This window comes from Streptomyces sp. NPDC047971 (assembly GCF_040653355.1).
In the GTDB taxonomy this organism is placed as follows: Bacteria; Actinomycetota; Actinomycetes; order Streptomycetales; family Streptomycetaceae; genus Streptomyces.
This window is the reverse complement of the sequence record NZ_JBEZNW010000020.1, coordinates 56,989-113,117: the sequence shown is the minus strand read 5'-3', so window position 1 is coordinate 113,117 and position 56,129 is coordinate 56,989. Positions and strand designations below refer to the sequence as shown.

The window sequence follows — 56,129 nt, the reverse complement described above, 5'->3', positions numbered from 1 at the left end:
CCGAGACCGACCCGGCGCTCCTGGACCAGCTGCTCGCCCTGCCGCAGGCGCACCTGGTCGTGGACGGCTACAACGTCACCAAGACCGGCTACCCGACGATGCCGTTGGAGAAGCAGCGGCTGCGGCTGCTCGGCGGGCTCTCCGCGCTCGCCGCCCGCTCGGGCGCCGAGATCACCTGTGTCTTCGACGGCGCGGAGCTCGCGGCTCCCGTGCTGCTCGCTCCGCCGCGCGGGGTCCGGGTGCTGTTCTCCAAGCCGGGTGTCACCGCCGACGAGTTGATCCGCCAGCTGGTGCGCGCCGAACCCCCGGGCCGGCCGGTCGTCGTGGTCTCCACCGACCGCGAGGTCGCCGACGGTGTGGCCAAGGCCGGTGCGCGGCCGGTCACGTCCGCATTGCTGCTGAAGCGGCTTTCACGCACCTCGTGACACCTCATAACTCCTGGGCGTAATGCCCGAATTCTGGAGGGCTCAGGGTCAAGTGGCCGCTACTGCCTGTGTGGTCTGTGAAAATAAAGTGCCGCGCGGGCGAGATTTTGCTCATGAGGATTTGAACTGATCACAACTTGGTCACTAGGGTCATGCCTCGAACCTTCGCGCGGTTGATCATCCATCCGGGATGACAGCGGAGGAACCGCCTGCCGCAGCCTGGTTGGGCGGCTCGAGGAAGAAGGAGATCGCCTTCGTGGCGTCCCACCGTCGTCCCAAGCAGCCGAGCCGCACCCGTGTGACCGTGCTCACCGCGACCGCCGCAGCCGCCGTCGCGCTCTCCGCCCAGACCGGCGCCCAGGCGGCTCCGAAGCCGAAGATCGACGACGTGAAGTCGAAGGTCGACAAGCTGCACCACGAGGCCGAGGAGGCCACGGAGCAGTACAACCTGGCCGAGGAGCGCCGGGGCAAGCTGCAGAAGGAGATCTCGGCCGTCCAGGACAAGGTCGCCCGCGGTCAGCAGGAGCTCAACACCCTGCGGGACAGCATCGGTTCGGTCGCCAGCGCGCAGTACCGCTCCGGCGGCATCGACCCGGCCCTCCAGCTCTTCCTCTCCTCCGACCCGGACACCTACCTCGACAAGGCGTCCGCGATCGACCAGCTCGGCGCCAAGCAGGCCGACGTGCTCCAGTCGATCCAGGCCAAGCAGCGCACCCTCGCCCAGCAGCGCGCCGAGGCGACGACGAAGCTCGCCGACCTCGAAGATGTCCGCAAGACGCTCGGCGAGAAGAAGAAGGCATTCCAGGGCAAGCTCGCCGAGGCGCAGAAGCTCCTCAACACCCTGACCGCCGCCGAGCGCGCCAAGATCCAGGAAGAGGAGCAGCGCGCCAGCCGCGCCGCGGGCGACCGCGTCGACCTCGGCAACGAGGTCCCGGCCTCGCAGCGCGGTGCCGCCGCGCTCAGCGCCGCCGCCACCCAGATCGGCAAGCCGTACGTCTCCGGCGCCGAGGGCCCCAACTCGTACGACTGCTCCGGTCTGACGCAGTGGGCCTACCGCCAGGCCGGCGTGCAGCTCACCCGCACCACCTACACCCAGCAGAACGACGGCGTGAAGATCGGCCGCAGCCAGCTCAAGCCGGGCGACCTGGTCTTCTTCAACAGCCTGTCCCACGTGGGTCTGTACGCGGGCAACGGGCAGATCCTGCACGCTCCCAAGCCGGGCGCCTCGGTCCGCTACGAGTCGATGAGCTACATGGGCACCTTCCAGTTCGGTGTGCGCATCTGACGATCCCGACATGACGCCCAATCGGGTGGTTCGTCGCATCCCTCGCTGACCTGACGCCCCGCCGGTGACCTGTGGTCTCCGGCGGGGCGTCACTTTGTGTGCCCGGCGGGTTCGTTGGACGCGGAGTGATCACCGGCTACTGTCTGCCGCGCCAGTCTGGGTAACAGCCGAACGGAGCGCGACACGTGGCGTCCCACCGACGACCCGCGAGGGTCACCGTCCTGACCGCCGCCGCGGCGACCGCCGCAACGGCCCTCGGTGCCGTCCCCGCGAGCGCCGACCCGGGCGGCGCGCCGGAGGCCGCCACCAAGGCCACGGTCGACCGGCTCTTCGAGGAGGCCGAGCGGGCCACCGAGAGCTTCAACAAGGCCGACGAGCGGGCGGACACCCTGCGCAGGTCGGTCTCCCAGGCACGGGACGGACTGGCCCGCGGCCAGGAGCGGATCAACCGCATGAGGGGCGCCCTCGGTTCGGTCGCCGGCGCGCAGTACCGCTCCGGGGGCCTCGACCCCGCCCTCGCGCTGCTGCTCTCCTCCGACCCCGATTCGTACCTCGCCCGGGCCTCCGTGCTCGACCGGGTCGCCACCCGGCAGGGCGTGGCGCTCGGCCAACTCCAGGCCGAGCAGCGGCGGCTGACCCAGAAGCGCACCGAGGCCGGCCGGCTGCTGGCCGAACTGGAGCGCAGCCGGACGCAGGTCGCCGAGCACAAGCGCACCGTCGAGCGGAAGCTCGCCGAGGCCCGCCGGGTCCTGGCGTCCCTGAGCGCCGAGGACCGCGCGGAGTTCGACCGGGACGCCAGGGCCTCCCGCTCCGGTCGCGATCAGGAGCCGCCGCCGCCCGCCGACCTCGGGCCCGCCTCCTCCCGCGCCACCGCGGCCGTGATGGCGGCGCGCAGCGCGATCGGAATGCCCTACGTGTGGGGCGCGACCGGCCCTCGGGCCTTCGACTGCTCCGGGCTGATGGTGTGGTCCTTCCGGCAGGCCGGGATCAGCCTGCCGCGGACCTCGTCCGCCCAGCGGTACGCCGGCCGCCGGGTGCCGCTCTCGCAGGCGCAGCCCGGCGACCTCGTCACGTACCGGAGCGACGCCAGCCATGTCGGGATCTACGCCGGCAACGGGCAGGTGATCCACGCGCCGTACCCCGGGGCGCGGGTGCGCTACGACCCGGTCGGGATGATGTCCCACGCGACGGTGACGCGGGTCTGACCGTGCTCCCGCGCGCGGGCGTGCCCGTACGATCGATGGCGTGGCAGGTCAGGGGCATGGAGGGGCGCGTCGGGTGGCAGTCGGTCTGCTGGCCGGCCTCCTGACGCTCGCCGGGTGCGCGTCCCCCGGGCCCCCCGACTCCGCGCCCCAGGAGATCCAGTCCCTCCTCGACCGGCACGCGCGGGCGCTGCTCGCCCGTGACGAGGCGGCCTACGCGGCCGCGCTCGCCCCGGAGCGCGCGCCCGCCGCCCTGGAGGAGTTCGACCGGCTCGCCGAGGTGCCGCTGGCCTCGTGGGGCTACCGGCTCAAGGACGTCGAGCGGCGCGGCGAGGACCGGGCGACGGTCCGCGCCGACCTGGCCTACCGGGTCAAGGGCTACGACTCCGGGTCCGTCACCACGGAGCGGGTGCTCGACCTGAGCGAGCGGGACGGCCGCTGGTACGTGACCGCCGACCGGCCCGGCGAGGACGCTCCCCAGCAGTTGTGGCAGCAGGGCGACGTGGAGGCGGTGCGGGGCACGCACAGCCTCGTGCTCGGCGTCGGGCAGTCGGAGGAGCGCCTGCGGGCGATCGCGGCGGCGGCCGACCGGGCGGTGCCCGCGGTCTCGGCGGCCTGGACCCCGGCCTGGGCGGGCCGCGTCGTGGTGCTCGTGCCCGCCTCGCTGGACGCCATGGGCGGGCTGCTCGGGGGCCCGGCGGCCTCGTACCGGGGGATAGCGGCGGTCACGACCGGGGAGGTCGGCGGCGGACCGGACGCCCCGGCGGACCGGGTGATCGTCAATCCCGAGGCGTACGGGGTGCTCGGCGACTTCGGGCAGCAGGTCGTCCTCACCCACGAGACGACGCACGTGGCCACCCGCACCGCCACCTCGGCGGCCACGCCCGTGTGGCTGTCGGAGGGCTTCGCCGACTGGGCCGCGTACCGGGGCACGGGCCGCACGGCGGCCCAGGCGGCCCCCGAACTGCGACGCGCGGTCAGTGCCGGCGACGTGCCGGCGGCCCTTCCGGACGACAAGGCGTTCGCCTTCGGCGGCGACGCCGACGCGCTGGCGCGGGCGTACGAGAGCGGCTGGCTGGCCTGCGAGCTGATCGCCGAGCGCTGGGGCGAGGCGAAGCTGACGGCCTTCTACCGCGCGGTGGGCGCCCACCCGGGGCGCGAGGGCGCGGTGGAGAAGGCGCTGAGCGAGACCCTGGGCACGACGCCGGAGGAGTTCACCGCGGCCTGGCGCGCGTTCCTGCGGGACCGGCTGGGGTGACCGGAGGGGCCGTCCGCCCCGGCTGTCAGGGCTCGCGATCCAGTTCCGCCAGCGCCTCCGCCAGCCACTGCTTCTCCGCGGTGCCCGTCGCCCGGGCGATGCGCAGCATGCCCTGGCGGAAGAGGTCCCGTTCCTCCTCGGCGCGCACCGGGGCGCCGTCCTCGTAGAAGAAGCTGGCGGGGGTGTCCAGGAAGGTCTGACGGCGCCGGAGGACGGCCGCCTGGGCCGCGCGGTCGGGGAGCAGGCCCAGGAAGGACAGCAGCGTGAAGAAGCGCTGCCCGTCGGTGATCTCGACGTCCTTGGGGTCGCGGAGGCGTGCGAACAGCTCCGCCCGGCCCTCGGCGGTCAGCGACAGGGTGCGGCGCGGGGCGGCGCCCATGCCCGGTTCCGTACGGCGCTCCAGCAGCCCCGCCTTCACCATGCGGGTGATCGCCGGGTAGAGCGCGCCGTCGCTGACCGGGCGCACATGGCCGCTCAGCCCCTGGATGCGGTCCTTCAGCTCGTACCCGTGCAGCGGCTTCTCGTAGAGGAAGCCGAGGATCGTCAGCTCCAGCACCGCTCCTCCTTCGCGCTTGTCCCGGATCCCGCGCCATGCTACCTCTTATCGAGCTACCTCGAATCGATGTAGCTCGCTTCGAGGGAGAGTCGATGACACACCGCCGCACACTCGTCCGGCTCGCGTACCCGGTCTACGGCGAACTCCTCGCCGCGGTCGCCGCCGGCATCATCGGCATGGTCTGGGTCGCCCGTCTCGGCGGCGACGCCGTCGCGGCCGTCGCCGTCGCCACCAACGTCGAGAACGTCGCCCTCGGCATCGTGCTCATGGCCGGCTCCGGCACCACCGTCCTGGTCGCCCGCGCCCGTGGCGCCGAGGACCCCGGCGCCGTACGGGCCGCCGTCCGCGGCGGTCGCCTGCTCTGCGCGCTGCTCGTCCCGCCCGTCGCCCTCGGCGGCTACCTCCTGCGCGAACCCCTCGCCGGGCTCGTCCTCGGCGGCGCCGACACCCCCGCCCGCGCCCTCGCGGCCTCCTACTTCGCGATCTCGCTCCCCGGCACGGCCGTCTTCTTCGCCCTCACCGTCCTCGACGGTGTCCTCAAGGGCACGGGCGACACCCGCACACCGATGCGGCTCGCCTTCCTCGCCAACGGGCTGATCCTCGTCCTCGACCCGCTGCTCATCCACGCGTACGGAGTGCGGGGCGCCGCGCTGGCCACCGTCGTCGGCCGCACGGTCGCCCTCGGCGTCGGCCTCATCGCCCTGCGCCGCAACCCGCTGCTGCGGGCCGCGCGGGCGGCCTCGCCGATCGAGGGAACGGCCGCCGCCCTGCGCCGTACGGTCGTCACCGGCCTGCCGATGTCCGTCGACTTCGTCGTCCGGATGCTGGGGGCCCTCGCCCTGGTCGCCGTCGTGGCCCGGCTCGGTGTCACCCAGGTCGCCGCCTACGGCATCGCGACGAAGGCCATGTACGTCGCCACCATGGCGTTCTACGCCGTGCGGCAGGCCGCCGCCATCCACACCGCGCACCTGCTCGGGGCCGGTCGCGACGAGCGCGGTGCCGTCGGCCGACAGGCCCTCGCGCTCGGGGGAGTCCTCGGCGCGTCCGCCGCCGCTCTGCTGTTCCTCGTCGCGGGCCCGGTCATGCGCGGATTCGGCGCGGAGCCGGACGTGGTGGCCGAGGGCACGCTCTTCCTGCGCTGCCTGGGGCCCCACCTGGTCCTGATGGCCGGGTTCATCGCCCTCGCCGGGGTCCTCGACGGCGCCGGCGACAGTCCGAGGCTCGCCCGGATCACCGTCGCGGGGGTCCTGCTCCAGCTGCCGCTCGCGCAGCTGCTCTCAGGAAGGGGACTGCCCGGGATCTGTCTGGCCATGGGTCTCGCGACGGCGGCGCAGTGCGCGGCCCTCGCCTTCGTCCACCGCCGTACCCCGCCGCTCAGGCGACGGGCAGGGTCGTCGCCCGCTCGGGCTGCTGAACCGGAATCCTCGCCGGGATGAGACGCGGTTCCGTCACCGTCTGCCGCCAGAGGATGCGGCAGGCCGAGAGCGACGCGGCGACCAGCAGCCCGTTCCGTATCAGCAGCAGGCCGATGCCCAGCGGATCGCTGTCCGTCACGTGCGAGAACCAGACCGGGAACTCGAACTGGGTCACCGCCGTCGCCCATATGACCAGATGCGCCGGCCGGCGCATCCGGCTCGCCCGGTAGACCAGGCACACGGCGGCCAGACCGACCAGCCAGATCATGTACTGCGGGCTTATCACCCGGCTCGTGGTGGTGAAGAGGAGCACCGCCACGAACGCCACGTCCGCCGGTGTCGAGGTCGTGAACGCGCGGGCCCGTATCCGCCACACCGCCAACCAGGCGAAGGCGGCGATGGACAGGGCCATGGCCACCGAGGCGACGGCGGAGACGTACGGGCCGAGGAACTCGATCGAGCCGTAGTTCATCCGCGCCTCGCCCTCCCAGCCGATGTGCCGGGCGACGTGGAAGAGCATCGCGCCGAGGGATTCGAGCTCCAGCCCCCGGTCCCGCTGGAAGGTCAGGAAGGCCAGTGCCCCGGGCGCCGCGAGCACGCACAGGAGGAGCAGGCCGGCCGCCGCCCCCGCGGCCGTCGACCACGAACGGAACGTGGCGCGGCCGCGCGGGGTGCCCGCGAGCAGCAGGGCGGGCCAGACCTTCAGCATCGCCCCGAATCCGGCCAGCGCGCCGAGCACCCGGGGGCGGGAGAGACCGGCGAGGAGCGCGGCCACCGCGACGGCGGTGACCATCAGGTCGTACCGCGCGTAGGCGGTCGGACCGAGCAGGGGGACGCCCGCGATCCATATCCACGCGCCGCGCGGGCTGCGGCCCCGCCGCTTCCCCGCGTACGTCAGCAGCCGGAAGACGAGCGCGTCGCAGAGGAACGCGAGCACGAAGAAGGCCGCGGAGTAGCCCAGGAACGGCAGCAGCGCGGGGGCGAGGATCGCCAGGGCGGCGAGCGGCGGGTACTGCCAGGTCACGTCGTCCAGCGGATACGTGCCGGTTCTCAGCACCTCGTACCAGCCCTGGTAGATCTCCTCGATGTCGCTCGTCACGTCCGGCCCGGGGACGGTGACGACCTTGAAGACACACAGGAGCAGGATGATCCGGGTGAGTCCGAAGAGGAGGACGGGACTTCTTTTCGCGCGCTCGGCAGCCGTACCCAGTACGCCCGTCATTCCTACCTCGTCCATTCCAGTCGGTCGGTCGGTCGGTCAACGCCTGGGAGGGTGTCTTGCCGGGCGGGGGGTGCGGTCACGTACATTCGGCGACGATGCACAAGACCCTGATCGTAACCAACGACTTCCCGCCCCGGCCCGGTGGAATCCAGGCGTTCCTGCACAACATGGCGCTGCGTCTGGATCCCGAGAGCATCGTGGTCTACGCCTCCACGTGGAAGCGCAGCCGCGAGGGGATCGAGGCGACCGCCGCGTTCGACGCGGAGCAGCCTTTCACGGTGGTGCGCGACAGCACCACCATGCTGTTGCCCACACCTCGGGTCACCGCGCGCGCGACCGCGCTGCTGCGCGAGCACGGCTGCGAGTCCGTGTGGTTCGGGGCGGCGGCCCCGCTCGGCCTGATGGCGCCCGCGCTGCGCCGTGCCGGTGCGCGGCGGCTCGTCGCGACGACCCACGGGCACGAGGCGGGCTGGGCACAGCTGCCGGCCGCGCGACAGCTGCTGCGCCGGATCGGCGAGGGCACGGACACCCTCACCTACCTCGGCGAGTACACCCGCTCGCGGATCGCGGCGGCGCTGACGCCCGAGGCCGCCGCGCGCATGGTGCAGCTCCCGCCGGGCGTGGACGAGAAGACCTTCCACCCCGGCTCCGGCGGCGAGGCGGTACGGGAGCGCCTCGGGCTCAGCGACCGGCCCGTCGTCGTGTGCGTCTCGCGGCTCGTGCCGCGCAAGGGGCAGGACACGCTGATCCGGGCCATGCCCGAGATCCTGCGGCGGGTGCCGGACGCGGTGCTGCTGATCGTCGGGGGCGGCCCCTACGAGAAGGACCTGAAGTCCCTCGCGGCGACGACCGGGGTGGCAGGTTCCGTGCGCTTCACGGGCGCGGTGCCGTGGGAGGAGCTGCCGGCCCACTACGGAGCCGGGGACGTCTTCGCCATGCCCTGTCGCACTCGTCGCGGCGGACTCGACGTCGAGGGCCTCGGCATCGTCTACCTGGAGGCGTCCGCCACCGGCCTCCCGGTCGTCGCCGGCGACTCGGGCGGCGCACCGGACGCCGTCCTGGACGGCGAGACGGGCTGGGTCGTCCGAGGCGACGCCCCCGCGGAGTCCGCGGACCGCGTCGCGACCCTCCTCCTGGACCCCGAGCTGCGCCGGAGCATGGGTGAGCGGGGCCGCGCCTGGGTCGAGGAGCGCTGGCGCTGGGACCTCCTCGCGGAGCGCCTGAAGGAACTGCTGTAGCGCCGGACCTCCGCCGCGCGATCGCGCGGCGGAGATCCGGCCGAGGCGGACGTCCCGGCCGGAGGTGTCGCCTTCCGGGCCCCGCACACGGAGACGGGCCCCGCGGCACGCCGTTCGGCGTCCCGCGGGGCCCGTCGTGGTTCGGGCACCCGTGCGCTACGGGCGGTAGATCGCCTCGATCTCGTCCGCGAAGTCCTTCGCCACCACGTTGCGCTTCAGCTTCAGCGACGGCGTGATGTGGCCCGCCTCCTCGGTGAACTGCGAGTTCAGGATCCGGAACTTCCGTACCGACTCGGCCTTGGACACGGCCGCGTTGCCGTCGTCCACCGCGCGCTGGATCTCCGCGAGCAGTTCGGCGTCGTCGCGCAGCGACGCGGCGGTCGAGTCCGCCGGCTTGCCGTGCTCGCTCGCCCAGCGGCCGAGGAACTCCTCGTCCAGGGTGACCAGCGCGCCCACGAACGGGCGGCCGTCGCCGACCACCATGCACTCCGCGATCAGCGCGTGCGCGCGGATCCGGTCCTCGATGACCGCCGGGGCGACGTTCTTGCCGCCCGCCGTCACCAGGATCTCCTTCTTCCGGCCGGTGATCGCGAGGTAGCCGTCCTCGTCGAGCGTGCCGATGTCACCGGTGTGGAACCAGCCGTCGGCCAGCGCCTCCGCCGTGGCGGCCTCGTTCTTCCAGTAGCCGGTGAAGATGTGCTCGCCGTGCAGCAGCACCTCGCCGTCGTCGGCGATCCGCACCACCGAGCCCGGCAGCGGCTGACCGACCGTGCCGATCTTCTGCCGGTCCCACGGGTTGAACGCCGTCGCCGCGCAGGACTCCGTCAGGCCGTAGCCCTCCAGGACGGTGAAGCCGATGCCGCGGTAGAAGTGGCCGAGCCGCTCGCCCAGCGGCGCTCCGCCGGAGATCGCGTACTCGCCGCGACCGCCGAGCACCGCGCGCAGCTTGCTGTAGACGAGCTTGTCGAAGACCTTGTGCTTGATCCTCAGACCGAGCGACGCGCCCTGCGGGGTGCTGGTGGCCCGGCTCCAGGCGATCGCCGTGTGCGCCGCCTTGTCGAAGATCTTGCCCTTGCCGTCCGCCTGGGCCTTCGCCCGCGCCGAGTTGTAGACCTTCTCGAAGACCCGCGGCACGCCGAGGATCAGGGTGGGCCGGAAGGTGGCCAGCTCGTCGGTGAGGTTCTTGATGTCCGGCAGACAGCCGAGCTTGATGGGTGCCATGACCGCCGCGAGCTCCACCATGCGGCCGAAGACGTGGGCGGCGGGCAGGAAGAGCATCACGGAGCTCTCGCCCGTACGGAAGAGCGGCTCCAGGCGCGCGACCAGGTTGCCGCACTCGGCGAAGAACGCGCGGTGCGTCAGCACACAGCCCTTGGGGCGGCCCGTGGTGCCCGAGGTGTAGACGATCGTCGCCGGGTCGTCGGCGTGCGCGGTCGACATGCGCGCGTCGAGCAGTTCGTCGGAGACGTCCGCACCCGAGGCGGTGAGCCGGCCGACCGCGTCGGCCTCGATCTGCCAGACGCCCTTCAGGCCCGGCAGGTTCGACCGTACGGACTCCACCGACTCCTGGTGGGCCGCGGACTCGACGAGGGCGAGCGAGGCGCCCGAGTCGCCGAGGATCCACTGGATCTGCTCCGGCGAACTCGTCTCGTACACCGGCACCGTCACGCCGCCCGCGCTCCAGATCGCGAAGTCGAGGAGCACCCACTCGTACCGCGTTCTGGAGAGGAGGGCCACCCGGTCGCCCGGCTCGACGCCGGCGGCGATCAGCCCCTTCGCCGCGCCACGGACCTCCGCGAGGAACTGCTGGGCGGTGACGTCCGTCCAGACGCCGTCCACCTTGCGTCCCATGACGGCGGTGTCGGGGTGCTGAGACGCGTTGCGGCGGATGAGATCCGTCAGATTGCCGTCCGAGGGGACCTCGTACAGGGCCGGAAGGCTGAACTCGCGCAAGACTGCTGCTCCTCATCGGGCGCCGGCGCCACGGCTCTGTGTGAATGCACCGGTGCGGTCCAAGACCGGGCAGGTGCTCAGTGGGGGTGAGCACAACTGGACTGCCCGGACGTTACCCATCAGTACTCGGTTCCCGATAGGGGGGTCTGGCCAGATGTTCGGTGCATCACACAGTAGTGGCCGTGCTTCGCGCACAGTAATCCACAGCTTTCCGGACTCGGAAGTAACCGCAGGTCCGACGCCCTACGCTGAACCGCATGAGGATCAACGTGGTCAGTGACGTGCATGGGAACGCGGGTGCCCTCGCCAAGGCGGGGGAGGGCGCGGACGCCCTCGTCTGCCTCGGCGACCTGGTGCTCTTCCTCGACTACGCCGATCACAGCCGCGGCATCTTCCCCGACCTCTTCGGCGTCGAGAACGCCGACCTGATCGTGGAGCTGCGCACCGCCCGCCGCTTCGACGAGGCCCGTGACCTGGGGCGACGCCTCTGGTCCGAACTGGCCGTCGACCGTGACACGGCCATCGAGTCCGCGGTGCGGCGTCAGTACGAGGAACTGTTCGCCGCCTTCCCGACCCCCACCTACGCGACCTACGGGAACGTCGACATCCCGGGGCTGTGGAGCGAGTACGCCCGGCCGGGGACGACCGTCCTCGACGGCGAGCGGATCGAGCTCGACGGACTGGTCTTCGGCTTCGTCGGCGGAGGGCTGCGCACCGCCATGCGCACGCCGTACGAGATCTCCGACGAGGAGTACGCGGCGAAGGTCGAGGCGCTGGGCGAGGTCGACGTGCTGTGCAGTCACATTCCGCCGGACGTCCCGGAGCTGACCTACGACACGGTCCCGCGCCGCTTCGAACGCGGCAGCCGCGCCCTCCTCGACGCCATCCGGCGCACCCGGCCGCGGTACGCCCTCTTCGGCCACGTCCACCAGCCGCTGGCACGGCGGATGCGGGTCGGCCGGACGGAATGCGTGAACGTCGGGCACTTCGCCGCCACGGGGAAGCCGTGGACGCTGGAGTGGTGACGGGCCCGCGGTGACGGCGCGATAGCCTTCGGTCGGCACGCTTCGTGCCCTTCGACTCTCTTCGAGTTCTCGCCGGACCGCACAGTGGAGGAGCCACAGCGATGGCCGAACACACCAGCTCGAGCATCACCATCGAGGCAGCGCCGGCCGACGTCATGGGTGTGATCGCCGACTTCGCCCGCTACCCCGAGTGGACGGGCGAGGTGAAGGAGGCCGAGGTCCTCGAGAAGGACGCGGCCGGCCGCGCGGAGAAGGTGCGGCTGCTGCTGGACGCGGGCGCGATCAAGGACGACCACACGCTGGCGTACACCTGGACCGGCGACAACGAGGTCTCCTGGACGCTCGTCAAGTCCCAGATGCTCCGTTCCCTGGACGGCTCCTACCGCCTGGCCCCGGCGGGCGGCGGGAAGCGCACCGAGGTGACGTACCAGCTGACGGTGGACGTCAAGATCCCGATGCTGGGCATGATCAAGCGCAAGGCGGAGAAGGTCATCATCGACCGGGCGCTCGCGGGCCTGAAGAAGCGCGTGGAATCGGGCGCCTAGCCCCCGGCCGAGGGGCCGCGCGCCCTCCCGCCCCACGGCGCCGGCACCCTCCCGCGGATTCCGTCCGGGGGACCCCGCCGCCCGGGTCGGGCACGTGCCCGAGACCGGGCCCGCGGGGCGAGGACAGGTCCCTCGACCACCCGGCGAAGCCGGTCCGGCGGGGGGCGGTAACGTTCCGTCGTATGGGGATCCTGCTCGTCACCGGGACCGGCGGCGCCGGCCGTACCACCGTCGCCTCAGCCACCGCCCTCGCCGAGGCGCAGGCCGGCCGACGGGTGCTCCTGGTGTCCGGCGAGGCCGGCGAGACGCCCGGCGTGGAGCTTCTCCGGCCCGCCCCCGCCGCGGACTTCCGCCGAGAGTTCCTCGCCCTGCAGGCACGTTCCGCCGCCGCCCTGGACCTCCTCGGCGCCGCCCCCTTCGAGGACGCCGAACTCACCGAACTGCCCGGCAGCCACCAGTTCGCCCTGCTCCGCGCCCTGCGCGACGCCGCGGCCGGCGACTGGGACCTCGTCGTCGTCGACCTGCCCCCCTTGCTCGACGCCCTCGCCCTCCTCGCCCTGCCCGAGCAGCTGCGCCGCTACCTCCGCCGTCTCCTGCCCCCCGAGCGGCAGGCCGCCCGCGCCCTGCGCCCCATGCTGGCCCAGCTCGCCGGCGTCCCCATGCCCGCGCAGTGGCTCTACGAGACGACCGCCCGCTGGGAGGCCGAGCTCGCCGCCGTCCAGGCCGTGGTCGACGACCCGGCCACCTCCGTCCGTCTCGTCGTCGAGCCGGGGCCCGCCGCCACCGACGCCCTGCGCACCGCCCGCCTCGGCATGGCGCTGCACCGACTCGCCCTCGACACCGTGATCGCCAACAAGCTGCTCCCGGCCGACTCGCCCGACCCCTGGCTCGCGGGACTGACCACCCAGCAGCACGAACACCTGGCCCGGCTCCGTACCGCCCACGACGGGAACGTGCACGCCCTGCCGCACCTCGGCCGGGACGTGCGCGGCCCCGAGGACCTCGCCCTGCTCGCGGTCGACGCCAAGGCCGCGCCGGCCCGCGAGTGGACCGTCGAGGACCGCAGGGACGACGACGGCATCCTCGTCTGGCACATCCCCCTGCCCGGCGCCGTCAAGGGCGAGCTCTCCCTCGTCCGCCGCGGGGACGAACTCCTCCTCGCCGTCGGCCCGTTCCGCCGCAACGTCCCGCTGCCGCCCGCCCTGCGCCGCTGCACCGTCGCAGGCGCCGCACTGGTCGACGGCGATCTCGCGGTCAGGTTCACCCCCGATGCCGGTCTCTGGCCGCGGAACCCCTGACGCCGTGTACCGTCGACGGTATAAGCCGTAAGGAGTACGCCATGAGCGATTCGGATGCCTGGGCCAAGGCGTGCGCCGAGGACCTGGAGGCCGAGAAGGCCCGCCGCCGCGCGAACGCCGGTGCGGAGCCCGGCTCGGCCGCCGAGGAGTTCCGCAAGCTCTTCGACGCCGTCGCCGACAAGGTCTCCTCGATGCGGAACCCGCTGATGGGCATGGCTGCCCAGGGCACCGTGCAGCAGCTCGTCAACCAGGCGAAGGCGGCCGTCGAGCCCGTCATCGAGCGCAACCCGCAGGTCTTCGACCACCTCGCCGCCGCCGGCAACGAGCTGCTGGCCGCCTACCGCTCGGCGGTCGAGGGCCACGAGACGCGCTGGACCCGCGACGAGCCGGGCGACCCCCGCAAGGAGACCGGACCGGACCGGCCCGAGGGCCCCGGGAAGGACGAGGAAGGGCCCGGAACCGGGCAGCACATCGACCTGGACTGATCAGTACGGCGGCGCCCCTCGGGTACGGTTGGCCTTAGCGGGGCTCGACCGAAAACTGAGGGACACATGGGACTCACCATCGGCGTCGACATCGGCGGCACGAAGATCGCGGCCGGCGTGGTCGACGAGGAGGGCAACATCCTCGACACGCACAAGGTGCCCACCCCGCCGACCCCCGGAGGCATCGTCGACGCGATCTGCGCGGCCGTGTCCGAGGCCGGCAAGGGTCATCAGATCGAGGCTGTCGGCATCGGTGCCGCGGGCTACGTCGACGACAAGCGCGCCACCGTCCTCTTCGCGCCGAACATCGACTGGCGGCACGAGCCGCTGAAGGACAAGGTCGAGCAGCGGGTCGGTCTGCCGGTCGTGGTCGAGAACGACGCGAACGCGGCGGCCTGGGGCGAGTACAGGTTCGGCGCGGGGCAGGGCCACGAGGACGTCATCTGCATCACGCTCGGCACCGGCCTCGGCGGCGGCATCATCATCGGCAACAAGCTCCGCCGCGGACGCTTCGGCGTGGCGGCCGAGTTCGGCCACATCCGGGTCGTCCCGGACGGGCTGCTGTGCGGCTGCGGCAGCCAGGGCTGCTGGGAGCAGTACGCCTCCGGCCGCGCGCTCGTCCGGTACGCGAAGCAGCGCGCCGGCGCGACGCCCGAGCACGCGGAGATCCTCCTCGGCCTGGGCGACGGCACCCCCGACGGCATCGAGGGCAAGCACGTCAGCGCCGCGGCCCGACAGGGCGACCCGGTGGCCGTGGACTCCTTCCGCGAGCTGGCCCGCTGGGCCGGCGCCGGTCTCGCCGACCTGGCGTCCCTCTTCGACCCCTCCGCGTTCATCGTCGGCGGCGGCGTCTCGGACGAGGGCGAGCTGGTACTCGACCCGATCCGGAAGTCCTTCCGCCGCTGGCTGATCGGTGGCGAGTGGCGGCCGCACGCCCAGGTGCTCGCGGCCCAGCTCGGCGGCAAGGCCGGACTGGTCGGCGCGGCGGACCTGGCCCGTCAGGGCTGACTCCGCCCGTACGGCAGGAGTACGACACGGAGGCCGCCCCGCACCCGCGGGGCGGCCTCCGTGCATCGAGGCCACCGTTTGCCCGGCCGCGCCCTCTGGGGGCCGGCGGACTGTTGTCGTATGTTGCTGCGCATGGCGATCACGGCGCTGCCCAACTCCCGCACCGAGGCGGACGGTTCGGCCGTCGTCCGGGTGCTCAGTTACAACATCCGCTCGATGCGCGACGACGAGGACGCCCTCGCCCGGGTCATCCGGGCCTGTGCCCCCGATGTCGTCTTCGTCCAGGAGGCGCCGCGCTTCTTCCGCTGGCGCAAGCACGCGGCCCGGCTCGCCGCGAAGAGCGAGCTCGTCGTGCTGAGCGGCGGCGCCACGGCCGCGGGGCCGCTGCTGATGTGCTCGCTGAGGGCCACCGTGGAACGGACCGAGGACGTCCTGCTGCCGCTCACCCCCGGGCTGCACCGGCGCGGCTTCGCGACCGCCGTCGTACGGTTCGCCGGCGCGAGGGTCGGGCTGATCAGCTGTCATCTGAGCCTGCGGAGCGACGAACGGTACGCGCAGGCCGGGATGCTCCTCGACCGGGTCGCCGCCATGGACGTCCCGCACACCATCGTCGCCGGGGACCTCAACGAGCGCCCCGGCGGCCGGAGCTTCACCCTCCTGGCCAAGGAGCTCCAGGACGGCTGGGCCGCCGGCCCCTGGGGCGGCGAGTACACCTCGACGTCCGCCGACCCGCACCAGCGCATCGACGCGATCCTGGCGACCGAGGGCGTCGAGTTCCTCGGCTGCGGAGTCCCACCGGACCTCGACCCGACCGACCTGAGGACGGCCACGGACCACCTCCCGGTCCTGGCGGCGGTCAGGATTCCGGCGACCTGAGCCGCGGGGCCGGGGCGGCGACGCCCCGGGCGGAGTCGGCGGAGGCCACCCGAAGCCCGTGAGGCGCCCGCGGCCCGTGAGGCACCCGCAGCCCATGAGACGCCCGCAGCCCGTGAGGCACCCGCAGCCCATGAGACGCCCGCAGCCCATGAGACGCCCGAAGCCCGTGAGACGCCCGCAGCCCGTGAGGCGCCCGGACGCGGAGGCGCGTGGGCGCCGGGAGCGCGGGCCCCCGCTACACCACCGCGCCCCGGCCGGGGTCGTCGAAGCCGTCATCGTCGTCGTCGTGCTTCATGCGGGCCACCAGCGTCGCGAAGCCGCCGAGGAAACCGCCCACGCAGAGCGTCGTCAGCCACCACGTCATGTCCCACGAGAGCAGGACCGTGAGCAGCATCAGCACCGGGCCGCCGACCACGCCGAGCCACGCGAACTTCGTGGTCGTGTCCGCCTCCGGCAGCGGCGGCGGCTCCGGCGGGACGAAGTGGCCCTCGTCGTCCTCGCCCTTCGTGCCGGACGGCTTCCCGCCGGTCTCGGCGTCCGGGTCCGCGAGCTCGTAGTCGCGCGGGCCACCGCCCACGCTCACCCCGGGCGCGAAGACGACCGAGCCGCCGAGGACGGGCTTCCGGGGATCCTCGTCCTCCCCGTCCTCGCCGTCCTCTTCCTCCTCGTCGTCCTCGCCGTCGTCGTCACCGCCGTCGCCCCCCTCCACGGGCTCCGGCAGCTCCAGGTCCTCCACCGGTCTGAAGGGCTTCGACCCCGGGGGGTCCACCGGCTCCTCGCCGTACCCGGCGACGATCGCGGCCCAGGCCGCCTCCTCGTCGATCGGCTGCGGCTCGCGCTCGCCGTCCTGCTGCTCAGCCACCGCTCGTGCTCCCCTTCTCCCCGACCGCCTCCGGAGCGAGGCGGCACAGGAACGCCCAGCTCTCCTCGAAGATCCGCTCCGCGTCGTGGTCCAACGTCGCCACGTGGTAGCTCTGTTCCAGCAGGATCTCCCGCACGTCCGTCGAGGAGATCCGGCTCAGGATCCGCGCCGTGTCGGCGGGCGGCACCACATGGTCCTGCGGGCTGTGCAGGATCACCAGCGGCTGCGTGACCTGCGGAAGCTCCGCGTCCACCGTCTGGAACAACCGGCGCAGCGAGTGCGCCGCGTGCAGCGGCACCCGGTCGTACCCGACCTCCGCCGCGCCCTCCTTGGCGATGTCGCTGGCGATGCCGCTCGTCGACCGGACGAAGTGGCGGACCACCGGAAGCGCGTGGGCCGCGAGGCCGTGGACCTTGTTGCCCGGGTTCACCAGCACGAGACCCCGCACCGCGTCCCCGTACTTGGCCGCGAGACGCAGCGACAGCGCCCCGCCCATGGACAGACCGAAGACGAAGACCTGCTCGCAGCTCGCCAGCAGCTCCCGCAGCGCCCGGTCCACCTCCGCGTACCAGTCGTGCCACGTCGTGAGCTGCATGTCCTCCCAGCGCGTGCCGTGGCCGGGCAGCAGCGGCAGCGACACCGTGAGACCGCGCTCGGCCAGATATTCCGCCCAGGGGCGCAGCGACTGCGGGGAACCGGTGAAACCGTGACAGAGAAGGACGCCGACCTCTCCGCCCTCATGGCGGTACGGCTCGGCTCCAGGAAGGACCGGCACCGGGGTCTCCTGTTCGGGTTCGGCTTCGGGGATGCGAGTACGGCGAGTACCGCGACGAAGCAACGACGAAAGAGGGAAGAACCTTCACGGTACGCGACCGGACCGACACCGACCAGGGCCGTTCGCACGAAGGTGCGCCGCACACGGCCACACCCGCGAGGGCAGGCGGGAAAAGGCGGGATAAGGTCTGTCCGACAGCACACGGAAGGTACTCGAGTTGATCTACGGCGCAATGAAGTTCTCCATCGGAGGCTCCCTGAAGCTCGCCTTCAGGCCCTGGGTGGAGGGCCTCGAGAACATTCCCGCCGATGGGCCGGCGATCCTCGCGAGCAACCACCTGTCCTTCTCGGACTCCTTCTTCCTGCCCGCGGTCCTCGACCGCAAGGTCACCTTCATCGCCAAGGCCGAGTACTTCACCTCGCCCGGTGTGAAGGGCAAGCTCACCGCCGCCTTCTTCAAGGGCGTCGGCCAGCTCCCCGTGGACCGCTCCGGCGCCCGCGGCGCGGGTGAGGCGGCGATCAAGGCCGGCATCGAGGTCATCGAGAAGGGCGGGCTCTTCGGGATCTACCCCGAGGGCACCCGCTCGCCCGACGGCCGGCTCTACCGGGGCAAGCCCGGCGGCCTCGCCCGCGTGGCGCTCGCCACCGGCGCGCCGGTCATCCCGGTCGCCATGATCGACACCGAGAAGATCCAGCCGCCCGGCAAGGTCGTCCCCAAGCTGATGCGCCCGGGGATCCGGATCGGCAAGCCGCTCGACTTCAGCCGCTACCACGGCATGGAGGGCGACCGCTTCATCCTCCGCTCGGTGACCGACGAGGTCATGTACGAGATCATGAAGCTGTCCGGCCAGGAGTACGTCGACATCTACGCGACCGCCGCCAAGCGTCAGATCGCGGATGCCGAGAAGGCCGCCAAGGAGGCCGTCAAGGCCGAGATCGCGGCGCGGGAAGAGTCCGGAGCCTGACCCTCTCGCAGAGGGACACCGGGGGGTGGGGGAGATGGCCAAGCGCGAGCGTGTCGTGCGGATGTCGGTCGAGCAGCCGCTGTGGCGGGCGCTCACCGCGTACCGCGTCGGAACGATGATCTATGCCGTCCTGATCTTCGTCACCACCCGGGACGGCTACGAGCGGCCCTGGGTGGCCGTCTCCTTCCTCGCCGTCATGTGCGTCTGGACCCTGGCCACCCTGCCCAAGGTGGCGAACGCGGCCAGCTGCACCAAGCGGTTCCTGATCGCCGATCTCACCGTCGCGCTGACCGGCATCCTGCTCACTCCGCTCGCGGACGAGCAGGCCCAGTCGGTCGACGGGCCCACCCTGCCGACCATATGGACCGCCGGAGCCGTCCTCGCGTACGCGATCAAGGGCGGCTGGCGCTGGGCCGGCTTCGCCTCCTCCCTGGTCGCCGTCGCCAACATCATCGAGCGGGCCCACCCCACCCGGGACACGCTCCACAACGTCCTCCTGGTGTGGGTGGCGTCCATCGCCATCGGATACGTCGTCGAGGTCGCCCGTGCCTCCGAGCGCACCCTCGCCCGCGCCCTGGAGATCGAGGCCGCGACCCGGGAACGGGAGCGGCTCGCCCGGGACATCCACGACAGCGTCCTCCAGGTCCTGGCGATGGTGCAGCGGCGCGGTACGGCACTGGGCGGCGAGGCGGCCGAGCTGGGCCGGATGGCGGGGGAGCAGGAGGTGGCCCTGCGCACCCTGGTCGCCGGCGGGCTGACCCGGCCGTCGCTGGTCTCCGAGGACGAGTCCGAAGGGGCCGTGGTCCGCATCGTCGAGGAGCCGGACGCCGACTGCCCGGTCGATCTGCGTGCCCTGCTCGCCCCGCGCGCCGGGGCGAGGGTCACCCTCTCCGACCCGGGCGCGCCGGTCCTGCTGCGGGCCGCGGCCGCCGAGGAGCTGGCCGCCGCCGTCGGCGCCGCCCTGGACAATGTCCGGGTCCACGCGGGCGGCGACGCCCAGGCGTGGATCCTGGTCGAGGACTGGCCGGACGAGGTGATCGTGACGGTACGGGACGACGGCCCGGGCATCCCGGAGGGGCGGCTGGCCCAGGCCGAGGGGGAGGGCCGGATGGGCGTCGCCCTGTCCATCCGGGGCAGGCTGCGCGATCTGGGCGGCACGGCCGAGCTGATCTCGGTCCCGGGCCAGGGCACGGAAGTCGAACTGAAGGTCCCGCGGGATCCACGGGGGAAGGCAGGAACACGATGAGCGAGCAGCAGATCAGAGTGATGGTCGTCGACGACCACCCGATGTGGCGGGACGCGGTCGCCCGCGACCTCGCCGAGGCGGGATTCGACGTGGTCGCCACGGCGGGCGACGGCGAACAGGCCGTGCGCCGTGCCGGGGCCGCCGCCCCGGACGTCCTCGTCCTGGACCTCAACCTGCCCGCCAAGCCCGGCGTCCAGGTGTGCAAGGAGCTGGTCGGCGCCAACCCCCGGCTGCGGGTCCTCGTGCTCTCCGCGAGCGGTGAGCACGCCGATGTCCTGGAGGCGGTCAAGTCCGGCGCCACCGGCTATCTGCTGAAGTCCGCCAGCACGGCCGAGCTGATCGACGCCGTGCGCCGCACGGCCGTCGGGGACCCCGTCTTCACCCCCGGACTCGCGGGCCTGGTCCTCGGTGAGTACCGTCGCCTCGCCTCCGAGCCCGTTCCGGCGGCCGGGGGCGACGAGTCGAAGGCGCCGCAGCTGACCGAGCGCGAGACCGAGGTGCTGCGCCTGGTCGCCAAGGGGCTGAGCTACAAGCAGATCGCCGAACGCCTGGTCATCTCGCACCGCACCGTGCAGAACCACGTCCAGAACACCCTCGGCAAGCTCCAGCTGCACAACCGGGTGGAGCTCGTCCGTTACGCCATCGAGCGCGGCCTCGACGACGCCTGACTTCCGGCCGGGCCGGGCCGGCCGCCCGTCCGCGTCGGGCCCGATCCTCCGGGCGGGCGCGGACAATTCACTCTTCGCATTGTGTCGGAGTGACCCACGTCACTATTAGCGTGGGTCGCGCATCCCGTCCGCCACGGTGAAGGAGAGCTCCATGCGCGTCGGCGTACTGACCGGGGGCGGCGACTGCCCCGGTCTCAACGCGGTCATCCGCGCCATCGTCCGCAAGGGCGTCCAGGAGTACGGCTACGAGTTCACCGGGTTCCGCGACGGTTGGCGCGGCCCGCTGGACGGCGTCACCGTACGGCTCGACATCCCCGCCGTCCGCGGCATCCTGCCGCGCGGCGGAACCATCCTCGGCTCCTCGCGCACCAACCCGCTCAAGGTGGAGCACGGCATCCGCCGGATCAAGGAGAACCTCGCCAAGTGCGAGGTCGACGCCCTGATCGCGATCGGCGGCGAGGACACCCTCGGGGTCGCCGCCCGGCTGGTCGACGAGTACGGCGTTCCCTGCGTGGGCGTGCCGAAGACGATCGACAACGACCTGTCCGCCACCGACTACACCTTCGGCTTCGACACCGCCGTCGGGATCGCCACCGAGGCCATCGACCGCCTCCACACCACCGCCGAGTCCCATATGCGGGTCCTGGTGGTGGAGGTGATGGGCCGACACGCCGGCTGGATCGCCCTGCACTCCGGTCTCGCCGGCGGCGCCAACGTGATCCTCATCCCCGAGCAGCGCTTCGACCTCGACCAGGTCTGCGCCTGGGTCACCTCGCGCTTCAAGGCCACGTACGCCCCGATCGTGGTCGTCGCGGAGGGCGCGATGCCCCGGGACGGGGACATGGTCCTCAAGGACGGCACCCTCGACTCGTACGGACACGTCCGCCTGTCGGGCGTGGGGGAGTGGCTCGCCAAGGAGATCGAGCGGCGGACGGGCAACGAGGCCCGGACCACGGTCCTCGGTCATGTGCAGCGCGGCGGCACCCCCAGCGCCTTCGACCGCTGGCTCGCCACCCGCTTCGGCCTGCACGCCATCGACGCCGTCCGGGACGGCGACTTCGGGAAGATGGTCGCGCTGCGCGGCACCGACATCGTCCGCGTCCCGATCTCCGAGGCCACGGCGCGTCTCAAGACGGTCGACCCGGCGCTCTACGCCGAGGTGGGGGTCTTCTTCGGCTGAGCGCCCGCCCGGAATGGGCCGTATATTCGCCTTTCGCGTGTATACGGCCCAACGCACTCCCAGGGGAACGTCGTGGAGATCCTTGCCTTCGGTGTACAGGCCGACGAGAAGCCGCTGCTCGAGAAGGGCTTCGCGGGACACCACGACGTCCGCTGCCTGGAGGTCTTCCTGACCGAGGACACCGCCCCCATCGCGGCCGGCTACGAGGCCGTCTCCACCAGCGTCAACGCGGAACTCGGCGGACCGGTCCTGCGGACGCTCGCCGCCGGCGGCACGAGGATGATCGCCCAGCGGTCCACCGGCTTCAACAACATCGACCTCGACGTCGCCGCCGAGCTCGGCCTCACCGTCGCCCGCGTCTCGTACTACTCGCCGTACTCGGTCGCCGAGTTCGCCTGGACCCTGGCGATGGCGGTCAACCGGCGGATCGTCCGCGCCTCCAACCGCACCCGCGACTTCGACTTCCGGCTCGACGGGCTGATGGGCCGTGACCTGCGCGGCCGCACGGTCGGCGTCCTCGGCACCGGGAAGATCGGCGAGGCGTTCACCCGGATCGCCCACGGCTTCGGCATGAACCTCCTCGGCTGGGACATCGCCGAGAACCCCGCCTGCGTCGCACTCGGCATGCGGTACGTCGACAAGGAGCGGCTCCTCGCCGAGGCCGACCTGGTCAGCCTGCACGTACCGCTGCTCCCCGCGACCCGGCACCTCCTCGACGCCGCGGCGCTCAGGGCGATGAAGGACGACGCCATCCTGGTGAACTCGAGCCGCGGCGGCCTCGTCGACACCGAGGCGCTGGTGGCGGAGCTCCGCGCCGGCCGGTTCACCGGCGTGGGGCTCGACGTGTACGAGGCGGAGGCCGGACTGTTCTTCCTCGACAAGTCCCTGGAGGTCGTCGAGGACGACACCCTGGCCCGGCTCGTCACCTTCCCGAACGTGGTGGTCACCTCGCACCAGGCGTACTTCACCGTCGAGGCGGTCGGCCAGATCATCGACGCGACCGTCCGGAACGTCCTCGACTACCTCGCGGGGCGGCGCAGCGAGAACGTCCTCGTCCCGGCCGCTCCCTAGACCAGCACCCCCGCGAGCAGGGACGCGGTCAGCGCCGCACCCTCCAGCGTCAGCACCGACTCCGGGTGGAACTGCACCCCCGCGAAGCCCGGCCCGCGCAGGGCGTGGACCTCGTCCGTCGCCGCGTCCCGGCTCACCTCGATCCGGTGCAGGGCCAGTTCGGTGGCCGTGTGGTCGTCGCAGCGGGCCGTGAAGCTGTTGTAGAAGCCGACCGTCCGCTCCTGGCCGAAGAGGTCGATCCGCATCTGCGCCCCCTGGAACGGGGTGCGCTTGCGGACGATCTCCAGGCCCAGCTCGGCCGCGATCAGCTCATGGCCCAGGCAGACGCCGAGAAGGCTGGGACGGCCCGCGGGGCCTCGATGAGGGGCGATGGGGCGACCCGCGGGCCCGCGTCGGTGGTCCCGTACGAGGTCGGCGGTCAGGCGCCGGAGGAAGCGCATCTTCGGGTCCGAGGCGTCCCCGGGGTCGCCGGGCCCGGGGCCGAGGACCACCGGGCCGTCGTGGCCGAGCGCGAGCTCCCGCAGCCCGGGCTCGTCGTAGCGAACCACCGACACCTCCAGCCCCGAGGAGCGCAGCAGATGCGCGAGCATCGCCGTGAAGGTGTCCTCGGCGTCGATCACCAGCGCGTGGCCGTCCAGGTCGGCCGACCGGACCTGCATCCGCAGCCAGAACGGCGCCAGGTCGGCCCGCCGGGCGTCCAGCGCCGCCCGCACCCGCGGATCGTCCGCGAGCCGGGCCGCCCGCGGGGACTCCTCGCGCGGCCGCCCCTCGCGTACCCCCAGCGCCGTGAGGACGCCCGCTGCCTTGGCATGGGTCTCGGCGACCTCCCCCGCCGGGTCCGAATGGCGGACCAGGGTCGCGCCGACCGGCACCCGCAGCCGCCCGTCCCCGGAGATGTCGGCGGTCCGGATGAGGATCGGGGAGTCCAGTGTCTGGACCCCGTTCTCGTCGGTGCCGAGCAGGGCCAGGGCGCCCGCGTAGTAGCCGCGCCCGCCGGCCTCGTGCCGCTCGATTACCCGGCAGGCGTTCTGCACGGGGGAGCCGGTGACCGTCGCCGCGAACATCGTCTCCCGCAGCACCTCGCGCACGTCGAGGGACGAGCGGCCCCGCAGCTCGTACTCGGTGTGCGCGAGATGCGCCATCTCCTTGAGCCGCGGACCGATCACCACCCCGCCCATGTCGCCCACCGTGCACATCATCTTCAGCTCCTCGTCGACCACCATGGAGAGCTCCTCGGTCTCCTTGCGGTCGGCCAGGAACGTCAGCAGGTCCTCGGGGGTCGGCGCGGTTCCGGCCGGGTAGCGGTACGTGCCACTGATCGGGTTCATCACGACCGTTCCGCCCGACATCCGGACGTGCACCTCCGGGCTCGCCCCGACCAGGGTGCGCTCGCCGGTGTGGACGACGAAGGTCCAGTACGCGCCCCGCTCGCCGGTGAGGAGACGGCGGAAGAGCGCGAGTGCGTCGGCGCGTCCGAAGCCCGGGATCTCGCCGGTGTAGGTGCGGCGGATGACGAAGTTGGCGCCCTCGCCGGAGCCGATCTCCTCGTCGATCACCCGGCGGACGGTCTCGGCGTACTCCTCGTCCGACACGTCGAACCCGCCGCCCTCCACCCGTACGTCATGGGCGGGAAGCCCCTCCAGGGCCGCGGCGAGCGGCAGCTCGTACGCCTCCTCGGCGACCAGCACGGAGAGCGGGGTGCCGTCGTCGCGGACGTCGAAACCGCGCTCGCGGATCTGCCGGAACGGCACGAGGGCGAGCGTCGGCGGCGCCCCGACGGGAAGCTCGGCGAGCCGTTCCGCCTCGTGCACCGCGCCGATCAGCACCTCGACGGTGTCGTGATCACGGCCCGGAGTGCGCCTGCGCAGCAGCGCGAAGGGCGGGCAGGAGTCGTCGAGGAGACGGGAGAGGTCCATGGTGGGTTCCTTCCGGGGATTCGGAGAGGAACGGCTCCTGGAAACGGAGGAAGGCCGCCCCTCGGGGCGGCCTTCGCGTGTCTCGGTGTACGCGCAGTCAGTGGGCCGCCGGATGAGCGGTCCACCACCAGTTCTGGATACGAGGCGCGAACATACGAGCACTGTAGCCCAGCCGGACAGGGAGAAGGGGCCCGGTCCGCACCGTGGACAGTGCGAGCCGGGCCCCTTCCCCCGATCGGTCCGATCCGGTGGATCAGAACATCATGGTGTAGATCTGCCAGCCCGGGCCCATCTTGATGCGCCCGCCGATCGGCGAGGTGGCGCTGCCCGTGCCGGGGTACAGCCACGCGACGCCGGTGGTGTCGCGGGCCATCAGGTCGACCTTGCCGTCACCGGTCAGGTCGCTCGGGCCGAGGATCACGTTGTGCATGTTCCATCCGGTGCCGACCTGGACCCGGCTGGTGTACGGAGCGGAGGCGTTGCCGGTGCCCTTGTGCATCCACAGGACGCCGTTCTTGTCCCGGCCGAGGATGTCGGCCTTGCCGTCGCCGGTGAGGTCGCCGGAGCCGAGGATCAGGCTGTAGACGTGCCAGCCGGTGCCGAGCTGCGTACGGCCGGTGAACGGCGCGGACGGGTTGCCGGTGCCCTGGAAGAGATAGATCGCGCCCGACTTCTCACGGGTGAGGAGGTCGGCCTTGCCGTCGCCGGTCAGGTCGCGGGCGCCGACGATCTGGTCGTAGCCGCCCCAGCCGGAACCGACCTTGATCCGTCCCTTGAAGGGCGAGTTCGGGTTGCCGCTGCCCTGGTGGTACCAGAGGACGCCGGACGAGTCCCGGCCCACCACGTCACCGGTGCCGTCGGCCCGCAGCGCGGTCATGGGGGTGACCAGGTTGTAGACGTTCCATCCGGTGCCGGCGCGGTAGCGGCGCAGGAACTGGAAGTTGGCGTTGCCGGTGCCCTGGTACTGCCAGTAGGCGCCGGAGCTGTCACGGGCGATCACGTTGTACCGGTTGGTGGCGCTGACCGGGGCGGCGGCGGCGACCACGTCCACCTCGGAGGCCTTCACCCAGGCGATGCGGTGGTTGAACCGGATCGGGATGAACTGGTTCGTCGTGCCCTTGACCAGGGTGCGCGAGCCGGGGCCCGTGCCGTCGAAGGTGCCGCCGTAGTAGTAGTCACCGGCGACGGGAGCACCACCCTGGACGTACTTCTGGCCTGCCACCAGCAGCTTGCTGTACTGCGTCAGCGCCTCCTGGCCGCGGGACTGGACCGGGACGTTCGTGCCCGTGTACGCCGCGTCCTCCGGGTAGGCACGGCCGTAGACCTTCACCGAGGTCAGACCGGCCTTCGGTGTCACCGCCGTCCTGGTGCCCGTGGCGACCGGCACGGTCCACTGGCCGCCGGGGTTGAAGAACCAGGCCTTCTTGCCGCCGTACCAGATCGCCGTCCAGTCGTACTGCGCCTCTGCCACGACGTACTCGCCGCCCGCGACCAGCTTGTTCGCCCAGTTCGAACCCTCCGACCAGGTGGACGAGAAGTACGGGTCGGTGAGGGTGGACGAACTCGTCGACGGCGAGGAGTAGAGGTAGCCGAAGTTCGACGGCCGCGGGGCGACCGCGTTCCCGCCGTACGTCAGCGTCGGCTGGTTCGCCGTGGTGAACGGCGGGACGTAGCGGACGATCTGGCCGGCCTTGAGCAGCCCGCCCGCGCCGCCGACACCCGTCGGGGCACCCAGCAGGGACATGTAGTGGTTCCAGTCCCAGAACGGGCCCGGGTCCCAGTGCTGGGCGCGGACCTTCTCGTCGAGCACGCCGGGTATCTCGTCGTGGCCGATGATGTGCTGGCGGTCGAGCGGGATGGAGTACTTGGCCGCCAGGTGCTTCACGAGCGCGGCGGAGGACTCGTACTGCGGCTCGGTGTACCAGGAGCCGCTCTTGATGGCGTAGCCCTCGTGCTCGATGCCGATCGAGTGCATGTTGAGGGTCTTGTTGCCCGCATGCCAGGCCTCGTTCTTGTTCTCGACCATCTGGGTGACGAGACCGTCCGAGGCACGGATCAGGTAGTGCGCGCTCGCGTACGACGCCGGGTTCTTGAAGACGGCGAGCGAGCCGTCGTAGCCGCCCTCCGTGTCGTGGATGGCGATGTAGCGGATGTCGTAGCCGCCGGCGGGACGGCTGGCCACGTTGTAGTTGCCGTAGTCCGTCGCGTCGGTGGTGCTGTTCTGCCGGAAACCGGCGGGAATGAAGTTGCAGTTCAGGCCCACGGGGCAGTCGGCCGTCGCCGTCGTCGCCGCGAAGGTCGCGGCGAGCGGGACGTTCGACGGCTTCACGGGCTCGACCGCGGGGTCGGCGGGCAGGACGACCTGCTCACCGTCCGTGGTCAGCTCTCGCTCACCCGTCTTGATCGACTCGAAGACGCGCTTCGCGAAGAGATCGGCGCCCTTTTTGTCGGGCGCCTGGCTGTAGCGCGCGACGGCCGGGTACCAGGCACCGGGCTCGTCCGGCAGGTCGCCGGTCGCCTGCTTCTGGTACTCGGCGAGCAGCGCCGCACCCGCGCGGATGCTCGCGGCGGTGTCGTTCTTCAGGGCCTCGTCGGAGCTGTCGACCAGCTCCGCGGCCTTGTCCAGCGTGTGCAGCCGCGGATCGTCGGTGTCGACGGTCTCCTTCGGCGTGGTGCTCAGCGCCTTCTTCGCGTCGAAGTGCTTCTCGACGTTGGGGTCGCCGCTGCGGTTCATGTGCTCAAGGCGCTCCTCGTCCGCCTCGGGCTCCACGTCCCCCGGGTCGACGTCGGTCAGACCCATCACGTTGTACGCACCGGTCGTGCTCGGCTCGCCGTCGTGGGACTCCCACCGCGTCTGCCGGTACGAGACGGCCATCAGCACGCTCTGCGGGACGTCGAACTCGCGAGCCGCGTCCGCGAACTGCGACTGCAGTGACGATTCCGCGCTGTTCCCGCCGTCGGAGGAGCCCAGGATGCCCGGCGACGCCACGGCGATCGTGCCGATCGTCGCCGTGGCGACGATCGCCGCCGCCGCACCGTAAAGCAGCCGTCTTTTCTTGCGGTCCTTGCGGTGCCCTTGAGACACACCCACCCCTGTGATCAATTCAAGTCTCAGTTGTTTAAACGCGCGTGAGGTTAACACCACTCGAAGGGGTGACTCCTGTCCGCAGACATTTCGGGCGCGCGTCTCAGCCACTGGTCGCGTCCCTGGACAGGTCGTCCGACCCCGTAATGTGGTGGTTGTGACCGTGAACGCTAAGACCACCGCAACCGGTGGCAACACCTGGCGAGACCTTCCCGCGGCGCAGCAGCCTGAGTACCCCGATGCCGAGGCTCTGCGCGATGTGATCGCGGACCTCGAGTCGTATCCGCCGCTCGTCTTCGCGGGCGAGTGCGATCAGCTGCGCGCCCGTATGGGAGCCGTCGCCCGTGGCGAGGCGTTCCTGCTCCAGGGTGGCGACTGCGCCGAGGCCTTCGACGCCGTGTCCGCCGACCACATCCGTGCCAAGCTCAAGACCCTGCTCCAGATGAGCGCCGTCCTGACGTACGCGGCCTCCGTGCCCGTCGTCAAGGTCGGCCGCATCGCCGGGCAGTACTCCAAGCCCCGCTCCAAGGGGACCGAGACCCGCGACGGCGTGACCCTGCCGACCTACCGCGGCGACTCGGTCAACGGCTTCGACTTCAACGAGAAGGCCCGCGTCCCGGACCCCGAGCGACTGAAGCGGATGTACAACGCCTCCGCCTCCACGCTCAACCTGGTGCGCGCCTTCACCACCGGCGGCTACGCCGACCTGCGCCAGGTGCATGCCTGGAACCAGGACTTCGTGAAGTCGTCCCCCTCGGGCCAGCGCTACGAGGCGCTCGCCCGCGAGATCGACAACGCCCTGAACTTCATGAAGGCCTGTGGCACCGACCCGGCCGAGTTCAAGGCCGTCGAGTTCTACGCCTCCCACGAGGCGCTGCTGCTCGACTACGAGGGCGCGCTGACCCGTACGGACTCGCGCACCGGCAAGCTGTACGACACCTCCGGCCACATGGTCTGGATCGGTGAGCGCACCCGCCAGCTCGACCACGCCCACATCGAGTTCGCCTCGCAGATCGCGAACCCGATCGGCATCAAGCTGGGCCCGACGACCTCGGTCGACGAGGCGCTGACGTACATCGACCGCCTGGACCCGGAGCGCGAGCCCGGCCGGCTGACCTTCATCGTCCGCATGGGCGCCGACAAGGTCCGGGACAAGCTCCCGGAGCTGGTCGAGAAGGTCACCGCCTCCGGCGCGACCGTCGCCTGGGTCACCGACCCGATGCACGGCAACACCTTCGAGGCGGCCTCCGGTCACAAGACCCGGCGCTTCGACGACGTGCTCGACGAGGTCAAGGGCTTCTTCGAGGTCCACAAGAGCCTCGGCACCCACCCGGGCGGCATCCATGTCGAGCTCACCGGTGACGACGTCACCGAGTGCGTGGGCGGCGGCGACGAGATCTTCGTCGACGACCTGCACCAGCGCTACGAGACGGCCTGCGACCCGCGGCTCAACCGCAGCCAGTCGCTGGACCTGGCGTTCCTGGTCGCCGAGATGTACCGCGATCAGTAGGTGGCTTCCTACGACTGTGGGGCGCGGATCCATGTGATCCGCGCCCCACAGTCATTTCCGGGCTTTACACCTCGGAGGCGCCGGGTAAGGTTAGGTTAGCCTTATCGATCCCGGCAGGAGGTGAACCGCGTGTACGTCTGCTCATGCTTCGGCGTTACGGAGAAGCAGGTCAAGGAGCACGCCGACGCGGGCGCCTGCACGCCTCGCCAGATCGCCTCCGCCTGCAAGGCGGGAACCGACTGCGGTTCCTGTGTGCGACGCATTCAGGCCATTCTCGGGCGCGGCAACTGCCCCCGCCGCGAGCTCCTGGACCAGGGGATGCCGGCTCTGGCGCCGTCGGCGCCCGAGGAGCTCTCCGAAGCCGCGTAGAGCCGCTCGGAGCCCCTAGCTCGGCTGCTCGATGAGGGTCGAGATGTACAGCGCCTCACCCAGGTTCTCGATGAGGTCCAGCTGGGTGTCGAGGTAGTCGATGTGGTGCTCCTCGTCGGCCAGGATCTCCTCGAAAAGGTTCGCCGAGGTGATGTCCCCCTTGGCGCGCATGACCTCGATGCCACGCTTGAGGCGGTCGATCGCCTCCACCTCCACCTGGCGGTCCGCCTCAAACATCTCCTTGATCGTCTGGCCGACCCGTACGTGGAAGAGCCGCTGGTAGTTGGGCAGACCGTCCAGCATCAGGATGCGTTCGGTGAGCTTGTCCGCGTGCTTCATCTCATCGATGGACTCTTCGCGGGTGTACTTGGCGAGCTTGGTCCAGCCCTTGTTGTCCTGGATGCGGTAGTGCAGCCAGTACTGGTTGATGGCCGTCAGCTCGCCGGTCAGCTGCTCGTTGAGGAACTCGAGGACCTCGGGGTCGCCCTGCATCGCAGAGGCTCCTTCCACGCATGTCTAAGTCGTGACTGGGCAGGATGGCGGCATCCTTGCACCACGGATGGGGGGCGTCCAGTAAGTGCAGGCTTAGTGGGGCTTGCCCTGAATCACGCTGGTGTGCGAGGTTGGCTGGTCATGACCACCCCTCGCGGTCTGTCACCATGGATGACATGGGTCAGCCGGAGAGCGGAGTACACCGGGAAGCAGGGCAGTCGGATCTTCCGCCGGGGCAACGGCTGCAGCGAGGCTGGCCGGTCACCCACTACGGCCCCGTCCCCAAGTTCAAGCCCGATCGCTGGGAGTTCCGGGTCTTCGGGGCGACGGCGGACGGCGACAAGCGGTGCTGGAACCACGAGGAGTTCTCGGCCCTTCCGTTCTCGACGGTGGTGGCCGATCTGCACTGCGTCACGAAATTCAGCATGATCGGGGCCGAATGGGGCGGGGTGCCCGCCCGGACGATCCTGGAACTCGCCCCTCCGGCCGCCAACGTCACGCATGTGATGGTCTGGGCCGAGTACGGCTTCAGCGCGAACATGCGGCTCTCCGACTTCGCCTCGGAGGGCTCGATCTTCGCCACCCACAAGGACGATGAACTGCTCACCGCCGAGCACGGTTTCCCGCTGCGCCTCGTGGTGCCCCATCTGTACGCCTGGAAGGGTCCCAAGTGGGTCCGGGGCGTGGAGTACATGACCGCCGACCGCCGTGGCTTCTGGGAGGAGCGCGGCTATCACAACATCGGCGATCCGTGGACCGAGCAGCGCTACTCCTACCAGGAGGAGCCCGGGGACGGCCCGGAGCTGTAGCGCCCGGGCCGTCCTCTCGTGAGCGGTCTCAGTGGTGGTAGCGGTGGACCACCGCGTGGCCCTTGCCGCGGCCGATCATCCACTTGTTGACGGGTGTGGTGACCAGGAAGGCGACGAGGAAGGCGAAGGTCAGGGCGCCCCAGAACAGCGCGTCCGCGAGGTGCGCGTCCATCGCTCCGGGGACCAGCAGCAGCACGCCGTTGTCGACGACCTCCATCACGGTGATGGAGATCGTGTCGGCGGCGAGCGCGACGCCGATGGCGGCCTTCAGGCTCAGGCCGGCGCGGATGACGGCCCACAGGGTCAGCGAGTAGCCGAAGAGGAAGGCCAGGGCGATGGCGAGGGCCATCGTCGGGGCGTTGCCCCAGCCGAGCGCGGTGCCGATGATCATGCCCAGGATCTCGCCGATGGCACAGCCGGTGAGGCAGTGGAGGGTGGCCTTCGCCGCCATCGACCAGCTCACCTTGCCGGAGGCGTGCCTCTGGTGGCCGCCGTGCTCGCCGTGACCCTCGTGGCCGCCGTGCTCGCCGTGACCCTCGTGGGCGGCGGCGTCCTGGTGGCCTCGGTGCGTGGCGTGGTCGTGCGCGGAGTGGTGGTGTGCGTGCGCCTCGTGCTCCATGGGGTCCCCCAATGACCGGTGGCGGTTCCTGCTGCCTTCACAGGAACCGTATACCCCCCTGGGGTATTCCTCAACGGGAAACTCAGCCTCTGAGCTTCTTCAGCCGCTCCACGTCCGCGACGTGCCCCTCCTTCCCGCCCGGGGTCTCGATGATCAGCGGGACGCCCTCCGTCGCGTGGTGCCGCATGAGCTCGCGGAACGGCTCCTCGCCGATGTGGCCCGACCCGATGTTCGCGTGCCGGTCCTTGTGTGCGCCGACGACGTCCTTGGAGTCGTTGGCGTGGATGAGCTTCAGCCGCCCCTCGCCGACCACCTCCACCAGCCGGTCGAGCGTCTGCGTCATGCCGTGCGGACCGGTCAGATCGTGGCCCGCGGCGAAGATGTGGCAGGTGTCCAGGCAGATGCCGAGCTTCGGATGGCGGTCCAGCGCCTCGAAGTACGGGCCGAAGTCCTCCGCGCGGGAGCAGAGCGAGAACCCCTGCCCGGCCGTCGACTCGAGCAGCAGGTACGGGTCGTCCGGGTGGGTCAGCTCGTCGAGAAGCGGCCGCATCCGCTCCCGTACCTGCGTCAGCGCCTCCGCCCTCGGCCGGCCTCCCGTCGCGGACCCGGTGTGCACCACCACGCCCTTCGCGCCGATCTCCCGGCCCCGGCGCAGCGAGTGCCGCAGCGACTCGACCGACCTGTCGACGGTGGCCTCGGTGTGCGAGCCGAAGTTGATCAGGTACGGGGCGTGGACCCAGGCGGACAGCGACTCGGCCTCGCACCCGGCGCGGAACAGCTCGTCCTGGGCCGGATTGCCCACGGGGGTGGCCCAGCCGCGCGGATTGGCGACGAAGACCTGCACGGTCTCCGCGCCCAGCTCGCGGGCGTAGCCCAGACCGACCGTGGCGAGGCCGCCGGCCACGGGGACATGGCCGCCGACGGGGTTGCGCATCAGTTCTTACAGTCCCTTGATCGTGATCGTGACGGTGGAGCCCTCGGGGGCGGTGGAGCCGCCCTCCACGGACTGGCCCGAGACCTTGTCGCCGAGGAAGGGGAAGGTCTTCTCCACCTTCACCTCGAAGCCCGCGCCTTCCAGTGTCTCGCGCGCGGAGTCGGTGGACTCGCCCACGACGTCGGGGACCGCGACCATCCGCGGGCCCTTGGAGACGGTGAGGACGATCCGGTCGCCCTGAGCGGCGCGGCTGCCCTCCGCGAGGGACTGGGCCGCGACGGTGCCGGCCGCCTCGGGGGAGTGGACGCGCTCGGTGGCGACCTCGACCTTGAGCCCGGCCTCCCGCAGCGTGTTCCGGGCCTCGTCCACCGACTCGCCCGCCACGTCCGGGACGTCGATCGGGGCGCCCTTGCTGACGACCAGGGCCACGGCCGAGTCCGGGCTGCGCTCGGTGCCCGGCTCGGGGTCGGAGCCGATCACGGCGCCCTGCGCGATGTCCTGGCTGAACGCCCTGGTGATCACACCCGGGGCCAGCCCCTCCTTCGCCAGGAGCCGCTTGGCCTCCGCCAGCGGCTTCCCCTTCAGGTTCGGGACCTTCACGATCTGCGGGCCGCGGGAGATGGTGAGCGTGACCGTGCCGTTGCCCCGGATCCGCTCTCCGGAGGCGGGGTCGGCGGCCATGACCGTGCCGCGCTCGTACACGTCGCTGAAGGCGCGCTTCGTCGTACCGACGTCGAGCCCGGCGTCCCTGAGCCGCTCGGTGGCCTGCTGCTCGCTCTGGCCGAGGACGGCCGGTACGCGGGTGAACTGGCCGGAGTTGATGTACCAGACGCCCGTGCCGAGTCCGAGGACGAGCAGGACGGCGGCCAGGACGAGCAGGGGGCCGCGGGGCCGACGGGGAGCGCGCCGGGACTCCGGCCGGGGCGGCTCCGGCGGCGGCATCGTCAGCCGGCTGGTGTGCTGCACCGGCTGCCCCGCCTCCGCCGGCAGGGTCCTCGGGATGACGCTGGTCCGGTCCTCGGCGCCCGTGGCCTCCTCCCGGAGCGCCTGCGGCGGGACCGCGTCCAGCTGCTCGTCCGTGAGCGCCGAGCGGGCCTCCCGGGTCAGGGCCAGGAGAGCGACGGCGTCGTAGGGGCGGATGTCGGGGTTGCGGGCGGTTGCGGTCGCCACCAGCTCGTCCAGTTCGAGCGCCAGCCCGGGGACGGCCGCGGACGGGGCCGGGACGTCGGTGTTCAGATGCTGGTACAGGACCTGAGCGGGGGTGTCGCCGGAGTGCGGCTTCCCGCCCGTCAGCATCTCGTACAGGACCACACCGCAGGCGTACACGTCGGCGCGGGTGTCCGCCGTGCCGTGCTCGATCTGCTCGGGGGCGAGGTACGAGACGGTGCCGAGGACGGAGCCGGTGGTGTTGGTGGCCGAGCCCACGGCGCGTACGAGACCGAAGTCGGCGACCTTGACCCGGCCGTCGTCCCCTATCAGGACGTTCTCCGGCTTCATGTCCCGGTGCACGAACCCGGCCCGGTGCGCGGCGCCCAGAGCGGCCAGCACGGGCTCCAGGATGTCGAGCGCCGCCCGGGGCTGGAGCGCCCCGCGCTCGCGCAGCACGTCGCGCAGGGTGCACCCGGCGACGTACTCCATCGCGAGGTAGACGTACGCGCCGTCCGCCCCCTGGTCGAAGACCCCGACGACGTTCGGGTGCGAGAGCCGCGCCACGGACTTCGCCTCGCGGATGAACCGCTCCACGAAGGTGGCGTCGGTGGCGAGGTCGGGGTGCATCACCTTGAGCGCGAGCACCCGGTCGAGCCGGGTGTCGACGGCCCGGTAGACCGTGGCCATCCCGCCGACGGCGACGCGCGCGTCGACGCGGTAGCGGTCGTCGAGCAGCTGCCCGACGAGGGGGTCATGAAGGGTCGTGTCCACGGCCTTGAGTTTACGAGCCGGTGAGGACACCCCGTCCCCACCGGCCGTCACCGCAGCACACCTGTGACGCGCGGACCCGTCCACCGGGCCCCGGATGGCCGGCCGCCGCAGCCCACCCGTGACGCGTGGACCCCGCTCCGGCGGGGCTCAGAACGCCGGCCGCTCCGGGTCCAGGGCCGCGCGGCCCTCGGCCGGGGACGACGCCTCCGCGAAATGGCGGCGCGGGATCCGGCCCGCCCGCCACGCCAGACGGCCCGCCTCCACCGCGTGCCGCATGCCCTCCGCCATCAGCACCGGCTCCTGCGCCCGGGTCACCGCCGACGCCAGCATGACCGCCGCGCACCCCAGCTCCATCGCCAGGGCGGCGTCCGAGGCCGTGCCCGCCCCCGCGTCCAGGATCACCGGCACCCCCGCCCGCTCCACGATCAGCTGGAAGTTGTGCGGGTTGCGGATCCCGAGCCCGGAGCCGATCGGCGAGCCGAGCGGCATGATCGCCGCGCATCCCACGTCCTCCAGCTTCCGCGCGAGGACCGGGTCGTCGTTGGTGTACGGCAGCACGGTGAAGCCGTCGTCCACCAGCGTCTCCGCCGCGTCGAGCAGCTCGATCGGATCCGGCAGCAGGGTCCGCTCGTCGGCGACGACCTCCAGCTTGATCCAGTCGGTGCCCAGCGCCTCACGGGCGAGCCGCGCCGTCAGGACGGCCTCGCCCGCCGTGAAGCAGCCCGCGGTGTTCGGCAGGACACGGATGGAGAGCCGGTCGAGGACGGACAGGACCGAGCCCTGGACGGTCGGGTCGAGGCGCCGCATGGCGACGGTGGTGAGTTCGGTGCCGCTGGCGATCAGGGAGCGTTCGAGGACGTCCAGGCTCGGGGCGCCGCCCGTGCCCATGATCAGACGCGAGGAGAACTCCGTACCGCCGAGGAGGAAGGTGTCGTCGGACATCGTGCTCAGCCCCCCTGCACGGCGGTGAGGACCTCGACCCGGTCGCCCTCGCCGAGGAGGGTCGCGGACCACTGGCTGCGCGGCACGACCGTCTCGTTGACGGCCGCGGCCACGCCGGACGGGGCCGGCGTCAGCGTCGCGACCAGCGCGTCGAGGGTCGTGGGCGCGGCGAGGACACGTGCCTCGCCGTTGACGGAGACGTTCGTCGGGACGTTCATACGGGCTGCTCCTGACGTACGGGGGCGAAGCGGCGGGGAGTGAAGGGGCGGGCCTCGTCCGGAAGCACGCCGGTGGTGAGGAGGTCGGCCATCACGTCGCCGGTGACGGGGGTGAGCAGGACCCCGTTGCGGTAGTGCCCCGTCGCCAGCCGCAGGCCGGGCAGGGCGGTCGGGCCGAGCAGCGGCGCGTTGTCCGGGGAACCGGGCCGCAGCCCCGCGCGGGTCTCGGTGAGCGGCAGCTCGGTGATGCCCGGCACCAGCTCGTGGGCGTCGCGCAGCAGCTCGTAGACCCCGCCCGCCGTGACGGTGGTGTCCCAGCCCAGTTCCTCGCTGGTCGCGCCGACCACCAGCTCGCCGTTCTCGCGCGGCACCAGATAGACGTGGCTGCCGCGCACGACGGCCCGGACGGTCCGTGACAGGAACGGTGCGTACGCCCGCGGCACGCTCAGCCGCAGCACCTGCCCCTTGACGGGGCGCACGGGCGGCAGCACCTCGTCGGGCACACCGGCGAGCCGGCCGCTGAGGCTGCCGGCGGCCAGCACGACCTGGTCCGCTTCGAGTGCCTCGCCCCCGGCGAGCAGCGCGCCCGCGGCCCGGTCCCGCGCGACCGTCAGCCGCTCCGCGAGGGACCGGTGGAAGACGACCCCGGCCCGCTCGCAGGCGGTGACCAGCGCGGAGGCGAGCCGGCGCGGATCGACCTGGTGGTCGCCGTCCACCCGCAGGCCGCCGCGTACGCCCGGGGCCAGCATCGGCTCCAGGCGGCGGCAGTCACGGCCGCTGAGCCACTCCGACTCCAGGCCGCAGCGGGTCTGCAGGGCGTGCAGCTCGCGCAGGTGCGCCCGGTCGTCGGCGTCGAGCGCGACGGCGAGCGTGCCGCAGGCGCGGTAGCCCACGTCGTCTCCGGTGGCGTCCCGGAGTTCGGCGACGAAGTCGGGATAGCGGCGCGCGGAGGCGAGGTTGAGGGCGAGCAGGGTCTCCTCGCCGTAGTGGAGCTCGGTGACGGCGGCCAGCATCCCGGCCGCCACGCGGGCGGCCCCGCCACCCGGCTCGGGATCGACGACGGCGGTGCGCAGCCCGCGCTGCGCGGCCCGCCAGGCCGTGACCAGGCCGATGATTCCGCCCCCGATGACGAGAACGTCCGAGGTACTGCATGTACGCGACATGGGCGTCCAGCCCCTCCCTTCGCCGGCATGACCCGGATCAGGTTCGTACGGTCGGAGGCCGGCCAGCCTCCCTCTCAGCCCGGTGCGTCCGGGCTCCCGCGAGTGCTCTACGTTGACGGTCAGACTAACCCCCGCCCCCGACGCCCAGTAAGGGAGCCTCCGCCGTGGCGAAATCCCTGGACGGACTCGTCCTCGCCCCCGTCGCCGACCAGGCCCCCGGCCAGGTGGGTACGAGCACCCGGTTCACGTACCACGAGGAGGACGGCCGGATCTGGGCCGAGTACGCGGGCGGGGACGTGGTCCGGGGGAACCTCGTCGGCACGCGCGCGGGGGACCGGCTCGACTTCCGCTACGTCCAGCTGAAGCGGGACGGATCCACCTCTTCCGGGCATTGCGTCTCGACCGTGGTGGAGCTGCCGGACGGGCGCGTTCGGCTGGAGGAGAGCTGGGCATGGGAGTCGCAGGAGGGCTCCGGAACCAGTGTGGTCGAACAGCTGCCTTCCTGACGGTGCGTCAGATGCGTAAGGTGATCGGGTGAGCGAGCAGAAGCAGGCACAGCAGCGAGTCGTGATCGTGGGCGCCGGCATGGCGGGGGTACAGACCGCGGTCGCCCTGCGCGAACAGGGCTTCACCGGCCGTGTCGTCCTCATCGGGGCCGAGCCGCACCAGCCCTACGACCGGCCGCCCCTCTCCAAGGCCGTCCTCCTCGGCAAGGCCGAGGACTCCGCCTTCGACGTCGACTTCGAGGCCCTCGCCATCGACCTGCGCCTCGGTCTCGACGTCACCGGGCTGCGCGCCGAGGACCACGAGGTCGACACCGAGGCAGGACCCGTCCCGTACGACGTCCTGGTCCTCGCCACCGGCGCCGAGCCCGTCACCCTGCCCGGCACCGAGGGCGTCCCCGGAGTCCACCTGCTGCGCACCCTCGACGACGCCGCCCGCCTGGGGCCCGTCCTGGAACGGCGTCACGACATCGTGGTGGTCGGCGCCGGCTGGATCGGCGCCGAGTTCGCCACCGCCGCGCGCGAGGCGGGGTGCGCCGTCATCGTCGTCGAGGCCGCCGACCGCCCGCTCGCGGGCGTGCTGCCCGCCGAGGTCACCGCCCCGATGGCGCGGTGGTACGAGGAGAGCGGAACCGAACTCCTCACCCACGCGCGCGTGGCCACCGTCGAGCCCGGCACGGTCGTCCTGACCGACGGCCGCCGGCTGCCCGCCGAGGCGGTCGTCGTCGGCATCGGCGCCCGCCCGGCCACCGGCTGGCTCGCCGAGTCCGGCATCGCCCGCGACGCGGACGGCTCCGTCACCGCCGACGAACGGCTGCGCACCTCCCTGCCCGACGTGTACGCCGTCGGCGACTGCGCCTCCTTCCCCTCCGCCCGCTACGGCCGCCGCCTCCTGGTCCACCACTGGGACAACGCCCTCCAGGGGCCGCGCACGGTCGCGGCCGACATCATCGGCGAGGCCCCCGGGCCGTACGACCCGGTCCCGTACTTCTGGTCCGAGCAGTTCGGCCGGTTCGTGCAGTACGCGGGGCACCACGAGGGAGACACCGAACTGCTCCGGCGCGGCGACCCGGCCGGACCCTCCTGGTCCGTGCTCTGGCTGCGGGACGGCGCCCTGGTCGCCCTGCTCGCCGTGGGGCGCCCCCGCGACCTGGCCCAGGGCCGCAAGCTGATCGAGTCGGGCACCCGGATCGACCCCGAGCGTGCCGCGGACCCGTCCGTCCCCCTGAAGGCGGCAGTCCTGTAGGGCTCGACTACCGGCTGTCGGTCCGGGATGGCAGGCTTGTCCACGTGACCGAGATTGACGCAAAGACCGATGCTCTCGTCCCCGCCTGGCTCTACCTCCCCGACATCGCGGACATGCTCGATGTCGAGGTGACGCGCGTGCGGCAGCTGGTCAAGGAGGGCCAGCTCATCGCCGTCCGCCGCGGTGAGAACAAGGCTCTTCAGGTGCCCGCCGCCTTCATCGACGGCGACAAGGTGGTCAAGGGACTCTCCGGGACCCTCACCCTCCTGAAGGACGACGGCTTCACCGACGAAGAGATGCTGGAGTGGCTCTTCACTCCCGACCCGAGCCTGCCGGGCACCCCCGCGCAGGCCCTCAGCGAGAATCGCGGCACGGAGGTGAAGCGCCGCGCCCAGGCGCTCGCCGTCTGACGCACCGAAGACACCACAGAGGTTCCGCGGGGCCGGGCACGCCCCGGCCCCGCGGAACCACCGCAACCAACGGGGGGAAGCACCCATGTCCACGCCTCGCGAGCAGCTCGCCGACGCCCGGCTCTACCTGTGCACGGACGCCCGCAGGCGGCAGGGAGACCTGCCCGCCTTCCTCGACGCCGTGCTCTCCTCCGGCGTGGACATCCTCCAGCTCCGCGACAAGGGCATGGAGGCGGGCGAGGAGCTGACGCACCTCGCCGTCCTCGCCGACGCCTGCCGTCGCCACGGCAAGCTGCTCGCGGTGAACGACCGTGCCGACGTCGCCCACGCCATCGGCTCCGACGTCCTGCACCTGGGCCAGGGCGACCTGCCGGTGCCCGCCGCCCGCGCCATCCTCGGCGAGGAGCTGCTGATCGGCCGTTCCTGCCACGGCGAGTCCGAGGTGGACGCGGCCGCCGCCGAACCCGGCGTGGACTACTTCTGCACCGGCCCCTGCTGGCCCACCCCGACCAAGCCCGGGCGGTACGCGCCCGGCCTCGGCCTGGTGCGCTACGCGGCGGCGCTGGAGCAGGACCGGCCCTGGTTCGCGATCGGCGGGATCGACGAGACCAATCTGGACGAGGTCCTGGACGCGGGAGCCCGCCGGATCGTGGTCGTCCGGGCGATCACCGAGGCCGACGACCCGGCCGCGGCGACGGCCCGGCTGGCGAAGCGGGTCCGCGAGCGCTCGGCGTGATCTCCCCGCCGCAGCCGGCCGACGGCGCCCCTTTCGGCGCAATGTCCGAAGGCCGGACCCGCCCCTTGGACGTTGTCCAAAAACGTGTCCATTCCTCGGACGCGGCTTCGTCGGCCGTGTGACCCCGTCTAACCTGCCGGTATGGCCCTTGGTACCGCTTCCACCCGCACGGACCGTGCCCGCACGGTCCGCGAGATCCTCGCCGACGGCAAGCCCTCGTACTCCTTCGAGTTCTACGCGCCCCGGACCGAGAAGGGCGAGCGGAGCCTCTGGAACGCCCTGCGCAGAGTCGAGGCGGTCGGCCCGAGCTTCGTGTCGGTGACCTACGGCGCCGGCGGCTCGACCCGCGGCGGGACGGTCAAGGCCACCCAGAAGATCGCCGGTGACACCACCCTCACCCCGGTGGCCCACCTCACCGCGGTCGACCACTCCGTCGCCGAGCTCCGCAACGTCCTGGGTCAGTACGCGGACGCGGGCATCCGGAACATGCTGGCGCTCCGCGGCGACCCGCCGGGCGATCCGCTGGGGGAGTGGATCGAGCACCCCGAGGGTGTGCGCTACGCCGCCGACCTCGTCCGGCTGATCAAGGAGTCCGGCGACTTCTGCGTGGGCGTCGCCGCCTTCCCCGAGATGCACCCCCGCTCGGACGACTGGGACACGGACATCCGTCACTTCGTGGACAAGTGCCGTGCCGGCGCCGACTACGCGATCACGCAGATGTTCTTCGATCCGGACAACTACCTCCGGATGCGCGACAGCGTGGCGAAGGCCGGCTGCGAGACCCCGATCATCCCCGAAGTCATGCCCGTTGTGAACGTCAAGACCCTCGACCGGCTGCCCCAGCTGAGCAACGCGCACTTCCCGGCCGATGTGAAAGAACGCATCCTCGCCGTCAAGGACGACGCGGCCGCTGTACGCTCCATTGGCATCGAGTTCGCGACGGAGTTCTGCGCGCGTCTGCTCTCCGAGGGTGTCCCCGGACTGCACTTCATCACGCTGAACAATTCCACCGCGACGCTGGAGATCTACGAGAATCTCGGACTGCACGTGCAGTCGTGACCGGCGTACCCGCCCCAGACCCGCGGCGGTGGCCGTAGGAGAGGGGCGGGCATGGGGTGGACGGTCCTCTACATCGCGTTCGGCGTTGTCGCGTTGTGGCTGCTGGGTGAGGTGCTCCTGCAGTACAAGGCGCGCCTGCGCTGGCGGGTGCTCGCCTTCTGCGGCTTCCTGGGCGTCGTCCTCGGCGTCCTCATGCCCTCGGTCGCGGTGATCATCGCGGGGGCGATCGCCTTCGCCGTCGGACAGACCTATGTGACCCTCTCCTTCCGCCGCGGCTTCTCCACCGGCTGGGCCATCGGCGGAAGCCCGGGCGCGAGCCGCCGCCGCAGGTCGTCCGCGCCCGCCGAGACGGGACCCACCCTGGAGGTCAGCGACCTCTCCTACGAGCAGGCCGAGCCCCCGGCCGCCGAGACCACCGCGATCTACGAGCCCCAGCCGATGGACGAGGACACCGGCCAGTACGGCGTCTACGACACCTCGTACGGCCGGGATCACGACCAGGCCCAGCAACAGCCCGCCTACACCGCCGGATACGACGGCTACGGCCACGGGTACGAGCAGCCCGCGTACCAGCCCGCCTACGAGCAGCAGGGCTACGACTACGGCAGCGGCCAGCAGCAGTACGCGGCCTACTCCGACCCGTACATCGGCCCGGGGACGGACGGCCAGCAGTACGCCTCGTACGACTACGGCACCGGCCAGCAGCAGTACGCCGACCCCTACGCGGCCTCCTACGGCTACGACACCCCGCCCGGCGGCGTGTGGGTGCCCCAGCAGCGCGACAACGAACAGCCCGCCCCCCAGCAGGGGCAGGAGCACTACGGTTACGGCAACGACCAGCAGTACCGGTACTGACCGCCCCGAGGCGGCTCAGCGCGAACCGCGGAAGTCCGCGCCCTCCACGATCAGCCCGGCGACGAGAGCACCGGACATCCCGGCGTGGGCGAGCCCGCCGCCGGGGTGCGACCAGCCGCCGGCGAAGTGGAGCCCGGGGATCGGGGAGCGGTTGGCGGCGGGCAGGAACAGCCCGCGACCGCCCCCGAGCGCCGGTCCCGGCACCTCCCGCGCACCCGTCTCCCGCAGCGTGTCGTCCGGCGTGCGGACCTCCTGCCAGAGCAGCCGCTCACGCAGCCCGGGAACGGCCGCCTCCGCCGCCGCCACCATCTCTCGCGCGATGTCCGCCCAGTCGTCCTCCGGGTCCAGCCCCACCGTCGCCGTGACGGTGACCGACTCGTGGCCGTCGTCGGGGCGCAGCGCGGGGTCGTCGGCCCGGAGCACGGTCACCGTGGGACGGTCCCCGCGCGCGTGGACGACCGTGCGGTGGACGGCGCCCGCCTCCCGGCCTCCGCGCAGTGCCAGGCAGACCGTCACCCGGCCCGTGAGGACCGTCGGGTACCGGGGCCGGTCGTCCTGGCGCTCCCAGGTCACGACCTGCTCCCGGTGGAGCGCGGGGAGGGGCGCGCCCGCGACGACGTGGTCCGCCTCGACGAACTCCCCGCCCTTCAGCCGGACCCCGGCCGCCCGGCCGTCCTTCTCCACCACCTCGTCGACGGCGGTGTCGAACACGAACTCCACCCGCCGCTTCCGGCACCGCTCGTACACCGCGTCCGCGAGCGCCCGGATGCCGCCGCTGACGTACCAGGTCCCGAAGGTCTGCTCCATGTACGGCAGGACGGCGGCCGCCGCCGGGGCGGTGGCCGGGTCGAAGCCGTGGCTCCAGGCGTAGGAGTCGAGGAGTGCGGCGAGCCGCGGGTCACGCAGCTCGCGGGCGCCGATCTGCGCCAGCGTGGTCGTGGGGCGGCGCAGCAGCCCCGCCTTCAGGGCGGGGTACGGCTCACGGCCCAGGGCCGAGGGGTCGGCGGGCTGAGGCTCCTCCAGGAGCGGGCGACGGGTGCGGTCCCACGCCTCGCGGGCCCGGACCAGGAAGTCGCCCCAGCGCTCGCCCGCGCCGGCGCCGAGCGCCGCGTCCAGCGCCGAGACCGTGCCCGCGCGCGAGGCGTTCGGCAGGTCCACGCGGGTGCCGTCGGCGAAGACATGACGGCTCGCCGGGTCGACCTGCGCCAGCCCGACGCACTCCTCCAGCGGCTCCTTGCCGGTCTTGACGAACAGATCGCGGTAGACCGCGGGCAGATGCAGCAGCCCCGGGCCGGTGTCGAAGCCGAACCCGTCCCGCTCGAAGCGGCGCACCGCGCCGCCGTACGTCCCGCCTGCCTCGTACACCGTCACCCGGTGGCCCGCCACGGCCAGCCGGGCGGCCGCCGCCATGGCGCCGAGCCCCGCGCCGATCACCACAATCCGTGCCATGTCGTCGACCTTATCCGGCCCCTCCGACAGCACCGGGGGCCAGGTGGCGTCCGCCGGGCGGCAGGGTCAGAAGTGCTCCGACCCGTCGCCGGACGGTGCCCGCGCCCGGGTTCCGGCCTCCACGGCCGCCAGCCGCTTCTCCTCCCGCCGCTGTGCCCTGCGGCGCAGGAAGCGGCGGATGCGCTGGGCGAGGAAGACCAGTATCGCCAGGCCCGACACGAGGAGCACGGCCGCGATGATCGCCGCCGCCTCCGGATTGAATATCGCGAAGGTGATGATCCCGGCGACCCCGAGGTCCTCGGCCATGCTGACGCCGATGTTGGTGAACGGCTCCGGCGAGGTGTTGATCGCCATCCGTGTCCCGGCCTTGACGAAGTGGCTCAGCAGAGCCGTCGAGCCGCCGACCGCGGCCGCCGCGAGCTCGGGCAGCGAACCGGACTCCCCGGCGAGCAGCGCGGCCACGACGGCGCCGGCGATCGGCCGGATGACCGTGTGGAAGGAGTCCCAGACGGAGTCGACGTAGGGGATCTTGTCCGCCACCGCCTCGCACAGGAACAACACCCCCGCCACGATCAGGACATCGGTGCGCTGCAGCGACGCGGGCACCTCGTCGCTGAGGCCGGTCGCGCCGAAGACGCCGAGGAGCAGGACCACCGCGTACGCGTTGATCCCGCTCGCCCAGCCGCTGGTGAAGACGAGGGGGAGTACGGACACGCCCGCGATCGTATCCAGGTCTGAGTACCCGTACCTAGGTGTCGAGATGAGTAGGCAAGCGGATGGGTTCCGACCCCCGCGGACGGAAGAGTGGTGGCAACGGAAGGGGCACGGCTCCGGACCGCCGACACGGGGCGGCGGAACGGGGCCGTGCGCCTGCCGGCACGGGGGTGCACGGGGGTACGGGGGTACCACGGGGGAAGCACCACGGGGGAAGCACGGGGGTGCGGAAACGCCGGACGGCGAGGCTCGGGGGGATCGAGCCTCGCCGTCCGGCGTTTCTCCCGGTGGTGGTCCGGCCGAAGGTCAGCAGCCGCCCACGCGTCCGTGCAGCAGCCGCGACAGCGCGCTGTGCACATCGTCGATCGAGCGCTCGCGCTGGAAGGCCTGCCAGTCGAGGGCGGCCACCAGCACCATCCCGACCAGCGCGGCCGCGGAGAGCGGAATGTCGATCTCCTCGCTCAGCTCGCCGTTCTCGACACCCTCGCGCAGCACGCCCTCCACCACGGCGACCGCCTGCTGACGGACGACCAGGAGGGTGGAGTTCCAGGCCCGGTTGGTGCGCCACAGCTCTGCCACGTACAGCTGGGTGAAGGCCGGATAGCGGTCGATGAAGACCAGACCCGCCCGGATCATCGCGTCCAGCGCGTCGACGCGGCTCCCGCCCCGTTCCGTCGTCTCCTCGGCCGCCGTCCTCAGGGAGGCGGTGAGCAGGGCGACTCCGTGCCGCAGCAGCTCTTCGAAGAGCTCGGTCTTGCTCTTGAAGTTGTAATAGACCGTGCCCTTGGCGACACCCGCGCGCTCGGCGATCTCGTCCACGGTCGTCGCCGAGAAGCCCTGCTCGGCGATGAGCGTGACGGCGGCCTCGTAGAGCTTCGCGCGCGTCGCCTGGCGTCTGGTGCTGCTGCTGTCCATGGGCTCGATTCTCACAGGTCTCGCGGGTCTCGCAGGGCGGGTGTCACAAGGACAGATCGGGGTGGAGCCGGTCCAGTGTCCACACCTGCTTGCGCCGGGCGGAGACCGCGGTCAGCGCCAGCGCGCCCACCGTGAACGCCGTCAGTACCGCGACCGCCTGCCATACCGGTCCGATCCCGCCGCCCGAGATCAGCCGGCGCAGCGACTCGACCACGTAACTCATCGGCAGGAAGGGATGGATCGCGTTGAAGAAGCCCGGACTCGTCTGCACGGGGTAGGTGCCGCCCGCCGACGTGAGCTGGAGCATCAGCACCGCCAGCACCAGGATGCGGCCCGCCGCGCCGAAGCGGGCGTTGAGCCACTGGATGATCGCCGCGAAGCAGCAGGTCACCAGCGCGAGGAAGCCGACGGTCCCGGCCGCCCTGGCCATCTGGAGACCGAGGCCCCAGTGCAGCACGGACATCAGCGCGGCGACCTGGAGCAGCCCGATGGCCGCGACCGGCAGCCAGCCGGCCAGGGCGATCCGCCAGGCGGAGGCGCCGGCGGCGAGGGCACGCCGGTTCAGCGGTTGGATCAGCATGTACGCCACCATCGCGCCGACCCAGAGGGAGAGCGGGATGAAGTACGGGGCGAAGCCGGTGCCGTAGTTGGGCGCCTTGTGGAGGGACTGGGAGGCGAGCTCGACCGGGTCGGCCATGACCTCCGTACGCCGGTCGCGCTGCTGCTTGTCGTAGTCGGGGATCTTGTTCACCCCGTCGTGGAGACCGGTGGCCAGCTCCCCGGAGCCGTCGGCCAGCTTGAACAGGCCGCCGTCCAGGTCCCCGGCGCCCTTCTTGAGCTTGCCGACGCCCGTGTCGAGGTTCGTGGAACCCGTCTTGGCGCTGGTGAGGCCGGTGTGCAGCTCGTCGGCGCCCGTGGCGACCTTGCGGGCGCCCTCGTTCAGCTTGTTGATCTTCTTGACGGCGCCTTCGAGGTCCTCGCCGAGGTGCGGCGCGGCCTTGGCCAGGTCCTCCGCCTGCTTCTGCAGGGTGGCGAGGCGGCCGTCGAGCTTCTTCAGATCGCCGTCGCTGTCCTTGGTCAGCTCGTGCAGATCGTCGGCGATCTTCGCCACGTCGTCGGCCGAGACCTTGGCCTCCTTGAGGACCTTGCAGGCCCTGGCGTCGGGCAGCGGGTTGTCCACGCACTCCTTCTTGTGGAACGCCTCCAGGTTGTCGTCGGCCAGGTGGGCGGCGGTCCGGGCGATCGGGGCGCGCCGGACCACGTCCTCCAGGTCGTGACGCACGGCCGCGGTCGAGTCGGCGACCAGCCTGGCGGTGTCGCCGATCGTCTTGCCGTTGTTCTTCAGGTACGGGCGGACCTGGGCGGCCCTTCCGTTGACCTTGTCGGCCAGCGCCTGGGTGCCGTTCGCGACCTGCCGTGAACCGGTCTCCAGGTCACCCGCGCCCTTGTCGAGCTTCCGCAGGCCGGTGGCGAGGTCGCCGCTGCCCTTCTTGGCGTCCTTCAGGCCGTCGGCCAGGCTCTTCGAGCCCTTCTTCGCCTTGTCCACGCCCTCCTTGAGGTCACCGGCGCCCTTGGCGGCCTCGGCGGTCGCGTCGTGGATGTCGGAGAAGGAGATGAAGATCTTGTCCAGGAAGGTGCGCGAGGACTTGGTGGAGGCGGCGGTGCGGACCTCGGAGAAGACCGTCCGGGATATCTGTCCGACGATGTAGTTGTTCGCGTCGTTGGTGCGGACCCGGAGCGCACCGGTCTCGGGGGCGTCGCCCGAGCTGGAGGCGATCCGCGTGCTGAGGTCGCTCGGCATGGTCAGCGAGAGGTAGTACGTCCCGTCCTCCACGCCCTCGCGGGCCTCGGCGTCGCTCACCTCGTGCCACTGGAAGACCTTGCTGTCCAGCAGGCCCTTCGTGATGTCGTCGCCGGCGTTGATCCTCTTGCCGTCGGCGGTGGCGCCCTTGTCCTCGTTGACCAGGGCGACGGGTATCCGGTCGAGCCTGCTGTACGGGTCCCAGAAGGACCACAGGTACAGCGCGCCGTACAGCAGCGGCAGCAGCAGGATCGCGACGAGCGCGGCCCGCGGCAGCTTCCCCCTGCCGAACCGCTTCAGCTCAAGCGCGGCCAGTTTCGGCGAGCGCATCGGCTGCCCCCTCCTCGATGGTGTCGTCCTCGGTGGTCGTGTCGTCCCGGCCCGCGGACGGCTCGTCGTCGGCGTTCCCGGGCTCGCGCGGTTCGTCCGCGGGCGCCTTCTCGGGCTCGCTCCGCTCGGCGTCGGCGTCGGCGTCGTCCTCGGCCTCGTCGGCGTCCTCGACGTCCTCGGCGTCCGCGGTTTCGCTCGGCTGGTCGTCGGCCGTGCGCGGCACCGTGGTGATCTTCAGGGCGTCCTCGGGAGCCTCACTGCAGACGGCGAGCACGGTGGTGCCGGCGTCGGCGAGGGAGCGCAGCAGGGACCATGCCTCGGCCCGGTCGGCGTCGGAGAGCTTCAGGTCGGTGTCGTCGAGCGCGAGCAGCCGGGGCCGGCCGATCAGCGCCAGGGCGATCGACAGGCGCAGGGCCTCCAGTCGCTCCAGATCCCGTACGGAGGTCCGCTCGCCCTTGGGCAGGGTGTCCAGGTCGAGCCCGGACGCCTCCAGGGCCGCGTCGATCCGTGCCCTGGTGGCGGCCGCCCGCTCGCCGGGCGGCCGGAGCAGGGCGCGCACCGCGCCGTCGTAGCGGCGCTGGAGCAGGGCGCGCTCGCGCAGGTGCTCGGCGACGGTCAACGCCGGGTCGAGGTCGCTGACCCCGGGGACCGGGCCGAGCGCGCTGATCCGGCGCACGGCGGCCATCTTGCGGGGCAGACGGAGTCCGGCGACCTCGGCGTGGCCCTCCTGGGGCTTCATCCGGCCGGTCAGTGCCAGCAGCAGACAGGTACGGCCCGAGCCGGACGGTCCCTCGATCGCGACGAGCGAGCCCGGCTCGGCCCGGAATCCGACCCCGCGGAACACCCAGCCGCGCGGCCCTTTCAGCCCGAATCCGTCCGCGACGACGGCGGCGCCCTGCGGCTCCTCCGGCTTCGCTTCCACCGGTCCACCCCCAAGTTCCCCAGTTTTTGAACTGACCAGTCAGTTCAAAAACTTACCCCCGAGGCGGCGATCCAGGCAAAGGCGCAGGTCAGGGCCGATTGTCAGTGGTGCCCTTCACGATGGACACATACGGACACAGAGCCGTCACACGACGACAGGAGGCTCGTCATGACCAGCTCCTCCGCAGCAGCCGCACCGCGGCGCCGCGCCGCCGGCCGCCCTGCCCCCGCACTGTCCGGACCGCCGTCCGACGTCCACCCCGTACTGCGCCGCTCCACCGCGCCGCCCGCCGCGCTCGACCTGCTCGCCCAGGCCCGCGCGGGCCTGGACGAGGCCGTCGGACACGACGTGCCCAACGAGCGGTACGCCACCGCCCACCTCGCCGCGCTGCGTACCGCCGCGGCCGTGCTCGCCGCCCGTGGCCGCCCCGAGACCAACCCGCGCAAGCGCGCGCGGATCAGGAGCGCCTGGGAAGTGCTCCCCGAGATAGCGCCCGAGCTGACCGAGTGGAGCGCCCTGTTCGCGTCCGGGGCGCCCCGCCGGGCCCGGGCGGAGGCGGGCATACCCGGTGCGGCGACGCGTCGGGACGCCGACGACCTGATCCGGGACGCCGCCATGTTCCTGCGCCTCGTCGAACGGCTCCTCGTCCTTCAGCCCGTGCTGCCCCGTCAGACCGGCGCGGAGGAGGCCACGGGGTAGCCGCATGTGAGCGGGGGAGTACGCCCGAGGCCATAGGGTGGAGGCGTTCGTGCACCGTCACCGAGGAGTCAACAGCCGTGTCGGACCCTTCCCCCGTCTCCGGTCGAGAGGCGTCGTCGCGCCCGTCGCGCGCCTCCCTTCGTACGGCCGTCGTCTGGGACGTCCTCAAGGACGCCCTCGACCGCCGGGTCAAGGCCACCGGGCAGGACGGCCTCGACGTCCTCGACACGGGCGGCGGCTCCGGGAACTTCGCGGTGCCGGTGGCCCGCCTCGGCCACCGCGTCACCGTCGTCGACCCCAGCCCGAACGCGCTGTTCGCGCTGGAGCGACGGGCCGCCGAGGCCGGCGTGGCCGACCGGGTGACCGGGGTCCAGGGCGACATCCGCGGCCTGTTCGACGTCGTCGGGCGGGAGGCGTACGACGTGGTCCTCTGCCACGGAGTCCTGGAGTACGTGGACGACCCGGCCGAGGGTGTGCGGAACGCGGTGGCGGCGCTCCGGTCGGGAGGCGCGCTCAGCCTGCTCGCCGCGGGCGTCGGCGGCGCGGTCCTGGCCCGGGCGCTCGCCGGGCACTTCACCGAGGCCCGCACCGCCCTGAGCGACCCGTCCGGGCGCTGGGGCGACGGCGACCCGGTGCCCCGTCGCTTCACCGCGGACCAGCTCGGCGAGCTGGCCGGCGGGGCCGGTCTGGACGTCGGCGCGGTGCACGGCGTCCGGGTCTTCGCCGACCTCGTCCCCGGCGCGCTGGTCGACACCGAGCCGGGCGCCGCGGAGGCTCTGCTCAAGCTGGAGGCCGCCGCCGCGGAGCTGCCGTCCTTCCACGCCATCGCCACCCAGTTGCACCTCCTGGGCGAGAAGCGCGACTGACACCCGCCCGGAAGCCCGCCCGGGGCCACGCCCCGGGCCGGCCGCACCGTGCTGATCAGCGACGCAACCGCACATGGAGTACGCCACAGGAACCCCGAACGGGGAGTTCGCCCCGTATGATCGGGGGACACCATCCGGCATGACAGGCCAGGCGCTGGGGAATCAACGCCTCAGCATCCGAACCGCATGGCGGCCCGGATTGGCGATTTGGCGTTGAGGGCGGGTTTCACGGGGGCGATTCCCTGCCTATCCTGAAAGGGCCGCATCCCGGTCGCCCCCGCGACCGACGACTAGGAGGACTCCGTGCCGCTCTCGGAGCACGAGCAGCGAATGCTCGAGCAGATGGAGCGAGCGCTGTACGCCGAAGATCCCAAGTTCGCGACAGCGCTCGAGGGAAGCGGACTGCGTACGTACACCCGGCGACGGGTTTACCAGGCAGTCGCCGGCTTCCTGGTGGGTATCGCGCTCCTCATGGCTGGAATGGTCGCTCAGCAGTGGTGGATCAGCGTGGTGGGTTTCCTCGTCATGCTGGGCTGCGCGGTGATGGCCGTTACAGGCTGGCGCAAGGCACCCAAGCCGGGTGAGCAGCAGGCGACGGGCGGATCGGCGGCCGGTGGCCGTCAGACCCGGCAGCGCCGCTCGATGATGAACCGGATCGAGGAACGGTGGCAGCGCCGCCGGGACGAACAGCAGGGCGGCGGTCACTGACGCGCCCCTGAGGGCGAAGCCCTCCATACGACCCCAGCCCCGCGGGGCCGCGCTCAGGCGCGGCCCGGCGGGGCTTCGTCGTTCCGCACGCGGCCGTTGAGACGAGCGGTGCTCCCGGGTCGCGGCGCCCTCGCGGATCGCCCTCGCAGTGCCCCGGGCCGTGGTGCCCCCGCGGGCACCGTACCCACGGATCGCGCCCATCCCCTGGCCCGAACTGCGTCCCGGGACCTCCGGCCCCGAGGCACGCACACGCCCCCGAGCCGCGGTGGCCGGCAGGGCTCCTCCCGCTGAGGAGCGGAGCCCTGCCGGGGATCAGCGCTCGGCCCGGCGCACGGCGAGCGTCAGGCGGGTCGTCAGGGCGCGGGCGCGGGTCGACCAGGACGTGGTCGTGCTCGACCAGCGTGCCGACGCCGCCCACACCACCCGGACGGCCGAGCGCGGGGCCAGCAGTGCGCGCAGGCGCGTCCTGCGGGGCGCCACCGACGCGAAGCCCGACCTGACCAGGGCGACCTCCTCCACGAGACCCGTCGCCGGACGGGGCTGCGGCGCGTACAGGACCTGTTCGACCGCACGGGCCACCCGGTGCACCGCGTTCGCCGGCTCGCCCTCCAGCGAACCCAGGCGGACGATCCGGGCCGCCGTCTTGCGCGGCGTCTGCGAGCCGTCCGGCGCGACCCCGTGGTCCCAGGCCGTGTCACGGACCTCCCGCCAGGCCGCCAGCGTCCTCGCCGCCGCGTCCTCGGACGTGCGGCCCGAGGACCCGAGCCGCCGGGCCCGTACCCGGGTACGCCACAGCCAGGGCGACAGCGGCAGCAACAGCACCACCGCCACGCCCAGGGAGATCAGAGCCACCTTCAGCGGATCCACCCCACCGCCGTCGGACGACGTGGCGCCCGCCGCCGCGTCCGGCCCGCACTCGCCGAGCCGGCGAAGATCCGGCGGGCAGCTCTCCGAGGTGCTCGGAGCAGCGGACGGCATCGCCGAGGCGCTGGTCTCCGGCTGCGCCGACTGCGTCGGCGTCCCCGACGGCGACTGCTGCCGCGTGTAGTCGGGCGTCGAACCCCGCGTCGGCGTCGGCTCGAAGCGGATCCAGCCCGTGCCCTCGAAGTACAGCTCCGGCCAGGCGTGGGCGTCCCGGATGCCGACCGACATGGTGCCGTCGGACTGGGCACTGCCCGGCATGAAGCCGACCGCCACCCGGGCCGGGATGCCCAGGGTGCGGGCCATCGCCGCCATCGAGAACGAGAAGTGCACGCAGAAGCCCTCCCGCCGCTTGAGGAAGCGGGAGATCGCCTCGACACCCGTGCCCGACTCGACCTCGACGTCGTAGCGGAAACCGCCGTCCGTCGCGAACCAGTCCTGGAGCTTCACGGCCCGTTCGTAGTCGTTCCGGGCGCCCCTGGTGACCTGGAGCGCCGTCGACTTCACGTCGAGGGGCAGCGAGGACGGCACCCGGGTGTACTCGGTGAGGAGCTTGGGCGGTGCGGGCTGCGCCGCCGCCAGCTGCGCGGCCGTCGGCCGCACGTCCAGACTCGTCACCGTGTAGCGGACGCCACGCGTGTTCTGCTTGTCGTCGCCGACGATCATCCGCCCGGCCGGCTCGTACCGCCAGCGGCCGTCGATGTCGACCCTGGCCGCCGGATACGGCATCGGCAGCCACTTCTGCTCGTACGACGACGAGGCCACGAAGTTGCCCGTCACCTCGGTCGTACGGACCTGCTCGCCCAGCCCTTCGGGCCGCGGCAGCCGTTCGGGCACGTCCCCGATCGGGCGGACCGAGGACTTCCAGGAGGTCCCGTCGAACTGGTCCAGCGCCACCAGCCGCAGATACATCCCGCTGGTCTCGGCCGCGTTCGTCCGGTACCGCAGCACCTCGCGGTCCTCGGGCTGCCGCAGATTGTCCTGGAGCGAGACCAGCGGGTTCACGGCCGAGATCGTGCCGCCCTTGCCGCCCTCACCCGATCCGTCGCCCGAGCCGCCCAGAAGACCGCCGGAGAGCGTGGGCAGAGCGGCCGGCACGACCAGCGCGATCCCCATGGCCACCACGCCGATCCGGCGTCCGGTCCGCACCGGCGCGAGCGCCCGCCCGCCCCCGGCCCCGCCGTCGGGCCCGGGACGCGGCGCTCCGCCGAAGACCCGACCCCACTGCGAGAGCCGGTCACGGCTCTCCGCCAGGAGCAGCAGGAGATAGCCGGTGGCGGCGAGCACGAACCAGAGCCAGCTCGCGCCGCCGTCGGAGAGACCCGCGGCCACCGAGTACAGCGCGAGGAGCGGCAGACCGGCCGGAGCCGCGCTGCGGAAGGTCACCGCGATCGTGTCCACCAGGAGGCCGATCACCAGCACGCCGCCGACCACCATGAGCCTGATGCCCTCGGTGTCGGGCGCCGGGATCGCGTACGTGCCGACGTCGTCGGCGCCCGCACCGAAGAGCGCGGCGAACTCCGCGAGGGCCCCCGGCCCCGGCAGGAAGCCCAGCAGCGCCTGCTCCCGGGCGAAGACGAGGGTCAGCGCCAGCAGGCTCGTCAGGGCCTGTGCCGCGATGGTCAGGGGCCGGGCCAGCGGTACCCGCCGGGTCAGCACGCCGACCCCGCTCTGCAGTGCCAGCAGGATCGCCGCCGTGAAGATCCACGTCGCCGGTTTCACCAGCGGAAGAAGCGCGCCCGCCGCCATCAGCGTGGCGGCGAAGGAGCCCAGTGTCAGCCGCCCGCGGCCGCTCATGACCAACCTCCGTACGTGTCACCCGCGGCGGACTCCGCACGCGCTCCGCCGGCCTGCTGCCACAACTCGGCGAGCCGTGCGCCCGGGCGCACGGCCAGAGCCGTCCAGCCGGCCTCCCGCAACTGCCGCAGCCGCTCGTCGATCGCGCCGGTCACCGCGCCGCCGGTCAGCCAGGTGCCGCTGTCCAGGACGAAGGCCACCGCGGCACCGCTGCGCTGCCGCATCCTGGCCGCCAACGCCGCCTGCTCCTCGTCGATGTCGCCGACGAACGCGATCAGGAGCCCTTCGTTCCCGCCGCGCAGGACGTCGTACGCGCGCGAGAGTCCCGCTCCGTCGGAGTGGTCCACGACGGCGAGGGTGTCCATCATCAGCCCGGCCGCCTCGGCCGAGTCCTGCGTCGCGCCGGCGAAACCCTCGGAGCCCTCGCCGGGCACCGAGGTGCCCGTGTCGGTGAGGAGCCGTACCGCATAGCCCCGCTCCAGCATGTGCACCAGGGCGGAGGCGGCGCCCGAGACCGCCCACTCGAAGGCCGAGTCGGGGCCGGCGCCCTGGAACGCGAGCCTGCGGGTGTCGAGCAGGACCGTGCAGCGGGCCCGCTGCGGCTGCTCCTCGCGGCGGACCATCAACTCGCCGTGGCGCGCGGTGGACCGCCAGTGGACCCGGCGCAGATCGTCGCCGTGGCGGTAGGTACGCGGGATCACGTCGTCGTCGCCGGCCAGCGCCAGCGAGCGCTGCCGTCCGTCGCCGTACCCCGCCGCCTCGCCGGCCAGCTTCACCGCCGGCAGCGGCTCGGTCCTGGGGACCACCGTGAGCGTGTCGTAGGCGCTGAAGGAGCGGGTCAGCTCGCACATGCCGAAGGGGTCGTTCAGCCGCAGCTGGAGCGGGCCCAGCGGGAAGCGGCCGCGCAGATCCGACCGGACCCGGTACGACACCTCGCGACGGCCGCCCGCCTCGACCCGGTCCAGCACGAACCGGGGCCGCGGCCCGAGCATGTACGGGACGTGGTCCTGGAGCATCAGCAGCCCGGTGGGCAGCCGGGAGACGTTGTCCATCCGCAGATGGACCCGGGCCTCGGAGCCCACCGGGACCCGGTGCGGGGAGAGCCGGCGGCTGCCGGCCACCCGGTACCGGGTGCGGTAGAGCACCCCGGCAGCGATCAGCGGCAGGACGGCGAGCAGCAGGCCCACACGCAGCAGATCGCCCTGGCCGAGGACGAAGGCGCAGATCGCGGCGGCGACCCCGGCGGCGAGGAAGGACCGGCCACGCGTGGTGAGCCCGGAGAGGGCGGACCGCAGTCCGCCCTTGTCGCCCCCCGCGGGGACGCCCCGGTCGTCACCCCGCTGCCCCTCCGGCGCGGCAGCGGTCGCCATCACCGCTGCCGAACGCCGGGCTGCTGGCCGTAGTGCGGTCCGGCGGGCGGCGCCGCGACCGGGACGGGCGTGCGCTGCAGGATGTCCAGGACGACCTGCTCGGAGGTCCGCCGGTTCAGCTGGGCCTGCGCCGTCGGCAGCAGCCGGTGGGCGAGGACGGGGACGGCCAGCGCCTGGAGGTCGTCGGGCAGGACGTACTCGCGGCCGCTGAGCGCGGCGGACGCCCTGGCGGCGCGCAGCAGGTGGAGCGTGGCACGCGGCGAGGCGCCGAGCCGTAGATCCGCGTGGTTACGGGTCGCGGCGACGATGTCCACCGCGTACCGGCGCACGGCGTCGGCGACATGGACGCCGCGCACCGCCTCGATCAGCTTCACGATGTCGTGGGCGTGCGCGACGGGCTGCAGATCGTCGAGCGGGTTGACCGCCCCGTGGATGTCGAGCATCTGGAACTCGGCCTCGGCGCTCGGGTAGCCGATCGAGACGCGCGCCATGAAGCGGTCGCGCTGCGCCTCGGGGAGCGGGTACGTGCCCTCCATCTCCACCGGGTTCTGCGTGGCCACCACCATGAACGGGCTCGGCAGCTCGTACGTCTGCCCGTCGACCGTGACCTGCCGCTCCTCCATGGACTCCAGGAGGGCGGACTGGGTCTTCGGCGAGGCGCGGTTGATCTCGTCGCCGATCACGATCTGGGCGAAGATCGCGCCCGGCTTGAACTCGAAGTCCCGCCGCTGCTGGTCGAAGATCGACACGCCGGTGATGTCCGACGGCAGCAGGTCGGGCGTGAACTGGATACGGCGCACCGAACAGTCGATGGACCGCGCCAGCGTCTTGGCCAGCATCGTCTTGCCGACGCCGGGGACATCCTCGATCAGAAGATGTCCCTCGGCGAGCAGCACGGTCAGCGAAAGCCGTACGACCTCAGGCTTGCCCTCGATCACACCCTCCACCGACCTGCGGACGCGCTCCGCTGTGGTGGTCAGATCTGTGAGGCTCGCTCGATCGTCATAGGTCGTCACCCGGCCCTCCTCGGCCCCTACGAAAAACACCGACACCTGCCCCCGCGGTTCGTTCGGGGGGTGTCACCCGAGCATTCTTGTTGCCTCTGCCGGGTTGTGTCACTCGACTGTGGACAAGTGCAGGCGATATGCCGGGGTTTGCCGTCTTGTGCCCCGTGAATCAGGAGGGGTCGATCTCGCGCAGCAGGCCCGTGGTCACGTCGAAGACGAAACCGCGGACGTCGTCGGTGTGCAGCAGGAACGGCGAGGTCCGCACGCGCTGCATCGACTGCCGGACGTCCTGCTCGACGTCGCGGAAGGCCTCCACCGCCCAGGCCGGACGCTGGCCGACCTCCATCTCCAGCTCGTGCCGGAAGTCCTCGGTGAGCGACTCCAGGCCACAGCCCGTGTGGTGGATGAGCACCACGCTGCGGGTCTTCAGGGCCCGCTGGCTGATCGTGAGCGAGCGGATCACGTCGTCGGTGACCACGCCGCCCGCGTTGCGGATGGTGTGGCAGTCGCCGAGTTCCAGGCCGAGCGCGGCATGCAGGTCGAGGCGGGCGTCCATGCAGGCCACCACGGCCACCTTCAGGACCGGCTTGGCGTCCATGCCGGGATCGGTGAAGCGGGACGCGTAGCGCTCGTTGGCCTCGACGAGGCGATCGGTGACGGTTCCGTCGGCGAGTATCACGTCGGAGGAGGGGTGCGCTGAGGTCGACATGTCTACGACGTTAGTGGTCACGAGGCGTCGGGACCCGGCGTGAGGGCGGACAAAGAACGTCAATGAGCCTTGTTGTGAGCTAACCCACAGGCATGAGGGGACCGGGCCCATTCGAGTGAGCGGTCGGGAATGCCCGACTCCTCTCGACGGCCCGTACGACGCGCCAGCCGGTTGATTGACCGCTGGGTCCAGTGGACTAAAGTGACGCGAAGTTCACGGAGACAATGAGCGATTTCCGCAGTTTCTCCCCGCGAGTGCGGCGGATGCGTAGCGGCCGCGCCGAATCTGAGTCGAATTCCGAGAGGGCGCAATGTGAGCAACGACCGACACGTCCCGGTGATGCTCCAGCGGTGCCTGGACATGTTGGCCCCGGCCCTTGAGCGCCCCGGTGCGGTGGTCGTCGACTGCACCCTCGGCCTCGGCGGCCACAGCGAGGCGCTGCTCCGCCGCTTCCCCGAGGCGCGGCTCATCGCCCTCGACCGGGACAAGGAGGCGCTGCGGCTCTCCGGCGAGCGGCTCGCCCCCTTCGGCGAGCGCGCCACGCTCGTCCACGCGGTCTACGACGAGCTGCCCGAGGT

General features: G+C 72.0%; 54 protein-coding genes and 1 riboswitch (2 of these 55 only partly in view). Of the genes, 30 read left to right on the top strand and 24 right to left on the bottom strand.

All coding sequences use genetic code 11. The features are described 5' to 3' along the window. The 4 genes from AB0D99_RS20390 to AB0D99_RS20375 form a co-directional block, all read left to right on the top strand. Positions 1-425 carry the 3' portion of an NYN domain-containing protein gene (locus AB0D99_RS20390; RefSeq protein ID WP_362363682.1) on the top strand. 940 nt of this gene lie to the left of the window's left edge, so only the last 425 of its 1,365 coding nucleotides appear in the window; its start codon lies beyond the left edge, outside the window; the stop codon is at positions 423-425. A 256-nt stretch (positions 426-681) separates the two neighbouring features. Beyond that, positions 682-1,710, top strand: a complete 1,029-nt coding sequence (locus tag AB0D99_RS20385; RefSeq protein WP_362363679.1) for an NlpC/P60 family protein — start codon at positions 682-684, stop codon at positions 1,708-1,710. Positions 1,711-1,895: 185 nt separating this feature from the next. Further along, positions 1,896-2,915: an NlpC/P60 family protein gene (locus AB0D99_RS20380; protein WP_362363676.1), complete on the top strand. Its 1,020-nt coding sequence runs from the start codon at positions 1,896-1,898 to the stop codon at positions 2,913-2,915. 73 nt (positions 2,916-2,988) lie between these two features. Next, positions 2,989-4,170: a hypothetical protein gene (locus AB0D99_RS20375; RefSeq protein ID WP_362363673.1), complete on the top strand. Its 1,182-nt coding sequence runs from the start codon at positions 2,989-2,991 to the stop codon at positions 4,168-4,170. Positions 4,171-4,195: 25 nt separating this feature from the next. Here AB0D99_RS20375 and AB0D99_RS20370 read toward each other — a convergent pair whose 3' ends face one another. Beyond that, the gene (locus AB0D99_RS20370) at positions 4,196-4,726 is read right to left on the bottom strand and encodes a PadR family transcriptional regulator (protein WP_362363670.1); all 531 of its coding nucleotides are present in this window, start codon (positions 4,724-4,726) and stop codon (positions 4,196-4,198) included. Positions 4,727-4,818: 92 nt separating this feature from the next. On the opposite strand from AB0D99_RS20370, the gene AB0D99_RS20365 reads away from it, so the two are divergent. Further along, a complete protein-coding gene (locus tag AB0D99_RS20365; protein ID WP_362363667.1) occupies positions 4,819-6,162 on the top strand; it encodes an MATE family efflux transporter in 1,344 nt (447 codons plus the stop codon). On the opposite strand, the gene AB0D99_RS20360 is transcribed toward AB0D99_RS20365, so the two are convergent. Further along, positions 6,101-7,363, bottom strand: a complete 1,263-nt coding sequence (locus tag AB0D99_RS20360; protein WP_362363664.1) for a glycosyltransferase 87 family protein — start codon at positions 7,361-7,363, stop codon at positions 6,101-6,103. The genes AB0D99_RS20365 and AB0D99_RS20360 overlap by 62 nt on opposite strands. A 95-nt stretch (positions 7,364-7,458) precedes the next feature. Between AB0D99_RS20360 and AB0D99_RS20355 the strand changes: the two genes are divergently transcribed. Then, positions 7,459-8,601, top strand: coding sequence for a glycosyltransferase family 4 protein (locus AB0D99_RS20355; protein ID WP_362363661.1), 1,143 nt, complete (start codon positions 7,459-7,461; stop codon positions 8,599-8,601). A 156-nt stretch (positions 8,602-8,757) separates the two neighbouring features. Here AB0D99_RS20355 and AB0D99_RS20350 read toward each other — a convergent pair whose 3' ends face one another. Further along, the gene (locus tag AB0D99_RS20350; protein ID WP_362363658.1) at positions 8,758-10,554 is read right to left on the bottom strand and encodes an AMP-dependent synthetase/ligase; all 1,797 of its coding nucleotides are present in this window, start codon (positions 10,552-10,554) and stop codon (positions 8,758-8,760) included. Between the two features lie 257 nt (positions 10,555-10,811). Here AB0D99_RS20350 and AB0D99_RS20345 point away from each other — a divergent pair, with 257 nt between their 5' ends. From AB0D99_RS20345 to AB0D99_RS20320, 6 genes are all read left to right on the top strand, one after another. Further along, positions 10,812-11,579: a metallophosphoesterase gene (locus AB0D99_RS20345; RefSeq protein WP_362363655.1), complete on the top strand. Its 768-nt coding sequence runs from the start codon at positions 10,812-10,814 to the stop codon at positions 11,577-11,579. A gap of 101 nt (positions 11,580-11,680) precedes the next feature. Further along, complete coding sequence (locus AB0D99_RS20340) at positions 11,681-12,124, top strand: SRPBCC family protein (RefSeq protein WP_362363652.1); 444 nt, start codon at positions 11,681-11,683, stop codon at positions 12,122-12,124. 182 nt (positions 12,125-12,306) lie between these two features. Beyond that, complete coding sequence (locus AB0D99_RS20335) at positions 12,307-13,422, top strand: ArsA-related P-loop ATPase (RefSeq protein ID WP_362363649.1); 1,116 nt, start codon at positions 12,307-12,309, stop codon at positions 13,420-13,422. Between the two features lie 41 nt (positions 13,423-13,463). Beyond that, positions 13,464-13,907 carry a DUF5304 domain-containing protein gene (locus AB0D99_RS20330; RefSeq protein WP_362363646.1) on the top strand — a complete coding sequence of 148 codons (444 nt, stop codon included), beginning with the start codon at positions 13,464-13,466 and terminating at the stop codon, positions 13,905-13,907. A 66-nt stretch (positions 13,908-13,973) separates the two neighbouring features. Then, a complete protein-coding gene (locus tag AB0D99_RS20325; protein WP_362363642.1) occupies positions 13,974-14,915 on the top strand; it encodes an ROK family glucokinase in 942 nt (313 codons plus the stop codon). Between the two features lie 132 nt (positions 14,916-15,047). After that, complete coding sequence (locus tag AB0D99_RS20320) at positions 15,048-15,791, top strand: endonuclease/exonuclease/phosphatase family protein (protein ID WP_362363639.1); 744 nt, start codon at positions 15,048-15,050, stop codon at positions 15,789-15,791. Positions 15,792-16,026: 235 nt separating this feature from the next. Here the strand turns inward: AB0D99_RS20320 and AB0D99_RS20315 are convergent, their stop codons facing one another. Both AB0D99_RS20315 and AB0D99_RS20310 read right to left on the bottom strand, forming a co-directional pair. Then, on the bottom strand, positions 16,027-16,653 hold the full coding sequence (locus AB0D99_RS20315) for a hypothetical protein (RefSeq protein WP_362363636.1): 627 nt from the start codon (positions 16,651-16,653) through the stop codon (positions 16,027-16,029). Beyond that, positions 16,646-17,428 carry an alpha/beta fold hydrolase gene (locus AB0D99_RS20310; RefSeq protein WP_362363633.1) on the bottom strand — a complete coding sequence of 261 codons (783 nt, stop codon included), beginning with the start codon at positions 17,426-17,428 and terminating at the stop codon, positions 16,646-16,648. The genes AB0D99_RS20315 and AB0D99_RS20310 overlap by 8 nt, the downstream gene beginning before the upstream one ends. A 232-nt stretch (positions 17,429-17,660) precedes the next feature. On the opposite strand from AB0D99_RS20310, the gene AB0D99_RS20305 reads away from it, so the two are divergent. From AB0D99_RS20305 to AB0D99_RS20285, 5 genes are all read left to right on the top strand, one after another. Then, the gene (locus AB0D99_RS20305) at positions 17,661-18,392 is read left to right on the top strand and encodes a lysophospholipid acyltransferase family protein (protein ID WP_362363738.1); all 732 of its coding nucleotides are present in this window, start codon (positions 17,661-17,663) and stop codon (positions 18,390-18,392) included. Positions 18,393-18,426: 34 nt separating this feature from the next. Further along, entirely contained in the window at positions 18,427-19,638 is a 1,212-nt protein-coding gene (locus tag AB0D99_RS20300; protein ID WP_362363630.1) for a DUF5931 domain-containing protein, read from the top strand. Then, positions 19,635-20,306: a response regulator transcription factor gene (locus tag AB0D99_RS20295; protein WP_362363627.1), complete on the top strand. Its 672-nt coding sequence runs from the start codon at positions 19,635-19,637 to the stop codon at positions 20,304-20,306. The genes AB0D99_RS20300 and AB0D99_RS20295 overlap by 4 nt, the downstream gene beginning before the upstream one ends. A gap of 151 nt (positions 20,307-20,457) precedes the next feature. Beyond that, positions 20,458-21,486: a 6-phosphofructokinase gene (locus AB0D99_RS20290; protein ID WP_362363624.1), complete on the top strand. Its 1,029-nt coding sequence runs from the start codon at positions 20,458-20,460 to the stop codon at positions 21,484-21,486. Between the two features lie 72 nt (positions 21,487-21,558). Further along, positions 21,559-22,557: a 2-hydroxyacid dehydrogenase gene (locus AB0D99_RS20285; protein WP_362363621.1), complete on the top strand. Its 999-nt coding sequence runs from the start codon at positions 21,559-21,561 to the stop codon at positions 22,555-22,557. Here AB0D99_RS20285 and AB0D99_RS20280 read toward each other — a convergent pair. The 3 genes from AB0D99_RS20280 to AB0D99_RS20270 form a co-directional block, all read right to left on the bottom strand. Then, positions 22,554-24,473 (bottom strand): anthranilate synthase family protein, encoded by a 1,920-nt coding sequence (locus tag AB0D99_RS20280; protein ID WP_362363618.1) that lies wholly within the window; start codon positions 24,471-24,473, stop codon positions 22,554-22,556. The genes AB0D99_RS20285 and AB0D99_RS20280 overlap by 4 nt on opposite strands. 97 nt (positions 24,474-24,570) lie before the next feature. After that, complete coding sequence (locus AB0D99_RS20275; protein ID WP_356840026.1) at positions 24,571-24,627, bottom strand: trp operon leader peptide; 57 nt, start codon at positions 24,625-24,627, stop codon at positions 24,571-24,573. A gap of 99 nt (positions 24,628-24,726) precedes the next feature. Beyond that, positions 24,727-27,558 carry an N-acetylmuramoyl-L-alanine amidase gene (locus tag AB0D99_RS20270; RefSeq protein ID WP_362363615.1) on the bottom strand — a complete coding sequence of 944 codons (2,832 nt, stop codon included), beginning with the start codon at positions 27,556-27,558 and terminating at the stop codon, positions 24,727-24,729. 157 nt (positions 27,559-27,715) lie between these two features. Between AB0D99_RS20270 and AB0D99_RS20265 the strand changes: the two genes are divergently transcribed. After that, complete coding sequence (locus AB0D99_RS20265; protein ID WP_362363612.1) at positions 27,716-29,068, top strand: class II 3-deoxy-7-phosphoheptulonate synthase; 1,353 nt, start codon at positions 27,716-27,718, stop codon at positions 29,066-29,068. A 120-nt stretch (positions 29,069-29,188) separates the two neighbouring features. Continuing rightward, positions 29,189-29,437, top strand: coding sequence for a (2Fe-2S)-binding protein (locus tag AB0D99_RS20260; RefSeq protein WP_362363609.1), 249 nt, complete (start codon positions 29,189-29,191; stop codon positions 29,435-29,437). A 15-nt stretch (positions 29,438-29,452) separates the two neighbouring features. Here the strand turns inward: AB0D99_RS20260 and bfr are convergent, their stop codons facing one another. Then, positions 29,453-29,929, bottom strand: coding sequence for a bacterioferritin (bfr, locus tag AB0D99_RS20255; protein ID WP_362363606.1), 477 nt, complete (start codon positions 29,927-29,929; stop codon positions 29,453-29,455). 176 nt (positions 29,930-30,105) lie between these two features. On the opposite strand from bfr, the gene AB0D99_RS20250 reads away from it, so the two are divergent. Further along, complete coding sequence (locus AB0D99_RS20250) at positions 30,106-30,738, top strand: sulfite oxidase-like oxidoreductase (protein ID WP_362363602.1); 633 nt, start codon at positions 30,106-30,108, stop codon at positions 30,736-30,738. Between the two features lie 28 nt (positions 30,739-30,766). Here the strand turns inward: AB0D99_RS20250 and AB0D99_RS20245 are convergent, their stop codons facing one another. The 6 genes from AB0D99_RS20245 to thiO all read right to left on the bottom strand — a co-directional run bounded on the left by AB0D99_RS20245 (position 30,767) and on the right by thiO (position 36,534). Then, positions 30,767-31,357, bottom strand: a complete 591-nt coding sequence (locus AB0D99_RS20245; RefSeq protein WP_362363599.1) for a DUF4396 domain-containing protein — start codon at positions 31,355-31,357, stop codon at positions 30,767-30,769. 82 nt (positions 31,358-31,439) lie between these two features. Next, on the bottom strand, positions 31,440-32,291 hold the full coding sequence (locus AB0D99_RS20240) for a deoxyribonuclease IV (protein ID WP_362363596.1): 852 nt from the start codon (positions 32,289-32,291) through the stop codon (positions 31,440-31,442). Between the two features lie 6 nt (positions 32,292-32,297). Then, a complete protein-coding gene (gene pknB / locus AB0D99_RS20235) occupies positions 32,298-34,211 on the bottom strand; it encodes a Stk1 family PASTA domain-containing Ser/Thr kinase (protein ID WP_362363593.1) in 1,914 nt (637 codons plus the stop codon). 147 nt (positions 34,212-34,358) lie between these two features. Then, on the bottom strand, positions 34,359-35,153 hold the full coding sequence (locus AB0D99_RS20230) for a thiazole synthase (protein ID WP_362363590.1): 795 nt from the start codon (positions 35,151-35,153) through the stop codon (positions 34,359-34,361). Between the two features lie 5 nt (positions 35,154-35,158). Beyond that, positions 35,159-35,371 (bottom strand): sulfur carrier protein ThiS, encoded by a 213-nt coding sequence (gene thiS, locus AB0D99_RS20225; RefSeq protein WP_362363587.1) that lies wholly within the window; start codon positions 35,369-35,371, stop codon positions 35,159-35,161. Next, positions 35,368-36,534, bottom strand: a complete 1,167-nt coding sequence (gene thiO, locus AB0D99_RS20220) for a glycine oxidase ThiO (RefSeq protein ID WP_362363584.1) — start codon at positions 36,532-36,534, stop codon at positions 35,368-35,370. The genes thiS and thiO overlap by 4 nt, the downstream gene beginning before the upstream one ends. After that, positions 36,532-36,644, bottom strand: a riboswitch (TPP riboswitch). It overlaps the preceding gene by 3 nt. 54 nt (positions 36,645-36,698) lie before the next feature. Between thiO and AB0D99_RS20215 the strand changes: the two genes are divergently transcribed. From AB0D99_RS20215 to AB0D99_RS20190, 6 genes are all read left to right on the top strand, one after another. Further along, a complete protein-coding gene (locus tag AB0D99_RS20215; protein WP_362363581.1) occupies positions 36,699-37,040 on the top strand; it encodes a hypothetical protein in 342 nt (113 codons plus the stop codon). 28 nt (positions 37,041-37,068) lie between these two features. Beyond that, positions 37,069-38,283: an FAD-dependent oxidoreductase gene (locus AB0D99_RS20210; protein ID WP_362363578.1), complete on the top strand. Its 1,215-nt coding sequence runs from the start codon at positions 37,069-37,071 to the stop codon at positions 38,281-38,283. Between the two features lie 44 nt (positions 38,284-38,327). Then, a complete protein-coding gene (locus tag AB0D99_RS20205; RefSeq protein ID WP_362363575.1) occupies positions 38,328-38,693 on the top strand; it encodes an Rv2175c family DNA-binding protein in 366 nt (121 codons plus the stop codon). An 85-nt stretch (positions 38,694-38,778) separates the two neighbouring features. Continuing rightward, a complete protein-coding gene (gene thiE / locus AB0D99_RS20200) occupies positions 38,779-39,429 on the top strand; it encodes a thiamine phosphate synthase (RefSeq protein ID WP_362363572.1) in 651 nt (216 codons plus the stop codon). A 141-nt stretch (positions 39,430-39,570) separates the two neighbouring features. After that, entirely contained in the window at positions 39,571-40,488 is a 918-nt protein-coding gene (gene metF / locus AB0D99_RS20195) for a methylenetetrahydrofolate reductase [NAD(P)H] (RefSeq protein WP_362363569.1), read from the top strand. 51 nt (positions 40,489-40,539) lie between these two features. Then, entirely contained in the window at positions 40,540-41,343 is an 804-nt protein-coding gene (locus AB0D99_RS20190) for a hypothetical protein (RefSeq protein WP_362363566.1), read from the top strand. 15 nt (positions 41,344-41,358) lie between these two features. On the opposite strand, the gene AB0D99_RS20185 is transcribed toward AB0D99_RS20190, so the two are convergent. The 5 genes from AB0D99_RS20185 to AB0D99_RS20165 form a co-directional block, all read right to left on the bottom strand. Next, positions 41,359-42,792 carry an NAD(P)/FAD-dependent oxidoreductase gene (locus AB0D99_RS20185; protein ID WP_362363564.1) on the bottom strand — a complete coding sequence of 478 codons (1,434 nt, stop codon included), beginning with the start codon at positions 42,790-42,792 and terminating at the stop codon, positions 41,359-41,361. Between the two features lie 66 nt (positions 42,793-42,858). After that, positions 42,859-43,506 carry a DUF4126 domain-containing protein gene (locus AB0D99_RS20180; protein WP_362363561.1) on the bottom strand — a complete coding sequence of 216 codons (648 nt, stop codon included), beginning with the start codon at positions 43,504-43,506 and terminating at the stop codon, positions 42,859-42,861. A gap of 306 nt (positions 43,507-43,812) precedes the next feature. Further along, positions 43,813-44,421, bottom strand: coding sequence for a TetR/AcrR family transcriptional regulator (locus tag AB0D99_RS20175; protein ID WP_362363558.1), 609 nt, complete (start codon positions 44,419-44,421; stop codon positions 43,813-43,815). A gap of 43 nt (positions 44,422-44,464) precedes the next feature. Next, entirely contained in the window at positions 44,465-46,552 is a 2,088-nt protein-coding gene (locus AB0D99_RS20170; RefSeq protein ID WP_362363555.1) for a YhgE/Pip domain-containing protein, read from the bottom strand. Continuing rightward, positions 46,524-47,474: an ATP-binding cassette domain-containing protein gene (locus AB0D99_RS20165; protein WP_362363552.1), complete on the bottom strand. Its 951-nt coding sequence runs from the start codon at positions 47,472-47,474 to the stop codon at positions 46,524-46,526. The genes AB0D99_RS20170 and AB0D99_RS20165 overlap by 29 nt, the downstream gene beginning before the upstream one ends. Before the next feature lie 168 nt (positions 47,475-47,642). Between AB0D99_RS20165 and AB0D99_RS20160 the strand changes: the two genes are divergently transcribed. From AB0D99_RS20160 to AB0D99_RS20150, 3 genes are all read left to right on the top strand, one after another. Further along, positions 47,643-48,173 (top strand): SAV_6107 family HEPN domain-containing protein, encoded by a 531-nt coding sequence (locus AB0D99_RS20160; protein ID WP_362363549.1) that lies wholly within the window; start codon positions 47,643-47,645, stop codon positions 48,171-48,173. Between the two features lie 77 nt (positions 48,174-48,250). Then, entirely contained in the window at positions 48,251-49,039 is a 789-nt protein-coding gene (locus tag AB0D99_RS20155) for a methyltransferase (RefSeq protein WP_362363546.1), read from the top strand. Positions 49,040-49,342: 303 nt separating this feature from the next. After that, positions 49,343-49,747, top strand: coding sequence for a DUF3040 domain-containing protein (locus tag AB0D99_RS20150; RefSeq protein ID WP_362363543.1), 405 nt, complete (start codon positions 49,343-49,345; stop codon positions 49,745-49,747). Positions 49,748-50,059: 312 nt separating this feature from the next. Here AB0D99_RS20150 and AB0D99_RS20145 read toward each other — a convergent pair whose 3' ends face one another. The 4 genes from AB0D99_RS20145 to AB0D99_RS20130 all read right to left on the bottom strand — a co-directional run bounded on the left by AB0D99_RS20145 (position 50,060) and on the right by AB0D99_RS20130 (position 55,551). Further along, complete coding sequence (locus AB0D99_RS20145; RefSeq protein WP_362363540.1) at positions 50,060-52,465, bottom strand: DUF3488 and transglutaminase-like domain-containing protein; 2,406 nt, start codon at positions 52,463-52,465, stop codon at positions 50,060-50,062. Continuing rightward, positions 52,462-53,835 (bottom strand): DUF58 domain-containing protein, encoded by a 1,374-nt coding sequence (locus AB0D99_RS20140; protein ID WP_362363537.1) that lies wholly within the window; start codon positions 53,833-53,835, stop codon positions 52,462-52,464. The genes AB0D99_RS20145 and AB0D99_RS20140 overlap by 4 nt, the downstream gene beginning before the upstream one ends. Continuing rightward, positions 53,835-54,851 (bottom strand): MoxR family ATPase, encoded by a 1,017-nt coding sequence (locus AB0D99_RS20135; RefSeq protein WP_362363533.1) that lies wholly within the window; start codon positions 54,849-54,851, stop codon positions 53,835-53,837. Before AB0D99_RS20135 ends, AB0D99_RS20140 begins: the two co-directional genes overlap by 1 nt. 160 nt (positions 54,852-55,011) lie before the next feature. Beyond that, positions 55,012-55,551: a carbonic anhydrase gene (locus AB0D99_RS20130; RefSeq protein ID WP_362363530.1), complete on the bottom strand. Its 540-nt coding sequence runs from the start codon at positions 55,549-55,551 to the stop codon at positions 55,012-55,014. Between the two features lie 312 nt (positions 55,552-55,863). On the opposite strand from AB0D99_RS20130, the gene rsmH reads away from it, so the two are divergent. After that, positions 55,864-56,129, top strand: partial view of a 16S rRNA (cytosine(1402)-N(4))-methyltransferase RsmH gene (gene rsmH, locus AB0D99_RS20125; protein ID WP_362363527.1) — the beginning only. Its footprint extends 694 nt past the window's final position; the window shows 266 of its 960 coding nt (coding positions 1-266); the start codon lies at positions 55,864-55,866; its stop codon lies off the right edge, out of view.

Bases quoted from the DNA above. Each gene is read 5' to 3' on its own strand.
- AB0D99_RS20365 (WP_362363667.1), top strand. From the start codon at position 4,819: ATGACACACCGCCGCACACTCGTCCGGCTCGCGTACCCGGTCTACGGC.
- AB0D99_RS20360 (WP_362363664.1), bottom strand. From the start codon at position 7,363: ATGACGGGCGTACTGGGTACGGCTGCCGAGCGCGCGAAAAGAAGTCCC.
- AB0D99_RS20355 (WP_362363661.1), top strand. From the start codon at position 7,459: ATGCACAAGACCCTGATCGTAACCAACGACTTCCCGCCCCGGCCCGGT.
- AB0D99_RS20345 (WP_362363655.1), top strand. From the start codon at position 10,812: ATGAGGATCAACGTGGTCAGTGACGTGCATGGGAACGCGGGTGCCCTC.
- AB0D99_RS20340 (WP_362363652.1), top strand. From the start codon at position 11,681: ATGGCCGAACACACCAGCTCGAGCATCACCATCGAGGCAGCGCCGGCC.
- AB0D99_RS20335 (WP_362363649.1), top strand. From the start codon at position 12,307: ATGGGGATCCTGCTCGTCACCGGGACCGGCGGCGCCGGCCGTACCACC.
- AB0D99_RS20330 (WP_362363646.1), top strand. From the start codon at position 13,464: ATGAGCGATTCGGATGCCTGGGCCAAGGCGTGCGCCGAGGACCTGGAG.
- AB0D99_RS20325 (WP_362363642.1), top strand. From the start codon at position 13,974: ATGGGACTCACCATCGGCGTCGACATCGGCGGCACGAAGATCGCGGCC.
- AB0D99_RS20320 (WP_362363639.1), top strand. From the start codon at position 15,048: ATGGCGATCACGGCGCTGCCCAACTCCCGCACCGAGGCGGACGGTTCG.
- AB0D99_RS20305 (WP_362363738.1), top strand. From the start codon at position 17,661: ATGAAGTTCTCCATCGGAGGCTCCCTGAAGCTCGCCTTCAGGCCCTGG.
- AB0D99_RS20300 (WP_362363630.1), top strand. From the start codon at position 18,427: ATGGCCAAGCGCGAGCGTGTCGTGCGGATGTCGGTCGAGCAGCCGCTG.
- AB0D99_RS20295 (WP_362363627.1), top strand. From the start codon at position 19,635: ATGAGCGAGCAGCAGATCAGAGTGATGGTCGTCGACGACCACCCGATG.
- AB0D99_RS20290 (WP_362363624.1), top strand. From the start codon at position 20,458: ATGCGCGTCGGCGTACTGACCGGGGGCGGCGACTGCCCCGGTCTCAAC.
- AB0D99_RS20280 (WP_362363618.1), bottom strand. From the start codon at position 24,473: ATGGACCTCTCCCGTCTCCTCGACGACTCCTGCCCGCCCTTCGCGCTG.
- bfr (WP_362363606.1), bottom strand. From the start codon at position 29,929: ATGCAGGGCGACCCCGAGGTCCTCGAGTTCCTCAACGAGCAGCTGACC.
- AB0D99_RS20250 (WP_362363602.1), top strand. From the start codon at position 30,106: ATGGGTCAGCCGGAGAGCGGAGTACACCGGGAAGCAGGGCAGTCGGAT.
- AB0D99_RS20245 (WP_362363599.1), bottom strand. From the start codon at position 31,357: ATGGAGCACGAGGCGCACGCACACCACCACTCCGCGCACGACCACGCC.
- AB0D99_RS20240 (WP_362363596.1), bottom strand. From the start codon at position 32,291: ATGCGCAACCCCGTCGGCGGCCATGTCCCCGTGGCCGGCGGCCTCGCC.
- AB0D99_RS20230 (WP_362363590.1), bottom strand. From the start codon at position 35,153: ATGTCCGACGACACCTTCCTCCTCGGCGGTACGGAGTTCTCCTCGCGT.
- thiS (WP_362363587.1), bottom strand. From the start codon at position 35,371: ATGAACGTCCCGACGAACGTCTCCGTCAACGGCGAGGCACGTGTCCTC.
- thiO (WP_362363584.1), bottom strand. From the start codon at position 36,534: ATGTCGCGTACATGCAGTACCTCGGACGTTCTCGTCATCGGGGGCGGA.
- thiE (WP_362363572.1), top strand. From the start codon at position 38,779: ATGTCCACGCCTCGCGAGCAGCTCGCCGACGCCCGGCTCTACCTGTGC.
- metF (WP_362363569.1), top strand. From the start codon at position 39,571: ATGGCCCTTGGTACCGCTTCCACCCGCACGGACCGTGCCCGCACGGTC.
- AB0D99_RS20190 (WP_362363566.1), top strand. From the start codon at position 40,540: ATGGGGTGGACGGTCCTCTACATCGCGTTCGGCGTTGTCGCGTTGTGG.
- AB0D99_RS20185 (WP_362363564.1), bottom strand. From the start codon at position 42,792: ATGGCACGGATTGTGGTGATCGGCGCGGGGCTCGGCGCCATGGCGGCG.
- AB0D99_RS20175 (WP_362363558.1), bottom strand. From the start codon at position 44,421: ATGGACAGCAGCAGCACCAGACGCCAGGCGACGCGCGCGAAGCTCTAC.
- AB0D99_RS20170 (WP_362363555.1), bottom strand. From the start codon at position 46,552: ATGCGCTCGCCGAAACTGGCCGCGCTTGAGCTGAAGCGGTTCGGCAGG.
- AB0D99_RS20160 (WP_362363549.1), top strand. From the start codon at position 47,643: ATGACCAGCTCCTCCGCAGCAGCCGCACCGCGGCGCCGCGCCGCCGGC.
- AB0D99_RS20145 (WP_362363540.1), bottom strand. From the start codon at position 52,465: ATGAGCGGCCGCGGGCGGCTGACACTGGGCTCCTTCGCCGCCACGCTG.
- AB0D99_RS20140 (WP_362363537.1), bottom strand. From the start codon at position 53,835: ATGGCGACCGCTGCCGCGCCGGAGGGGCAGCGGGGTGACGACCGGGGC.
- AB0D99_RS20130 (WP_362363530.1), bottom strand. From the start codon at position 55,551: ATGTCGACCTCAGCGCACCCCTCCTCCGACGTGATACTCGCCGACGGA.